At 67.9% G+C, this 57671-nt stretch carries 46 protein-coding genes and 3 tRNA genes (1 of these 49 only partly in view); 44 read left to right on the top strand and 5 right to left on the bottom strand.

Features of this window, described 5'->3' with window-relative positions; genetic code table 11:
• From sucD to IBL26_RS08725, 4 genes are all read left to right on the top strand, one after another.
• On the top strand, positions 1 to 578 hold the 3' portion of the coding sequence (gene sucD, locus IBL26_RS08740) for a succinate--CoA ligase subunit alpha (RefSeq protein WP_187784089.1). The gene continues 313 nt to the left of window position 1, outside the view; 578 of the gene's 891 nt are visible here — the last part of the coding sequence; the start codon falls outside the window, past its left edge; it ends in the stop codon at positions 576 to 578.
• Positions 579 to 781: 203 nt separating this feature from the next.
• Positions 782 to 3673, top strand: coding sequence for a 2-oxoglutarate dehydrogenase E1 component (locus tag IBL26_RS08735; RefSeq protein WP_187784088.1), 2892 nt, complete (start codon positions 782 to 784; stop codon positions 3671 to 3673).
• A 38-nt stretch (positions 3674 to 3711) separates the two neighbouring features.
• Complete coding sequence (odhB, locus tag IBL26_RS08730; protein WP_187784087.1) at positions 3712 to 4953, top strand: 2-oxoglutarate dehydrogenase complex dihydrolipoyllysine-residue succinyltransferase; 1242 nt, start codon at positions 3712 to 3714, stop codon at positions 4951 to 4953.
• A gap of 17 nt (positions 4954 to 4970) precedes the next feature.
• On the top strand, positions 4971 to 5405 hold the full coding sequence (locus IBL26_RS08725) for a hypothetical protein (protein WP_187784086.1): 435 nt from the start codon (positions 4971 to 4973) through the stop codon (positions 5403 to 5405).
• Here the strand turns inward: IBL26_RS08725 and IBL26_RS08720 are convergent.
• Complete coding sequence (locus tag IBL26_RS08720) at positions 5392 to 6249, bottom strand: AraC family transcriptional regulator (protein ID WP_187784085.1); 858 nt, start codon at positions 6247 to 6249, stop codon at positions 5392 to 5394. The two genes, IBL26_RS08725 and IBL26_RS08720, sit on opposite strands and share 14 nt — an antisense overlap.
• A 169-nt stretch (positions 6250 to 6418) precedes the next feature.
• On the opposite strand from IBL26_RS08720, the gene lpdA reads away from it, so the two are divergent.
• The 4 genes from lpdA to IBL26_RS08700 all read left to right on the top strand — a co-directional run bounded on the left by lpdA (position 6419) and on the right by IBL26_RS08700 (position 11894).
• Positions 6419 to 7810, top strand: a complete 1392-nt coding sequence (gene lpdA / locus IBL26_RS08715) for a dihydrolipoyl dehydrogenase (protein ID WP_187784084.1) — start codon at positions 6419 to 6421, stop codon at positions 7808 to 7810.
• Positions 7811 to 8475: 665 nt separating this feature from the next.
• Entirely contained in the window at positions 8476 to 10062 is a 1587-nt protein-coding gene (locus IBL26_RS08710; RefSeq protein WP_187784083.1) for a DUF2491 family protein, read from the top strand.
• Positions 10063 to 10116: 54 nt separating this feature from the next.
• On the top strand, positions 10117 to 10530 hold the full coding sequence (locus IBL26_RS08705) for a DUF350 domain-containing protein (protein WP_187784082.1): 414 nt from the start codon (positions 10117 to 10119) through the stop codon (positions 10528 to 10530).
• Positions 10531 to 11096: 566 nt separating this feature from the next.
• Positions 11097 to 11894, top strand: coding sequence for a hypothetical protein (locus IBL26_RS08700; protein WP_187784081.1), 798 nt, complete (start codon positions 11097 to 11099; stop codon positions 11892 to 11894).
• A gap of 386 nt (positions 11895 to 12280) precedes the next feature.
• On the opposite strand, the gene IBL26_RS08695 is transcribed toward IBL26_RS08700, so the two are convergent.
• The 3 genes from IBL26_RS08695 to fsa are packed head-to-tail and all read right to left on the bottom strand — an operon-like array spanning position 12281 to position 14524.
• Complete coding sequence (locus IBL26_RS08695; protein WP_187784080.1) at positions 12281 to 13204, bottom strand: tyrosine recombinase XerC; 924 nt, start codon at positions 13202 to 13204, stop codon at positions 12281 to 12283.
• A 10-nt stretch (positions 13205 to 13214) separates the two neighbouring features.
• On the bottom strand, positions 13215 to 13868 hold the full coding sequence (locus IBL26_RS08690) for a GAF domain-containing protein (protein WP_187784079.1): 654 nt from the start codon (positions 13866 to 13868) through the stop codon (positions 13215 to 13217).
• Positions 13868 to 14524 carry a fructose-6-phosphate aldolase gene (gene fsa, locus IBL26_RS08685; RefSeq protein ID WP_187784078.1) on the bottom strand — a complete coding sequence of 219 codons (657 nt, stop codon included), beginning with the start codon at positions 14522 to 14524 and terminating at the stop codon, positions 13868 to 13870. The genes IBL26_RS08690 and fsa overlap by 1 nt, the downstream gene beginning before the upstream one ends.
• A gap of 72 nt (positions 14525 to 14596) precedes the next feature.
• On the opposite strand from fsa, the gene IBL26_RS08680 reads away from it, so the two are divergent.
• The 11 genes from IBL26_RS08680 to IBL26_RS08630 all read left to right on the top strand — a co-directional run bounded on the left by IBL26_RS08680 (position 14597) and on the right by IBL26_RS08630 (position 30685).
• Positions 14597 to 16885 (top strand): primosomal protein N', encoded by a 2289-nt coding sequence (locus IBL26_RS08680; RefSeq protein WP_241749174.1) that lies wholly within the window; start codon positions 14597 to 14599, stop codon positions 16883 to 16885.
• A gap of 197 nt (positions 16886 to 17082) precedes the next feature.
• The gene (locus tag IBL26_RS08675) at positions 17083 to 17682 is read left to right on the top strand and encodes a F0F1 ATP synthase subunit delta (RefSeq protein ID WP_187784077.1); all 600 of its coding nucleotides are present in this window, start codon (positions 17083 to 17085) and stop codon (positions 17680 to 17682) included.
• Positions 17682 to 19217, top strand: coding sequence for a F0F1 ATP synthase subunit alpha (atpA, locus tag IBL26_RS08670; protein ID WP_187784076.1), 1536 nt, complete (start codon positions 17682 to 17684; stop codon positions 19215 to 19217). Before IBL26_RS08675 ends, atpA begins: the two co-directional genes overlap by 1 nt.
• A gap of 22 nt (positions 19218 to 19239) precedes the next feature.
• Entirely contained in the window at positions 19240 to 20124 is an 885-nt protein-coding gene (locus IBL26_RS08665) for a F0F1 ATP synthase subunit gamma (RefSeq protein ID WP_187784075.1), read from the top strand.
• A gap of 13 nt (positions 20125 to 20137) precedes the next feature.
• Positions 20138 to 21565, top strand: coding sequence for a F0F1 ATP synthase subunit beta (atpD, locus tag IBL26_RS08660; RefSeq protein ID WP_187784074.1), 1428 nt, complete (start codon positions 20138 to 20140; stop codon positions 21563 to 21565).
• 23 nt (positions 21566 to 21588) lie between these two features.
• Positions 21589 to 21999, top strand: a complete 411-nt coding sequence (gene atpC, locus IBL26_RS08655; protein ID WP_187784073.1) for an ATP synthase F1 subunit epsilon — start codon at positions 21589 to 21591, stop codon at positions 21997 to 21999.
• Between the two features lie 298 nt (positions 22000 to 22297).
• The gene (locus IBL26_RS08650) at positions 22298 to 23353 is read left to right on the top strand and encodes an endo-1,4-beta-xylanase (protein WP_187784072.1); all 1056 of its coding nucleotides are present in this window, start codon (positions 22298 to 22300) and stop codon (positions 23351 to 23353) included.
• 346 nt (positions 23354 to 23699) lie between these two features.
• Positions 23700 to 25106, top strand: coding sequence for a threonine synthase (thrC, locus tag IBL26_RS08645; RefSeq protein ID WP_187784071.1), 1407 nt, complete (start codon positions 23700 to 23702; stop codon positions 25104 to 25106).
• 377 nt (positions 25107 to 25483) lie between these two features.
• Positions 25484 to 26749 (top strand): M16 family metallopeptidase, encoded by a 1266-nt coding sequence (locus IBL26_RS08640; protein ID WP_187784070.1) that lies wholly within the window; start codon positions 25484 to 25486, stop codon positions 26747 to 26749.
• Positions 26746 to 28071: a TldD/PmbA family protein gene (locus IBL26_RS08635; protein ID WP_187784069.1), complete on the top strand. Its 1326-nt coding sequence runs from the start codon at positions 26746 to 26748 to the stop codon at positions 28069 to 28071. The genes IBL26_RS08640 and IBL26_RS08635 overlap by 4 nt, the downstream gene beginning before the upstream one ends.
• Before the next feature lie 217 nt (positions 28072 to 28288).
• Entirely contained in the window at positions 28289 to 30685 is a 2397-nt protein-coding gene (locus IBL26_RS08630; RefSeq protein ID WP_241749172.1) for a 1-deoxy-D-xylulose-5-phosphate synthase N-terminal domain-containing protein, read from the top strand.
• Positions 30686 to 30946: 261 nt separating this feature from the next.
• Here IBL26_RS08630 and IBL26_RS08625 read toward each other — a convergent pair whose 3' ends face one another.
• Positions 30947 to 32119 carry a pyridoxal phosphate-dependent aminotransferase gene (locus tag IBL26_RS08625; protein ID WP_187784068.1) on the bottom strand — a complete coding sequence of 391 codons (1173 nt, stop codon included), beginning with the start codon at positions 32117 to 32119 and terminating at the stop codon, positions 30947 to 30949.
• Positions 32120 to 32281: 162 nt separating this feature from the next.
• On the opposite strand from IBL26_RS08625, the gene IBL26_RS08620 reads away from it, so the two are divergent.
• The 25 genes from IBL26_RS08620 (at position 32282) to IBL26_RS08500 (ending at position 57388) form a co-directional block, all read left to right on the top strand.
• Positions 32282 to 32366, top strand: a tRNA-Leu gene (locus IBL26_RS08620).
• Positions 32367 to 32420: 54 nt separating this feature from the next.
• On the top strand, positions 32421 to 33776 hold the full coding sequence (gene tig, locus IBL26_RS08615; RefSeq protein WP_187784136.1) for a trigger factor: 1356 nt from the start codon (positions 32421 to 32423) through the stop codon (positions 33774 to 33776).
• A gap of 232 nt (positions 33777 to 34008) precedes the next feature.
• Positions 34009 to 34662, top strand: a complete 654-nt coding sequence (gene clpP, locus IBL26_RS08610; protein WP_187784067.1) for an ATP-dependent Clp endopeptidase proteolytic subunit ClpP — start codon at positions 34009 to 34011, stop codon at positions 34660 to 34662.
• Between the two features lie 130 nt (positions 34663 to 34792).
• Positions 34793 to 36049 carry an ATP-dependent Clp protease ATP-binding subunit ClpX gene (clpX, locus tag IBL26_RS08605; protein ID WP_187784066.1) on the top strand — a complete coding sequence of 419 codons (1257 nt, stop codon included), beginning with the start codon at positions 34793 to 34795 and terminating at the stop codon, positions 36047 to 36049.
• Positions 36050 to 36196: 147 nt separating this feature from the next.
• The gene (lon, locus tag IBL26_RS08600; protein WP_187784065.1) at positions 36197 to 38611 is read left to right on the top strand and encodes an endopeptidase La; all 2415 of its coding nucleotides are present in this window, start codon (positions 36197 to 36199) and stop codon (positions 38609 to 38611) included.
• A 216-nt stretch (positions 38612 to 38827) separates the two neighbouring features.
• A complete protein-coding gene (locus IBL26_RS08595; RefSeq protein WP_187784135.1) occupies positions 38828 to 39100 on the top strand; it encodes an HU family DNA-binding protein in 273 nt (90 codons plus the stop codon).
• Positions 39101 to 39123: 23 nt separating this feature from the next.
• Positions 39124 to 39195, top strand: a tRNA-Val gene (locus IBL26_RS08590).
• Positions 39196 to 39286: 91 nt separating this feature from the next.
• Positions 39287 to 39363, top strand: a tRNA-Asp gene (locus tag IBL26_RS08585).
• A 228-nt stretch (positions 39364 to 39591) separates the two neighbouring features.
• Positions 39592 to 39960, top strand: coding sequence for an NADH-quinone oxidoreductase subunit A (locus tag IBL26_RS08580; RefSeq protein ID WP_187784064.1), 369 nt, complete (start codon positions 39592 to 39594; stop codon positions 39958 to 39960).
• 7 nt (positions 39961 to 39967) lie between these two features.
• The gene (locus IBL26_RS08575; protein ID WP_187784063.1) at positions 39968 to 40525 is read left to right on the top strand and encodes a NuoB/complex I 20 kDa subunit family protein; all 558 of its coding nucleotides are present in this window, start codon (positions 39968 to 39970) and stop codon (positions 40523 to 40525) included.
• Positions 40518 to 41183 carry an NADH-quinone oxidoreductase subunit C gene (locus IBL26_RS08570; RefSeq protein ID WP_187784062.1) on the top strand — a complete coding sequence of 222 codons (666 nt, stop codon included), beginning with the start codon at positions 40518 to 40520 and terminating at the stop codon, positions 41181 to 41183. The genes IBL26_RS08575 and IBL26_RS08570 overlap by 8 nt, the downstream gene beginning before the upstream one ends.
• The gene (locus tag IBL26_RS08565; RefSeq protein WP_187784061.1) at positions 41180 to 42397 is read left to right on the top strand and encodes an NADH-quinone oxidoreductase subunit D; all 1218 of its coding nucleotides are present in this window, start codon (positions 41180 to 41182) and stop codon (positions 42395 to 42397) included. The genes IBL26_RS08570 and IBL26_RS08565 overlap by 4 nt, the downstream gene beginning before the upstream one ends.
• A complete protein-coding gene (locus tag IBL26_RS08560) occupies positions 42394 to 43023 on the top strand; it encodes a complex I 24 kDa subunit family protein (RefSeq protein WP_187784060.1) in 630 nt (209 codons plus the stop codon). Before IBL26_RS08565 ends, IBL26_RS08560 begins: the two co-directional genes overlap by 4 nt.
• Positions 43024 to 43027: 4 nt before the next feature.
• Positions 43028 to 44368 (top strand): NADH-quinone oxidoreductase subunit NuoF, encoded by a 1341-nt coding sequence (gene nuoF, locus IBL26_RS08555; RefSeq protein ID WP_187784059.1) that lies wholly within the window; start codon positions 43028 to 43030, stop codon positions 44366 to 44368.
• 6 nt (positions 44369 to 44374) lie between these two features.
• Positions 44375 to 46435 carry an NADH-quinone oxidoreductase subunit NuoG gene (gene nuoG, locus IBL26_RS08550; RefSeq protein ID WP_187784058.1) on the top strand — a complete coding sequence of 687 codons (2061 nt, stop codon included), beginning with the start codon at positions 44375 to 44377 and terminating at the stop codon, positions 46433 to 46435.
• 6 nt (positions 46436 to 46441) lie between these two features.
• A complete protein-coding gene (nuoH, locus tag IBL26_RS08545) occupies positions 46442 to 47452 on the top strand; it encodes an NADH-quinone oxidoreductase subunit NuoH (protein WP_187784057.1) in 1011 nt (336 codons plus the stop codon).
• 71 nt (positions 47453 to 47523) lie between these two features.
• Entirely contained in the window at positions 47524 to 48012 is a 489-nt protein-coding gene (nuoI, locus tag IBL26_RS08540; protein WP_187784056.1) for an NADH-quinone oxidoreductase subunit NuoI, read from the top strand.
• Positions 48013 to 48141: 129 nt separating this feature from the next.
• Entirely contained in the window at positions 48142 to 48840 is a 699-nt protein-coding gene (locus IBL26_RS08535; RefSeq protein WP_187784055.1) for an NADH-quinone oxidoreductase subunit J, read from the top strand.
• The gene (gene nuoK, locus IBL26_RS08530; RefSeq protein ID WP_206684175.1) at positions 48840 to 49151 is read left to right on the top strand and encodes an NADH-quinone oxidoreductase subunit NuoK; all 312 of its coding nucleotides are present in this window, start codon (positions 48840 to 48842) and stop codon (positions 49149 to 49151) included. Before IBL26_RS08535 ends, nuoK begins: the two co-directional genes overlap by 1 nt.
• A 4-nt stretch (positions 49152 to 49155) precedes the next feature.
• On the top strand, positions 49156 to 51072 hold the full coding sequence (gene nuoL, locus IBL26_RS08525; RefSeq protein ID WP_187784054.1) for an NADH-quinone oxidoreductase subunit L: 1917 nt from the start codon (positions 49156 to 49158) through the stop codon (positions 51070 to 51072).
• The gene (locus IBL26_RS08520) at positions 51069 to 52580 is read left to right on the top strand and encodes an NADH-quinone oxidoreductase subunit M (protein ID WP_187784053.1); all 1512 of its coding nucleotides are present in this window, start codon (positions 51069 to 51071) and stop codon (positions 52578 to 52580) included. Before nuoL ends, IBL26_RS08520 begins: the two co-directional genes overlap by 4 nt.
• Positions 52581 to 52585: 5 nt before the next feature.
• Positions 52586 to 54007 carry an NADH-quinone oxidoreductase subunit NuoN gene (gene nuoN, locus IBL26_RS08515; protein WP_187784052.1) on the top strand — a complete coding sequence of 474 codons (1422 nt, stop codon included), beginning with the start codon at positions 52586 to 52588 and terminating at the stop codon, positions 54005 to 54007.
• Positions 54004 to 54735, top strand: a complete 732-nt coding sequence (locus IBL26_RS08510) for a biotin--[acetyl-CoA-carboxylase] ligase (RefSeq protein ID WP_187784051.1) — start codon at positions 54004 to 54006, stop codon at positions 54733 to 54735. Before nuoN ends, IBL26_RS08510 begins: the two co-directional genes overlap by 4 nt.
• Before the next feature lie 69 nt (positions 54736 to 54804).
• The gene (locus tag IBL26_RS08505; protein WP_187784050.1) at positions 54805 to 55623 is read left to right on the top strand and encodes a type III pantothenate kinase; all 819 of its coding nucleotides are present in this window, start codon (positions 54805 to 54807) and stop codon (positions 55621 to 55623) included.
• A 106-nt stretch (positions 55624 to 55729) separates the two neighbouring features.
• A complete protein-coding gene (locus IBL26_RS08500) occupies positions 55730 to 57388 on the top strand; it encodes a ribonuclease J (protein ID WP_187784049.1) in 1659 nt (552 codons plus the stop codon).
• Positions 57389 to 57671 lie beyond the last annotated feature (283 nt).

Below are 57671 nucleotides of genomic sequence, written 5' to 3'. Positions count from 1 at the left end.
TGATCAAGGTCAAGCGCGCCCTCTCCGGCAGCAAGTCCCGCCTGGTCGGGCCGAATTGCCCGGGCGTGATCACCCCGGGTGCCTGCAAGATCGGCATCATGCCGGGCCATATCCACCTGCCGGGTTCCGTCGGCATCGTGTCCCGCTCGGGCACGCTGACCTATGAGGCCGTGGCGCAGACGACGGCGGCCAAGCTGGGCCAGTCCACCTGCGTCGGCATCGGTGGCGACCCGGTGAAGGGCATGGACTTCACGGAAGTGCTGGAGATGTTCCTGGCCGACCCCGACACCCACCAGATCGTCATGATCGGTGAGATCGGTGGCCAGTCCGAGATCCAGGCCGCCGAGTTCCTGGGCCGCGAAAACAAGGCCGGCTCCAAGAACTACAAGCCGGTCGTCGGGTTCATTGCTGGTGCGACGGCCCCTCCGGGCCGCCGCATGGGCCATGCCGGCGCCGTCATCTCCGGCGGCAAGGACACCGCGGAAGCCAAGATGGACGCCATGCGCTCGGCCGGCATCCATGTGGCCGACAGCCCGGCGGCGCTGGGCTCGACCATGGTGAAGGCCCTGCGCGGCTGATGCTGCCGGCGGCGCGACAAGGCGAGCCCGGCCAAGGCCGGCCCCAAAATGGGGCCGCGCCTTCCGGGTGGCTGCCATTACGCCGCCATACATTCTATGTTCATGCACGCCGTCCCTATATCAGGGGCGGCGCTGCGTTATGTGACGCCCGTGATTGAGGAAAGCCGCTTCACCCCAGGAGCGGGTGAAGCGAGGAGGATCTGATGGCCGGTATCGACATCCTGGCGAGTGCGATGACGGGGGCGAATGCCGCCTTCCTCGCCGATCTCTATGCCCGCTGGGTGGATCAGCCGGACAGCGTGGACCCGTCTTTCCAGGAGCTGTTCGCAGCCCTGGGCGACGACGCCATCGCCGTCATGCAGAACGCGACCGGTGCCTCCTGGGCCCCGCGCCCGCGCGGCGGCTTCGCGCCGGAGCCCGAGGCGCCGAAGCTGGACCCCAAGAAGGCTGGCAAGCCGGGCGCCGCGCCCGCCGCTGCCGCCGACCCGGCCGCCGCCCGCGCTCAGGTGCTGGATTCGCTGCGCGCCCTGATGCTGATCCGCGCCTACCGCGTGCGCGGCCATCTGGAGGCCCAGCTGGACCCGCTGCACCTGCAGGTGCCCAAGGCCCATCCGGAGCTGGACCCGAAGACCTACGGCTTCTCCGACGCTGACATGGACCGGCCGATCTTCATCGACCGCGTGCTGGGCAAGGAGACGGCGACGCTGCGCGAGATCATCGCGACCTGCCGCGCCAGCTATTGCGGCCCGATCGGTGTCGAGTTCATGCACATCCAGGACCCGGAGCAGAAATCCTGGATCCAGCAGCGGATCGAGGGCGCGCCCTGGTCCAACAGCTTCGATGCCGGCGCCAAGCGCCAGATCCTGCAGCAGCTGACCGAGGCCGAGGGCTTCGAGGCCTTCTGCGCCAAGAAGTATGTCGGCACCAAGCGCTTCGGGCTTGAGGGCGGCGAGGTCACCATCCCGGCGGTGCAGACGGTCATCGAGGCCGCGGCCGCCGGCGGGACCAGCGAGATCGTCATCGGCATGGCCCATCGCGGCCGGCTGAACACGCTCGTGAACGTGGTGAAGAAGCCCTACACGCGCATCTTCGCCGAGTTCAAGGGCGTCTCCGCCAATCCGGACGACGTCCAGGGCTCCGGCGACGTGAAGTACCACCTCGGTACCTCCACCGATATCGAGATCGGTGGCCGCCAGGTCCATCTGTCCCTGCAGCCCAACCCGTCGCATCTCGAGGTCGTGGACCCCGTGGTGGTGGGCAAGGTGCGCGCGCGGCAGGACATGTCCGGCGACACCAAGGCCCGCAGCTCGGTCATGGCCATCCTGCTGCATGGCGATGCCGCCTTCGCCGGCCAGGGCGTGGTCTATGAGACGCTGGCGATGAGCCAGCTCATCGGCTACCGCACCGGCGGCACCGTGCACGTCGTCACCAACAACCAGATCGGCTTCACCACGGTGCCGGTGCACGCCTATTCCGGCCTGTACTGCACCGACGTGGCCAAGTCCGTGCAGGCGCCGATCCTGCATGTGAATGGCGACGACCCGGAAGCGGTGGTGTTCTGCGCCCGCATGGCCGCCGAGTATCGCATGAAGTTCGCTGCCGACGTGGTGCTGGACATCGTCTGCTACCGCCGCCACGGCCATAACGAGACCGACGAGCCCGCATTCACCCAGCCCCTGATGTACGCCCGCATCAAGGAGACCAAGACGACCCGTACCCTGTACGCGGAGCGTCTGGCCGCCTCCGGCGCCGTGCCGGCCGAGGACAGCAAGGCGATGCTGGACGCGTTCAACGCCCAGCTCGAGGACGCCTACCAGGCCGCCCAGACCTTCAAGCCGAACAAGGCGGACTGGCTGGAAGGCCACTGGTCCGGCCTGAAGGCCGCCGGGTCCGAGGAGGAGGAGAAGGAGGACGGCACCGCCGTGGCGCTGGATACGCTGCGCGAGGTTGGCGCAGCCCTCTCCCGCGTGCCGGCGGACTTCAACGCCAACTCCAAGATCACCCGTCAGCTCGAGGCGAAGAAGAACGCCATCGAGACCGGCGAGGGCATCGACTGGGCGACGGGCGAGGCGCTGGCCTTCGGCACGCTGCTGCTGGAAGGCCACCGCATCCGCCTCTCGGGCGAGGACGTGCAGCGTGGCACCTTCAGCCACCGCCATTGCGTGCTGATCGACCAGACCAACCAGGCGGAATACATGCCGCTGAACAACATCCGCGACGGCCAGTCCCGGATGGAAGCCTTCAACTCGCTGCTGAGCGAGATGGGCGTGCTCGGCTTCGACTACGGCTACACCCTGGCCGACCCGCAGACCCTGACGCTGTGGGAAGGCCAGTTCGGCGACTTCGCCAACGGCGCCCAGGTGGTGATCGACCAGTTCATCGCCTCGGCCGAGACAAAGTGGCTGCGCATGTCCGGCCTCGTGATGCTGCTGCCGCATGGCTATGAAGGGCAGGGGCCGGAGCATTCCTCCGCCCGGCTGGAGCGCTACCTGCAGCTCTGCGCCGAACGCAACATGGCCGTCTGCAACTTCACGACGCCGGCGAACTACTATCACGCGCTGCGCCGCCAGCTGAAGCGCAACTACCGCAAGCCGCTGATCGTCATGACGCCGAAGTCGCTGCTGCGGCACAAGCTGGCCGTCAGCAGCCTGGCCGATTTCGCACCCGGCAGCCACTTCCAGACCGTGATCCCCGAGACCGATGCCATCGCGGCGTCGGACAAAGTGAAGCGCGTCGTCATCTGCACGGGCAAGGTCTACTACGACCTGGTGCAGGAGCGCCGCGACAAGGGCGTGCAGGACGTGGCCGTCGTGCGGCTGGAGCAGATGTATCCGTTCCCGCGCGTCACGCTGGCGCGTGTCCTGGCTGAGTATAAGAACGCCGAGATCGTCTGGTGCCAGGAGGAGCCCGAGAACATGGGCGCCTGGACCTTCGTGGACCGACGCATCGAGAAGGTGCTGAAGGACCTCGACATCAAGGCGAAGCGCCCGACCTATGTCGGCCGTGAGGAAGCGGCGAGCCCGGCCACCGGTTCCGCCAAGGTTCATCAGCAGCAGCAGGAAGCCCTGGTGCGCTCCGCGCTCGGCCTGTCCTAAGTTAACCCGAGCACGCACCCGGTAGAGAGGCGATATATATGACCGAGATCCTGGTCCCCACCCTGGGCGAAAGTGTTTCCACGGCCACTGTGGCCCGCTGGATGAAGAAGGCCGGCGAGGCCGTGGCCGCCGACGAGCCGCTGGTGGAACTGGAGACCGACAAGGTCACGGTGGAAGTCAACGCGCCGGCCGCCGGCGTGCTGGAAGCCATCGCCGCCGATGAGGGCGCCGAGGTCGAGCCGGGCGCGCTGCTCGGCACCATCTCGGCCGGCGAAGGCAAGGTGTCCCCCAAGGCCACCGAGAAGCCCGCCGCCGCCCATGCCGCCCCCTCCGCCGCGCCGGCGCCGAAGGTCGAGGCCCCGCGCCCCGTCAACGGCCCCGTTTCCGTGCCGGGTGGTGGCCATGCGCCGCTGCCTGCCGCGGCCAAGATGATGGCGGAGAACAAGGTGTCGGCCGAGCAGGTCGGCACCGGCACCGCCAAGGACGGCCGTATCAGCAAGGGCGACGTGCAGTCCTTCCTGGCCCGCCCGGCCGAGGCCGCCGCGCCGAAGCCCGCCGCCAAGGCCCCCCGCGCGCTGGAAGGCGGCGAGGAGCGGGTGAAGATGACCCGTCTCCGCAAGGTCATCGCCACCCGGCTGAAGGAGGCGCAGAACACCGCCGCCATGCTGACCACCTTCAACGAGGTGGACATGTCGGCCGTGATGGGCCTGCGCAGCGAGTACAAGGACGCCTTCGAGAAGAAGCTGGGCGCCAAGCTCGGCTTCATGTCCTTCTTCGTGAAGGCCTGCGTGGCCGCGCTGAAGGAATTCCCGGCGGTGAACGCCGAGATCGACGGCGACGACATCGTCTACAAGAACTTCGTGCATATGGGCATCGCCGTCGGCGGCCCGAACGGCCTCGTCGTGCCGGTGCTGAAGAACGCCGACCAGATGGGCTTCGCCGAGATCGAGAAGACCATTGCAGGCTTCGGCAAGAAGGCGCGTGACGGCCAGCTGAAGCTGGAGGAGCTGACCGGTGGCAGCTTCACCATCACCAATGGCGGCATCTACGGCTCGCTGCTGTCCACCCCGATCCTGAACCCGCCGCAGTCCGGCATCCTCGGCATGCACTCCATCAAGGAGCGCGCGATGGTGGTGGGCGGCAAGATCGAGGTGCGGCCGATGATGTACCTGGCGCTGTCCTACGATCACCGCATCGTTGACGGGAAGGAGGCTGTGTCCTTCCTGGTGCGTGTGAAGGAGAGCCTGGAGGACCCGCGGCGCCTGCTGCTGGACCTGTAAGGGCCACTCTTTCCGCCATGGAAAGCAAAGCGGCGAGGATCGTGCGATACACGGTCCTCGCCGTTTTTTTGTGCCTGTTGTGGGGTGGCGCATTGCTGGCGGGCGGATGGCTCCTGGTCGCGCTTTGGTATGGCGGGCCCAATCCACCCTATGTCTCCACCTTTCCCGTCGTGGTCCTGGCGTTCGGATATGCGGGACACAATGCCTGGAAAGGGTTCCACGGCGGTGGTGCGGTCGATCTCGGGCTGTTCATGCTGTTTCTCGGCTTGCTGAGCGGCTACCTGCTCTTCGGCGCCGCGATACAGGCCGAGAGCCGGCCCACTGACTTGAGGCTGCTTTTGCTGCCCCCGCCGGGGGTGGCCGTTCCGATCCTCTGCACCCTTTGGGCGCTGGCCATCACCGGTGCCGTCCTCGCCCGGCGGGAACGCCGGCGCCGGATCAGGCGGGTCTGAGCGGGATGATCACCCGCGTCAGCCACGCCGATGGCGGGTGCTGGCGTGGGTTGTTCAGCGCCTCGTCCATCGGCGGCTGGTCGGCCGGCTCACGCCCACTGCCGGGCAGCCAGGTGCCGTAGAGCCAGTCATAGACCTTCCCAAGCTCGGCATAGGGACCCTGGAACACCACCGTGGCGGCTTCGAAGGCGGGCAGTTCCAGCAGTCGCGCTTCCCCCTCCACCACCACGTCCGGCCCGATGGTGACGCAGGCATCGGCGCGCAGGCGGGCCGGCGGCACGCTATCCGGATCATCGTGGTAGAGGCCGAAGACCCGCCGCGGTCCTTCCAGCAACCCGCGTGCCCGCGCCCAGCTCGCCAGCCGGTCGAACGTGGGCGCGATGTCGGCATAGGGGCCGGTATGGCGGATCGCCGCCAGCCTGAGCGGCGGCATGACCTCGATCGTCACGTCGAACATCGTACTCTCCTGCATGGGGCATTCCTGAAGGGGCCGGCCGATGCCGCCCCGCCGCCGGTAGGCGGCCGGCGGCAATCCGTGCGCGGCGCGGAAGGCGCGGGTGAAGGCGGCCACACTGCCGAATCCCGCCCGTCTGGCCACCCGGGCCATGGGCCGCGCCGTGCCGAGCAACTCCCCCGCCGCCCGCTGCAGCCGCTGCCGCGCCAGCGTCGCCGCCGGGGTCTCCCCGGTCATGGCGCGGTAGATGCGATGGAAATGGCAGGGTGAGAAGGCGGCTGCCGCCGCCAGGACTTCCAGCGAAGGCGACTGGCCGGGATTCGCCGCCAGCCAGGCGATGGCGCGGGCGATGCGACGGTCGTAGTCCAGCAGCGTGGGCGGCGCGGGCATCAGGCGATCTCTCCATTGCCGACATCCTGGGCGGTCTGCCCTTGATCATGCTTGCGAAGCTTGTGGCGCATGGCTTTTCGCACCGCACAAGGCCCCGCTCCCCCTTGCCCCTGCCGTCGTGACGGGCCAGTTTCCGCCCACCAGAATTGTCCAGCGGGAACACTGCTCCATGTCCGAGAGCTTCGACGTCATTGTCATTGGTGCCGGCCCCGGCGGCTACGTCTGCGCCATTCGCGCGGCGCAGCTGGGCCTGAAGGTCGCCTGTGTCGAGAAACGGGAGACGCTGGGCGGCACCTGCCTCAATGTCGGCTGCATCCCCTCCAAGGCACTGCTGCAATCCTCCGAGGCGTTCGAGGAGACGAAGCATAAGTTCGCCGACCACGGCATCCTGCTGGATGGCGTGAAGCTGGACCTGGCGCGCATGCAGGCCCGCAAGGGCGAGGTGGTGACGGCCAACACCAAGGGCGTCGAGTTCCTGTTCAAGAAGAACAAGGTTACCTGGCTGAAGGGCGAGGGGAAGATCACCGCCCCCGGCAAGGTCGAGGTCGCCGGCCAGACCTACGAGACGAAGAACATCGTCATCGCCACCGGCTCCGACAGCGCGCCGCTGCGCGGCGTCGAGGTCGATGAGAAGCAGATCGTCACCTCCACCGGCGCGCTGGAGCTGGAGAAGGTGCCGGGCCACCTGGTGGTCATCGGCGGTGGCGTGATCGGGCTGGAGCTGGGCTCCGTCTGGCGCCGCCTGGGTGCCGAGGTGACAGTGATCGAGTATCTCGACCGCCTCGTGCCCGGCATCGACGGCGAGTCCGCCAAGCAGTTCGAGCGGATGCTGACCAAGCAGGGCATCAAGTTCAAGCTGAAATCCAAGGTCACCGGCGCCACCAAGACCGCCGAGGGCGTCACGCTGACGGTGGAGCCTGCCGCCGGTGGTGCCGCCGAGGACGTGAAGGCCGACGTGGTGCTGCTGGCCATCGGCCGCCGCGCCTACACGGATGGCCTGGGCCTCGATGCCGTGGGCGTGGAGCGGGATGACCGCGGCCGGGTGAAGACCGATGGCCACTTCGCCACCAACGTCCCCGGCATCTACGCCATCGGCGACGTCATCGCCGGCGCCATGTTGGCCCACAAGGCCGAGGATGAAGGCGTCGCGCTGGCCGAGCTGCTGGTCGGCCAGGCGGGCCACGTGAACTACGGCGTCATCCCCGCCATCGTCTACACCTGGCCGGAACTGGCCTCGGTGGGCGAGACGGAGGAGGAGCTGAAGGCGCGCGGCCAGGAATACAAGGCCGGCAAGTTCCCCTTCATGGCCAATGGCCGCGCCCGCGCTATGGGCGATGTGGACGGCTTCGTGAAGATCCTGGCCGACAAGGCCACGGACCGCGTGCTGGGCTGCCACATCCTTGGCCCGGATGCCGGTACGCTGATCGCCGAGGTGGCGATCGCCATGGAGTTCGGCGCCAGCGCCGAGGACGTGGCCCGCACCTGCCACGCCCACCCGACGCTGAACGAGGCGGTGAAGGAAGCGGCCCTGGCCGTGGACGGCCGCGCGCTGCACATCTGAGACCGCGATTGCGGCCCGGGTGGCGGTGCCGCCCGGGATGCGGCACTGGCCGGGAAACAACCGGCTTTGAGGCCGGGACGAAAGACCGGGGAAGGAATTCCCCGGACCCCATCTTTCTCCTGCGCGTCTTTCGGGCGTGGCCGTGGGGGCGTCAGCCTCTCTGAGCCCAGGTAGGGTTACGCCGGGGGCTGAAAAGTCAGCCCATCTGGCCCATGACTGCACCTGCCTGTCCTGAATCTCCACGCCAACTGGCAAAAAAACGATGGGGTTTCAGGGGAGTTCTTTCTCCTGACCTTGCCTCCTGAGGCTGAATGTCGATCAGCCCTGGAAATCACCCAGGCTTCGCCATCTGGCTCACTGCGCGCCGCGAATCCCTATCTCTGACTTGAAGAAAAAAGAAGGGGCCTGGGGAATTCCTTCCCCGGCCTTCCTGCCGCCGCGCGCGGCGTGCCCAGCTCGCCCAAGACACGACCGTTCCCGCCACCAGCCTGTGGCTGACCAGGAAGGCAGTCCCCAAAGGGTCTCGGCGCTGGGGTGGCAACGCTCCATCAAGCCGATGTGACGCTTCCGCCCAGGCTCCGGCTCTGGTCGCGCATGGCGCGGTAAATCTATATCCTCTGTCTCGCTGACCACCACGCGGCGGTGGTCCACCGACAGGATCGCGGATGCGCAGACGTTTCGCCGTACCGCTGGCCATCGCAGCGCTGGCCGTGTCCGGCGCCGTGTCCCCGGTGCTGTTCCCGCAATCCTCCTTCCGCCTGGTAGCCGAGGCCGAGGCCCGGCCGCGTTCCAGCGGCGGTTATTCCCGCTCGCCCTCCACCTCCCGCTCCTATTCGTCGCCATCCCGGTCCTCCGGTGGTTATTCGCGGCCATCGACCAGCGGGCGCACGCCCTCGGTCGGCAGCTATGGCGGTTCCTCAGCTGATCGTGGCTACAGCCGCAGCCAGTCCGGCGACGCGCTGCGCCGGATGCGGGAGAACGATGCCCGTAGCCAGTCGCGCATCGAGTATCCGCGGCAGGCGCCGGCCCCTTCCGCGCCCTATGGCAGCGGCAGCTCGGGCAGCGTCGGCGGCAGCGGGTATGGCGGCGGCTATGGGCGTGGCGGCGGTGGCTATACCGGTGGCTGGTACCGGGACCGGGGCTATGCCCCGCAGGCGCGTACGGCGGGCCGGGGCGGCTTCGGGATGTGGGACGCCGCCTTCCTGTGGTTCATGCTCAGCTCGCTGAACAATCCGTCCCACGCCGCCTTCTTCCACCATCACCAGGACGATGCCGGCTACCAGCAATGGCGGCAGGAGGCCGAGCAGCGCGCGCGGACGGACCCCGAGGTCCGCAGCCAGTTGCAGCAGCTCGACCGCTCCCTGGCCGAGAACGCGGTGACGCCGCGCGACCCCAATTACCTGCCGCCCGACGTGCCGGTGGAGGTGGCGACCGGCCGCGCCGCGCCGAACGCGCGCACGCCCAGCACGGAATCCTCCGGCAGCGGCGGCACCATGGCCATCATCGCGCTGGTGTTGATCGGCGGCATCGGCGTGGCGGTGTTTCTCTGGGGCCGCCGCCGCCCCAGGCAGGGAGGCAGTAGCATGGCCAGTGGTGGCTTGATCCGGGACGCGGCGGGCATGCTGCGCCAGAAGGCCTCGGGCGAGGCTTATGCCCCCTCCCAGTTCCGCCTCGGCATGCCGGTGCAACTGGACCCGACGCCCTTCATCCTGGCCGCCGGGCAGACGCAGCTGACGCCGCCGCCCACCGGCCAGCCGGCGGTGGTGGAGGCGGTAGGGCGCGTCGGCGGGGAGGGGCAGGGCTCGCTGGTGCGGCTGTACCTGCAGGCGGACCAGGGCATGATCCAGCTGCATCTCGGCCCCAACAACGAGCCGGACGAGTGCCGCTTCTTCGCCTTGCTGGACGAGGTGACGCCCGCCGACGAAGAGGAATGGAAGACCTGGCTGGACCCGCAGGAAGGGCTGATCGGCTGGTTCCAGTTCCAGACCAAGGACGGCAAGCTCTATGACCGCGTCTGGTCCCCCGGCGGCGGCATGGTCCCGCCCCGCTCGATGCCGGAGGAGGTGGAGACCACCGCCGGCCGCCGCGTCATCCAGAACCACGCCATGCTCTACGCCGCCCCCACCGGCGCGGCCGAGCCGGCGCCGCAGACCGAATACATCCTGGTCTCCGCCATCGAGGATGGCGGGCAGGCCTGGGTGGAGATCCGCGCGGGGCTGGATATCAGCGCCGCCTCGCTTTCGCTCGCCTGACCTGGGCGTCCCGCAAGGACGCCTACCCCGGACTGCCCAAGGACGCATGACGCCATGGACGTGATACTGGATACCCTGCGGCTGGGCCTGCCGGTCCTGGTCCTGCAATTCGCGGTGACGCTGGCGCTGCTCGGCATCGGCGTGGCCCTCTACATGGCCATCACGCCGTTCCACGAGATGCGGCTGATCCGGGAAGGCAATGCCGCCGCCGGCATCGTGCTGGGCGCCAGCCTGGTGGCGCTGGCCATCCCGCTGGCCGCGACGCTGGCCACCAGCCAGGTGACGCTGGACATCGTGGTCTGGGGCATCGTGGCGCTGGCGCTGCAATTGCTGACCTTCGCCGTGGCCACGCTGCTGCTGCGCGGGCTGCGGGAGATGATCGAGGCCGGCAATCTGGGCGCGGCATGGATGCTGGCGGGGCTGCAACTGGCCGTGGCTTTGCTCAATGCCGGCGCCATGGCCGGCTGAGCGACGGCAGGCCGCCGCCATGAGGAATGCAGCAGCGGCGCGGCCTTCGGCAGGCTGGTACATCGCTGCCGGCGGGCCGGTACCGACCTGGGCGGGTGTTACCGTGACCGGGGCGCCGCTCCGCACCGCCTGGCTGGTCCGCCGCCCCTTGTCCCACTGTTCGACGGCCGGGCGCATCGGCATTGGACCAGTACGGCCTTCGACAGTCGCCTGTCGGGATATGTTCCGATATCATAACGTGTTTGGTTGTGACCGACCGGGCGATCCGAGGCTGCCGGCATCGCCGCCGAACGCCGTTGCCCGCCAAGCCTTGCCTGACCGCATGATCCGCGCGCTGCCACCACAACAAGTGGCCATCATGCCGGAGCCTGCCCGCCACCGGCGGCGGCGGCGTTCCGACTGTCCGTTCGTTCGAATGATGCCCGCCCCGGTCGGTGCGACCGGCGGCGATCACGTTCCGAAGCGTGCCCTGTTCCGCATGTTCACAGGGCAGTTTGTTTGACCAAGTGATCCTCGCCTTCGGTGAACCCACCTCAGGCGATCACGCCCCCAGGGAGACATCGCCCATGCTCGCCTTCATTCGTAACCTCGTCGGCGTGAAGACCGACCAGGCCGTCAGCTCCGCCGTCGAGGCCATCGTCCGCTGGGACCCCAAATCGGCCACCGAGGCCGAGCTGCGCACCATGGAGCAGCACCTGGACCAGCTCGGCCTGCAGGTCGCCGAAGCGCGCCAGTCCTTCGAGAAAGAGCAGCGCGAGGCCGATGCCATCCAGCGCCTGTCCCAGCAGCGCATGGCCGCTGCCGAGCAGTTGCAGAACCGCGCCGCCACCGAGGCCGACCCGGCCAAGAAGGCCGAGCTGGAGCGCTCCCTCGGCACGCTGGTCACCATGCTGGAGGAGATGGCGCCGGAGCTGGAGCGCGAGAAGCAGGACGCCGTCGACGCCCAGGAATTCCTGACCACGCTGCAGGACACCTACAACCAGGCCGGCCAGAAGCTGAAGACCGCACGTTCCGAGCTGACCCGCGCTGAGCGGGACATGGGCCGCGCCGCCCAGCAGCGCGACACCGCGGAGCGCCGGGCCGAAGCCGCCCGCCAGGCCGCCGGCCTCTCGGGCGCCACCAGCGGGCTCAGCGTGGCGCTGAAAGCCATGCAGGACGCTGCCGCCCGCAACCTCGCCGAAGCCGAGGCCGCCAACAGCAAGGCCAAGCTGCTGACGCCGACCAAGCCGGAGCAGGACGACCCCAACATCGCCGCCGCCCTGGCCGCCGCCTCCGGCAAGGCCGGCCCCGCCGCCAGCCTCTCCGACCGCCTTGCCGCCCTGCGCGGCCCAGGCGCCCCCCGCCAGATCGGCGGGCCTGTCTGACCGATACGCGCGGCAGGCGTCAGACGGCAGCGGTCGGGGGATGCGTGTTGCGCGTGGGTGGTGCTGGGGAGAGAAGGCCGGGGAAGGAATTCCCTGGACCCATCTTCCTTTTTCAAGTTTTCAGGCGTGGCTGTTGAAGGGGCGCATCTGAGAAACGGCTGAGTGGGCCGGAGATCCTGGACCTCCTGCGACTGAGAGTTCAGCCCGCGTGGCCCATTCATAAAATCATCACGCAGCGTCCGCTTTCAGTCCGGCAGCGCCACACCAAACGCGCAGAAGAAAGAAGAGGTCTGGGGAATTCTTTCCCCAGCCTTCCTTGCCCTTCCCGCAATGGGAGAGCCCCCCATCAACAAAGGCCTTCCCCCATCCGCTTGCCGTACCGCCCCTCAGTTGCTGCGGGGATGCGCCTTTTGCCAGGTTTCCAGCAGGTGCACCGCGTCCACGCTGGTGTAGCGCTGGGTGGTGGAGAGGCTGGCGTGCCCGAGCAGTTCCTGGATGGAGCGCAGGTCCGCGCCTGCGCCGAGCAGGTGGGTGGCGAAGGAGTGGCGCAGCGCGTGGGGCGTGGTGTGCTCAGGCAGGCCGGCGAGGCGGCGGTAGTCGCGGATAGCTTTCTGCGCCACGGCCGGGTCCAGCCGGCCGCCGCGGGCGCCGATGAATAGCGGGGCGTCCGGCAGCGGGCCGCCGCGGGCGGCGAGGTAGTTGGCGATGGCGCTTTCGACCGCCGGCAGCACCGGGACGATGCGTTCCTTGTTGCCCTTGCCGAGGACGCGCAGGCCGGTGGCGGCGCGCGGTGCGTCCCGGACGTTCAGGGCCAGCGCTTCGGAGATGCGCAGGCCGCAGCCATAGAGCAGGGTGAACAGCGCTTCGTCGCGCGCGGCTTGCAGGGGCGAGTGTTCGACGCTGCCGGTTTCGGTGGTGACGTCCCGCGCCTCGGCCACGCGCAGGGCCTTGGGCACCGGTTGCTTGAGCCGGGGGCCGCGCAGCCCGGCCAGCGCGTTGGGCGAGACGCCATGCTGCTTGGCCAGGAAGCGCATGAAGCTGCGGACGGAGGAGAGCTGCCGGGCGCGGGTGGCGGTGCCGACGCCCTTAGCCTTGCCGCCGGGGTTGGCGCGGAAGGCCATGAAGGCGCGCAGGTCGGCTGGGCGCAGGGCGCCGAGGCTGGCGAGGTCCGGCTCCGCGCCATGGTAGTTGGAGAGGAAGCCGAGCAGGTCAGTGATATCGGCGCCATAGGCGGCCAGGGTGTGCGGGCTGGCGCGGCGCTCCTTCTCCAGCCAGTCCAGGAAGGCGGCGCGGGCTTCGAAGCCGGTCATGCGCGGGTCCTCAGGCGGGTTGCAGCCGGGCGGCGAGGGCGGCGGCCAGGAAGCGCAGCTGCGGCCCGGCGCCGCTGCGGGGCAGGGCGCTGGCCTCCCGCGCGCCCAGCACCAGCATCAGCGGCGCTCCGGCGGGCAGGGGGATGCGGGCGAGGGCATCGCGGGCGATCAGCGCGGCGGCTTCCCCGTGCAGCAGGGGGGCGTCGGCCGGTTGGTCCCGTAGCAGGGTGTCGCGCCCGGTGGGCAGCAGGGCCCGCACGGTGCCGGCCGGCAGGTGGCGGCGGTGGGCGGCCGGGATGCCCTCACCGGCCAGGGTGCAATGTTCCAGCCCCAGCAGCGCCGGCCACTCATGCGCGACGGCCTCTTCCGGGTCCGGGGCGGCGATCAGCGCCAGCACGGCCTGCTGGGTGCGGCGGACGAAGCCGTCCTCGGCGCGGGCGGAGGCGGCGAGGTCCTGGGTGGCGGTGCGCTCGGCCTGGATCATGGCCGCCATGTGGTCGGCAAGCCCCTCGCCATGGATGCGGCGGGGCGGGGTGAGCAGCCGGTAGAGCTCCGGCCGCTCCGCCAGGAAGGACGGGTTGGCGCGCAGCCACGCGGCGACCTGCTCGGACCCCGGGCTTGCGCCCGGGCCGGCTTCGTCCGGTGGCTGTGCGCCGTTCTCCATCAGAGGATGGACTGGCCGGTCTTCTGCCAGTCGGCCAGGAAGGCTTCCAGGCCGCGATCCGTCAGCGGGTGCTTGATCAGCTGGCGGATGACGCTGGCGGGCAGGGTGGCGACGTCCGCACCGATCTTCGCCGCCTGCACCAGGTGCAGCGGGTGGCGGATGGAGGCAACCAGCACCTCGGTCTTGATGGCCGGGTAGTTCGCGAAGATCGTCACGATCTCCTCGATCAGGATCATGCCGTCCTGCGCCAGGTCGTCCAGCCGGCCGACGAAGGGCGAGATGTAGGTGGCGCCGGCCTTGGCGGCCATCAGCGCCTGGGCGGCGGAGAAGCACAGCGTAACGTTGACCGGCGTGCCTTCGCTGGAGAGCGTCTTGCAGGTGCGCAGCCCGGCTTCCGTCAGCGGCACCTTCACGGCGACGTTGGGGGCGATGTTGCGCAGGAACTTGCCCTCGGCCAGCATGCCCTCGTAATCCGTCGCGGTGACCTCGGCGGAGACGTGGCCGGGCGTGATGGCGCAGATTTCGGCGATCACCTCGGCGATCTTGCGGCCGGACTTGGCGATCAGCGACGGGTTGGTCGTGACGCCATCAACCACGCCGAGCTCGGTCAGCGCGCGGATGTCGGCCACTTCGGCGGTGTCGACGAAGAACTTCATTGAGGGATTTCCTGGTGGACGCAGCGCGGTGGCACCACGTGTGTGGATGTGTTCCGGGATGAAGACTAACCGATGAGCAGGGGCGAACGAAAGGGCGGCGCCCTCGCCGCCGCGCAGCTGCTGCCGCCCACGGCCGGGGAGGCGCTGCCGCAGGGCCGCCCGCGCCGCCGGGTGCTGCTGCCGCTGCCGCTGGCCGGCGCCTATGACTACCGCGTGCCGGAGGATCTGGACCCACCGGAGCTGGGCGCCTTCGTGCAGGTGCCGTTGGGTGGGCGGGAGACGATCGGCGTGGTGTGGGATGGCGACGCCGACCCCAACCTGCCGGAGCGCCGGTTGAAGAACATCACCGCCGTGCTGGACGTGCCGCCGATGACGGCGACGCTGCGGAAATTCGTCGACTGGGTGGCGGCCTATACCGTCAGCCCGCCCGGCGCCGTGCTGCGCATGGCGATGAGCAGCCCCTCGGCGCTGGAGCCGCCGGCGGCCAAGGCGGGATGGCGCCTTTCCGCCGCCGGGCGCGCCGTGCTGGCGCGCGGCGGCAAGGTGACGCCGACGCGAATGCGGGTGCTGGAGGCGCTGGAGGGCGAGCTGTCCCAGGGCGATGCCAACGAGGCTCACCTGGCCACCACCATTGCCAGCGCCGCCGGCGTCTCCTCCGGCGTGCTGCGCGGCATGGCCGAGGCCGGGTTGCTGGAGCCGGCGCTGATCGCCCGCGCCGCCGAGTTCCCGGTGCCGGACCTGAGGAAGCAGGGCCCCGCGCTGGCGGAGGACCAGCAGGTGGCGGGCGCGGCGCTGCGGCAGGCAGTGGCCACGCGCGGCTTCGGCGTCACGCTGCTGCAGGGCGTCACCGGCTCCGGCAAGACGGAAGTATATCTGGAAGCGGTGGCGGAGTGCCTGGCGCAGGGCCGGCAGGCGCTGGTGCTGTTGCCGGAGATTGCGCTCTCCGCCCAGTGGCTGGAGCGGTTCGAGGCCCGCTTCGGCTGCCCGCCGGCGCTGTGGCACAGCGAGCTGGGCAGCCGGCGGCGGCGGGATACCTGGCGCGGCGTGGCGGAGGGGCGGGTGCAGGCGCTGGTCGGCGCGCGCTCCGCCCTGTTCCTGCCATTCCCCGATCTCGGCCTGGTCGTGGTGGACGAGGAACATGAAACTTCCTTCAAGCAGGAAGAGGGCGTCATCTACAGCGCGCGGGACATGGCGGTGGTGCGCGCCCGGCTGAACGAGGCCGCCTGCGTGCTGGTCTCCGCCACGCCAAGCCTGGAGACGCTGAACAATGCCGAGACCGGGCGCTACGCCAGCCTGAACCTGCCGGTGCGGCATGGTGGCGCCACCCTGCCCAAGGTCAGCACCATCGACCAGCGGGTGACGCCACCGGAACGCGGCCGCTTCCTCAGCCCGCCGCTGGTGCAGGCGGTGCGGGACGCGATCGGGCGGGGGGAGCAGGCGATGCTGTTCCTCAACCGCCGCGGCTACGCGCCGCTGACCCTGTGCCGCACCTGCGGCCACCGCATGCGCTGCCCCAATTGCACCGCCTGGCTGGTGGAGCACCGCATCCAGCGCCGGCTGCAGTGCCACCATTGCGGCCATGCCGAGCCGATCCCGCCCACCTGCCCGGAATGCGGCGCCGAGGGCAGCCTGACGCCGCTGGGCCCGGGGGTGGAGCGGGTGCAGGAGGAAGCGTCCGAGCTGTTCCCCGATGTCCGCCGGCTGGTGATGGCGAGCGACACGCTGCCCGGCCCGGCCGCGGCGGCCGAGGCGGCGCGCGCCATCCAGGCGCGGGAGGTGGACCTGATCATCGGCACGCAGATCGTCGCCAAGGGCTGGCACTTCCCGCATCTGACGCTGGTGGGTGTGGTGGATGCCGATCTGGGCCTGGCGGGCGGCGACCTGCGGGCGGCGGAACGGACGGTGCAACTGCTGCACCAGGTGGCCGGCCGTGCCGGGCGGGCCGAGGCGCCGGGGCAGGTGATGCTGCAATCCTGGAACCCGGAGCACCCGGTGATGCAGGCGCTGATCTCTGGCGACCTCGAAGGCTTCATGGCGGCGGAGGCGGACCAGCGGCGGCCCGGCCACTGGCCGCCTTTCGGCCGCCTCGCGGCCCTGATCGTCAGCGGGGAGGACGAGCGGGAGACCGACGCCATCGCCCGCGACCTGGGGCTGGAGGCCCCGGGCGGGGAGGGGGTGGAGGTGCTGGGCCCGGCGCCTGCGCCGCTGGCCCTGTTGCGCGGCCGGCACCGGCGGCGGCTGTTAATAAAGGTGCGGCGGGATGTGGCGGTGCAGCCGATCCTGCGGGAATGGCTGTCACGGGTTCGTGTTCCGGCTTCCGTCAAGGTGCAGGTGGATGTGGACCCGGTGAGCTTCCTGTGACGGCGACGTACACAGGATAGCGAGAAAAGTGACCCATTCTTGAAACGGCGGTAACGAATCCCGCCTCAGCCGGTTGCCGCCTTGCAACAGCCTGTGGTAATCCCCGCCCGCCGCGACGGAACTCCTCCGGGCGCGTCGTCATCGCTGTCCGAGGCGGGGAAACCTGTCGAGGATGGCCGGGATAGCAAGAAACGGGATTGTCCGTGGCCTCCGAAGCGCCCACCGCCTCGCCGAACACGCCCCAAACCAGCGGCCGGACCTCCGGCCTGGCCCAGCGCTACGCGTTGGCCCTGCTGGAACTCGCCAAGGACCGGAAGGAGGTCGACCGCGTGGCGGCTGACCTCGACCGTCTGTCCGCGCTCCGGCGCGACGACGCGACCTTCCGTTCCTTCGTCGGGGATCCTCGCCTGGATTCAGGGGCACAGCGCCGCGGCGCATTCGCCGTCCTGGAACGCGCCGGCATCGCCGGCGAGGTCCGGAACCTGGTCGGCGTCCTGATCGCCAACCGGCGCCTCTCCCAGCTGCCGCAGGTCGTGGACGCCTTTGGCGTCCTGCTGGCCGAGCAGCGTGGGCAGCAGACCGCCGAAGTCGCCACCGCCCACCCGCTGACCGATGTGCAGCGCGCGCAGCTTGCCGCGCGCCTGACGGAAGCCGGGTATTCCAATGTGAAGCTGGTCGAGCGCGTCGACCCCACCCTGCTGGGTGGGCTTGTCGTCCGTCTCAATTCCCGGCTTTTCGATAGCTCGATCAAGTCCAAGCTGCAGCGCATGCAGTACGCCATGAAGGGGGCCGCCTGATGGATATCCGTCCCGCCGAGATCTCGGAGATCCTGAAGCAGCAGATCGCCGGTTTTGACGCCGATGCGAATGTTGCCGAAGTCGGCACCGTCCTGACCGTGGGTGACGGCATTGCCCGCGTCTACGGCCTGCAGAATGTCATGGCCGGCGAGCTGGTGGAGTTCCCCTCCGCCGGCCTCAAGGGCATGGCGCTGAACCTCGAGACCGACAATGTCGGTGTCGTGATCTTCGGCGACGACAAGAACGTCAAGGAAGGCGATACCGTGCAGCGCACGGGCGACATCGTCTCCGTGCCGACCGGCCGTGGCCTGCTGGGCCGCGTCGTGGACGGCCTGGGCAACCCGATCGACGGCAAGGGTCCGCTGGTCGACGTGACCCAGCAGATCGTCGAAGTGAAGGCACCGGGCATCATCCCGCGCAAGTCCGTGCATGAGCCGATGCAGACCGGCATCAAGGCGATCGACGCCCTGATCCCGATCGGCCGTGGCCAGCGCGAGCTGATCATTGGTGACCGCCAGACCGGCAAGACCGCCGTGATCCTGGACACCATCATCAACCAGAAGCCGATCAATGCCGGCGATGACGAGAGCAAGAAGCTCTACGCCATCTACGTCGCCATCGGCCAGAAGCGCTCCACGGTGGCCCAGCTGGTCCGCACGCTGGAAGAGAACGGCGCGCTGGAATACTCCATCGTCGTCGCCGCGACCGCGTCCGACCCGGCGCCGATGCAGTACCTGGCCCCGTATACCGGCTGCGCCATGGGCGAGTATTTCCGCGACAGCGGCAAGCACGCCGTCATCTTCTACGACGATCTGTCCAAGCAGGCTGTCGCCTACCGCCAGATGTCGCTGCTGCTGCGCCGTCCGCCGGGCCGTGAGGCCTATCCGGGCGACGTGTTCTACCTGCACTCCCGCTTGCTGGAGCGCGCGGCGAAGATGGGCGAGGCCGCTGGCCTTGGCTCGCTGACCGCGCTGCCCGTAATCGAGACGCAGGCCGGCGACGTGTCCGCCTACATCCCGACCAACGTGATCTCGATCACCGACGGCCAGATCTTCCTGGAGACGGAGCTCTTCTATAAGGGTATCCGTCCGGCCGTGAACGTCGGTCTGTCCGTGTCCCGCGTGGGTTCGGCGGCGCAGATCAAGGCGATGAAGCAGGTTGCCGGCAAGATCAAGCTGGAGCTGGCGCAGTACCGCGAGATGGCGGCCTTCGCCCAGTTCGCGTCCGACCTGGATGCCTCCACGCAGGCCCTGCTGGCCCGTGGCGCGCGCCTGACGGAACTGCTGAAGCAGCCGCAGTACCAGCCGGTGCCGGTCGAGGAGCAGGTGATCTCCCTGTTCGCCGGCACGCGTGGTTACCTGGACCGCATCGAGGTGAACAAGGTCGGCGAGTTCGAGCGCCGCCTGCTCTCCGAGATCAAGGCGCAGAAGCCCGAGATCGTCGCGTCGATCCGCGACAAAAAGGAAATCACGAAGGACAACGAAGCGTCCCTCGTGGCTTTCCTGGACGGCTTCGCCAAGTCGTTCGCGGCCTGAGGGGGCCTAGGGGAGCAGACCCATGGCCAACCTGAAGGACCTGCGGGGGCGCATCAACAGCGTCAAGTCGACCCGCAAGATCACCCAGGCGATGAAGATGGTCGCGGCGGCGAAGCTCCGCCGCGCCCAGCAGCAGGCCGAGGCCGCGCGCCCCTATGCCGAGCGCATGGAGCGGATGCTGGCGTCGCTCGGTGCTGCCGTCGCCGGTAGCCCGGACGCGCCGAAGCTGCTGGTCGGCTCGGGCGCCGACCAGGTGCACCTGCTGGTCGTCATCACCGCCGATCGTGGCCTCGCCGGCCCGTTCAACACCAATGTGGGCCGCTTCGCCCGCACCCAGATCCGGGAGCTGGAAGCCCAGGGCAAGACGGTGAAGATCATCACCGTCGGCCGCAAGGCAGGCACCTATCTGAAGCGTGAGTTCGCCAGCCGTCTGGTCGGCGAGATCAACTTCGTGGGCAAGAAGCGCGTGGGCTTCGAGGAAGCCGACGCGCTGGCCACCCGCATCACGGGCATGCTGGAAGCCGGTGAGTTCGACGTCTGCACGCTGGTGTACAACCGGTTCAAGAACGTCATCACCCAGACGCCGTCCGCGCAGCAGCTGATCCCGACCGTCCTGCCGAAGGCCGAGACGGTCGAGACGGAAGCCGCCGGCGCCTGGTATGAGTACGAGCCGGACGAGGCGACCATCCTGGCGCAGTTGCTGCCCAAGAACCTCGCCATCCAGATCTACCGCGCCTTGCTGGAAAATTCCGCCGGCTTCTTCGGGTCCCAGATGACCGCGATGGACAACGCGACCCGCAATGCCGGCGACATGATCAACAAGCTGACCCTGACTTACAACCGTACGCGTCAGGCCAACATCACCCGGGAGCTGATCGAGATCATCTCCGGTGCCGAAGCGCTCTGAGGGAAACACCGCCATGAAGAACAACGTTGGCAAGGTTACGCAGGTTCTCGGCGCCGTCGTGGACGTGCAGTTCCCCGAAGAGCTGCCCGGCATGCTGAACGCGCTGGAGCTGAAGATCGGCGCCCGCACCCTGGTGCTGGAAGTCGCGCAGCACCTGGGCGAGCGGACCGTCCGCACCATCGCCATGGACACGACCGATGGTCTGGTCCGCGGCACCGAGGTGGTGGACACCGGCAAGGGCATCGCCGTGCCGGTGGGCGAGGGCACGCTCGGCCGCATCCTGAACGTCATCGGCGAGCCGATCGACGAGCGCGGCCCCGTGCCGCACGAGAAGACCTACACCATCCACCGCGACGCCCCGTCCTTCGAGGACCAGGCGACGTCGGCTGAGGTGCTGGTCACGGGCATCAAGGTCATCGACCTGCTGGCCCCGTATCTGAAGGGCGGCAAGGTCGGCCTGTTCGGCGGCGCCGGCGTCGGCAAGACCGTCACCATTCAGGAACTGATCAACAACATCGCCAAGGGCCATGGCGGCGTGTCCGTCTTCGCCGGCGTCGGTGAGCGGACCCGCGAAGGCAACGATCTCTATCACGAGATGATCGATGCCGGCGTCATCAAGCTGGGCGAGAACGACACCGCCGGTTCCAAGGTGGCGCTGGTCTATGGTCAGATGAACGAGCCGCCGGGCGCCCGCGCCCGCGTCGCGCTCTCCGGCCTGTCCATGGCGGAATACTTCCGCGATGAGCAGGGCCAGGACGTGCTCTTCTTCATCGACAACATCTTCCGCTTCACCCAGGCGGGCGCGGAAGTGTCCGCGCTGCTGGGCCGCATCCCCTCCGCCGTGGGCTACCAGCCCACGCTGGCGACGGATATGGGCCAGTTGCAGGAGCGGATTACCTCCACGAAGAAGGGCTCCATCACCTCGGTCCAGGCCATTTACGTCCCTGCGGACGATCTGACCGACCCGGCGCCGGCTGCCTCCTTCGCCCACTTGGACGCGACGACGGTGCTCAACCGCTCGATCGCCGAGCTGGGCATCTTCCCGGCCGTGGATCCGCTGGACTCCACTTCCCGCGCCCTCGACCCGCGCGTGATCGGCGAAGAGCACTACCAGACGGCGCGCGACGTTCAGCGCATCCTGCAGACCTACAAGTCCCTGCAGGACATCATCGCCATCCTGGGCATGGACGAGCTGTCGGAAGAGGACAAGCTGATCGTGGCGCGCGCGCGCAAGATCCAGCGCTTCCTCTCCCAGCCCTTCCATGTGGCCGAGGTGTTCACGGGCTCGCCGGGCGTGTTCGTGAAGATCGAGGACACCGTCCGCTCCTTCGCCGCCATCGTGAAGGGCGAGTACGACCACCTGCCGGAAGCCGCCTTCTACATGGTCGGCGCCATTGAGGACGCGGTGAAGAAGGCCGAGACCCTCAAGGCATCGGCCTAAGGCTCCAGGGGAAGCACTGACCCATGGCGACCTTCGACCTTGAACTGGTGAGCCCGGAGAAGCTGCTGCTCTCCCGGCCCGTCGAGATGGCGATCATCCCGGCGGCCGAGGGCGACATGGGCATCCTGCCCGGCCACTCGCCGATGATCGTCGCCCTGAAGGGCGGCGTTATCGAGGTGCGTGGCGGCGGGCAGCCGGCCGAGCGGCTGTTCGTGGCCGGCGGCTTCGCCGAGATCACGCCCACCCGCGTCACGGTCCTGGCGGATGAGGCCACCCCGGTGGACCAGCTCTCCCGCGCCGCTGCCGCAGTGCGGGTGAAGGAGGCCGAGGCCGCCTACGAAGCCGCTGCCAACGACCTGCCGGAAGTGCGGGAGAAGGCGATGGATCGCCTGCTCTCCGCGCGCACCATGGCCGACGTGGCCGGCGCCGCCTGACAATCCGGCCCGGGCGGTTCACCGCCCTGGTCCGCTGAACCGCCCGCGGGGTCTGCTCCGCGGGCGGTTTGCGTTTTGGCGGCCAGCATCCTGGGCTTGCTGCCTTGGGCTGTGCTGGCGGCAACGTCATCACGCGCCGGTGGGCTTTGCGTTACACTCAATGGCCTTGCACCCACTGAAGCTGGCCCGACATGCGCGCGACCTGCCTGACCCGGTCCCCCATCCGGCCTTCCGGAGCCGCACCCTGAACCCCCTCCTGTCCCGGCGGGCCCTGGGCGCGGCTGGCCTTGGCCTGGCCATGTCCCGCCCCGCCGCCGCGTCGCTGCCGACCGGGCTGGGCGCCATCGCGCGGCAGAACGGCATCACCTTCGGTGCCGCCGTCCAAAGCGGCCTGCTGGCCACCGATGCTGATTACGCTGCCGCCTTCCGGCGCGAGGCGTCGATGGTGGTGCCGGAATGGGAAGGTAAGTGGGGCGCGCTGCAGCCCACCGAAGGTGAGTTCGACACCGCGCCGCTGGACGGCATCCTCGCCTGGGCCAAGGCGCAGGAGAGGCTGGTGCGCGGCCACGCGCTGGTCTGGCACCAGCACCTGCCCGCCTGGGCGGAGGAAGCCCTGGGCCAGGGGCCGGAGCGGGCCACCAGCATCATGCAGGCGCATATCCGCCGCGTCCTGGCCCATACCCGCGCCAGCATCCGCGACTGGGACGTGGTCAACGAAGTGATCGCCGACCCGCCGGGCAGCGACACCCCGCAGGCGGGGGATCTCGAACTCCGGGACTCGCCGTTCCTGCGCGCGCTTGGCCCCGCCTATATCGACGAGGCGCTGCGGATGGCCCGCCGCGCCGATCCGCTGCTCCGCCTCACCCTGAACGAGTATGGCATCGAGGAAGACACCCCCGCCGCCGCCGAGAAGCGACGGCGACTGTTGGCGCTGGTGCGGGACCTGCTCTCCCGCGGCGTGCCGCTGGATGCCGTCGGCCTGCAAGGGCACCTGCAACTGGCCAAGCCCTTCCGGCCGGAGCCGCTGACCGCGTTGATCACCGCCCTGCGCCAGGCCGGCCTCTCCGTCCTCATCACCGAGATGGACATCCGGGAGACCGCCGACGCGCCGCAGGAGCTGGCGGCCCGGGACGCGCTGGTCAACGAACGCGCCTACGCCTTCGTCTCTACCGCCCTGGCCGCCGGGGTGCGCACGGTGTTCACCTGGGGCCTCAGCGACCGCTACTCCTGGCTGACCACCGACCCCAGCGTCGCCATGCCCGCCCCGCGTACCCATCGCGGCCTACCCCTGGATGCCAGCTTCAGGCGCAACGCGATGTGGGAAGCCCTGCGGCGCGCCTTCGCGGGGGCCTGACGGCGTGGGGCTTCTGGATGGGGTGGTGGAAGGCCGGGGAAGGAACTCCCCGGACCCCTTCTTTTTTCTGCGAGTTTGGCGTTGCGCTGCAGGACTGAGAGCGGACGCTGCTTGATGATTTTAATCATGGGCCACAAGGGCTGAACCGTCAGTCGCCGGAGGTCCAGAACCTCCGGCGCACCCAGCCGTCTCTCAGGGCCACCCCTTCAACAGCCACTCCGGCAAAAACTCGAAAAAGAAAGAAGGGGTCCGGGGAATTCTTTCCCCGGCCTTTCCCCTTATCCCTTTCGAAGCCCCCAGGCGCGCTATGGCGTGGGCCTGCCGGGCGGCCTAGTCTGCGCGCATCATGCGCTATCTCTCCACGCGGGGCGGGGCCCCGGTTCGCGAATTCGAAGACGTCCTGCTGGCTGGGCTGGCCGAGGATGGCGGGTTGTTCATGCCGGAGAGCTGGCCGCAGCTTTCCGCCGATGAATGGCGCGCGCTGCGCGGCCTGTCTTATGCGGAGCTGTCGGCGAAGATCGTCTCGCTCTTCACCGCCCCGGCGATTTCGGAGGCGGAGCTGCTGGTGATGACCCGGGCCGCCTATGGCGGTTTCGGCCATGCCGCCACGGCGCCGCTGGTGCAGATCGAGCCCGGCATGTTCTCGCTGGAGCTGTTCCACGGCCCCACGCTCGCCTTCAAGGACATGGCGATGCAACTGCTGGGGCGGTTGTTCGACCATGTGCTGGCCAAGCGGGGCGAGCGGGTGACCATCGTCGGCGCGACCTCGGGCGATACCGGCAGCGCGGCCATCGAGGCGTGCCGGGACCGCAGTGCGATCGACATGGTGATCCTGCATCCGGAGGGCCGGACCAGCGAGGTGCAGCGCCGGCAGATGACCACGGTGCTGTCCTCCAACATCCGCAACATCGCCGTGCAGGGTGACTTCGACGACTGCCAGGACCTGGTGAAGGCGATGTTCAACGACGCGCCCTTCCGCAACGAGATGCGGCTGTCGGCGGTGAACTCGATCAACTGGGCCCGCATCGCGGCGCAGGTGCCGTATTACGTCTATGCCGCGCTGGCGCTGGGTGCGCCGGACCGCCCGGTGGCCTTTTCGGTCCCCACCGGCAATTTCGGCAACGTGCTGGCGGCCTGGGTGGCACGCCGCATGGGCCTGCCGATCGAGCGGCTGATCGTCGGCGCCAACCGCAACGACATCCTGGCCCGCTTCATTGCCAGCAACGACATGTCGGCCAAGCCGGTGGAGCCCAGCCTCTCCCCCAGCATGGACATCCAGGTCTCGTCCAACTTCGAGCGCTTGCTGTTCGAACTGCTGGGCCGCGACGCCAAGGCGACGGCGGAGACCATGACGCGCTTCCGCTCCGAGGGCCGCATGCCGGTGCCGGACGCCGCCTGGAAGCGGGCGACCGAGCTGTTCCAGGGCTTTACCCTCTCGGACGAAGGCATCCTGGAGGAAATCCGCCGGCTGTATGCGGAAAGCGCTTACCTGGCGGACCCGCATACCGCCGTGGCCACGGCCGCTGCGCGGGCCTTGCGGCCGGAGGACCGGGGCATCCCCGTCGTGGTCGCTTCCACGGCGCATCCGGCCAAGTTCCCGGATGCGGTGGAGAAGGCCACCGGCTTCCGCCCGCCGCTGCCGTTGCGGATGGCGGATCTGTACGAGCGGGAGGAACGCTACGAGGTGATGCCCAACGACCTGGCCGCCATCGAGACGGCGGTACGCGGGCACGCGCGGCGTAACGCGGCCTGAGAGACGCACCAGGGGCGCTTGCCCCTGGACCCCGCTGGGGTGGCGGTGCCACCCCAGGCCCCGCCATCTGTTGCCGCTTGTGGCACGATGGTTCCGCCAAGGGTCCGTGGCCCTCGGAGACTGACGGTTCAGACCGTGCGGCCATTGTATCCATCCAGGCCGCCTCTCTGGTCCTGAAGCGCTGCCCCGATTTTCCGGAAGGAAGACGGGGTCCGGGGAACTCTTTCCCTGGCCTTTCTCCCCCTCCTTCCACCCAGTGAACACACGCAACCCAGCCAGAACAACGCAGGGTCGCATGTCGCCGGCTTCGCCCCTACATTATGGCGAATCATGGATCGGCGCGTGCCATGCACGGGCCACAGAGAAAGTCCCCCCGAATGTCTGATGCGGTGCGCCTGACGCGCCTCCCCAACGGCCTCACCATTGCCTCCGAGACCATGCCGCGCGTCGAGACCGTCTCCATCGGTGCCTACGTCCACGCCGGCACGCGGGACGAGACGGCGGCGGAGAACGGTGTCTCCCACTTCCTGGAGCACATGGCCTTCAAGGGCACGACCAAGCGCGACGCCGCCGCCATCGCCCGCGAGATCGAGAATGTCGGCGGCCACCTGAACGCCTACACGGCGCGGGAACAGACCGCCTACTACGCCAAGGTGCTGAAGGAAGATATGCCGCTGGCGGCGGATATCCTCGGCGACATCCTGACGCATTCCACCTTCATCCCGGAGGAACTGGAGCGCGAGCGGGGCGTGATCCTGCAGGAGATCGGCCAGGCGAACGACACGCCGGACGACATCGTCTTCGACCATTTCCAGGCCACCGCATTCCCCGACCAGCCGATGGGCCGGCCGACGCTGGGCACCGAGGGCATCATCGCCAAGATGCCGCGGGAGGTGCTGACCAACTACATGCGCCACCACTATGGCCCGAGCCGCATGGTCGTCGCCGCCGCTGGCGCGCTGGAGCATGACGACCTCGTGGCCCAGGTGAAGAGGCACTTCGCCGACCTGCCGAATGTCGACCCGGCGCTGGGCGAGCCCGCCCGCTATGCCGGCGGTGAGTTCCGCGAGGAGCGTGAGCTGGACCAGGTGCACGTGGTGCTGGGCTTCGAGGGCCCGGCGGTCACCACCAAGTGGCACTACCCGACCATGCTGCTCTCCACCGTGCTGGGTGGCGGCATGTCTTCCCGCTTGTTCCAGGAGATCCGGGAGCGCCGCGGGCTGGTCTACTCCATCTATTCCTTCGCGCAGCCGTTCCGCGATGGCGGCGTATTCTCCATCTACGCCGGCACGGGCGAGGACCAGGCGGCCGAGCTGGTGCCGGTGGCCCTGGAAGAGCTGAAGCGGGTGCAGCACGACGTCACGACGGATGAGCTGGACCGCGCCAAGGCGCAGCTCCGCGCCTCGGTGCTGATGTCGTTGGAGTCCACGGGCAGCCGGTGCGAGCAGATCGCGCGCCAGTTGCAGGTGCATGGCCGCATCATCACGCCGGAAGAGACGAAGGCGAATATCGCCGCCGTCACCATCGAGCAGGTGCAGCAGGCCGCCGCGATGATCTTCCGCTCCCGCCCGACGCTGGCCGCGCTTGGGCCTGCCGGCAAGGTGCCCGGCCTGCCGAGCATCATGGAGAAGCTGGCGGCATGAACCGGCTGGAGATGCTCGACGCGCTCGTCGCCGCCGCCCGCGCGGCGGGGGCGGACGCGGCGGACGCGGTGCTGGCCGCCTCGACCTCGCTCTCCGTCGCGCGCCGGCTGGGGGTGATCGAGCATCTCGAACGGGCCGAGGGGTTCGACCTCGGCCTGCGCGTGTTTGTCGGCCAGCGGCAGGCGATCGTTTCCTCCACCGACCCGGACCGCGCGAGCTTCGCCGCGCTGGCCGAGCGCGCCGTGGCGATGGCGCGCGCCGTGCCGGAGGACCGCTTCGCCGGACTGCCGGAGCGGGTGCCGGTGCCGGCGCGTGAGCTGGACCTCGACGACCCGGCCGAGCCGACGGCGGAAGATCTGCTCGCCCGTGCCGCGGCGGCGGAGGAAGCGGCGCTGGCCACGGCAGGCGTCACCAACAGCAATGGCGCGGAGGCGGGGTTCAACCGCAGCCGCATCGCCATCTTTTCCTCCAACGGCTTTGCCGGGGAATATGCCCGCAGCAGCCATTCCGTCTCCGTCTCCGCGCTGGCAGGCGAGGGCACGGGGATGGAGCGGGATTACGACCACAGCGTCGCCGTGCATCTGGCGGAGCTGGAGGATGCGGCGACCCTGGGCCGCAGGGCGGGGGAGCGGGCGGTCCGCCGCCTGAACCCGACGCGTCCGGCCAGCCGCAAGCTGAGCGTGGTGTATGATCCGCGCGTCTCCGCCTCCCTGCTCGGCCATCTGGTGGGGGCGCTGAACGGCACCGCCATCGGGCGCGGCACCTCCTTCCTGCGGGACAAGATGGGGCAGCAGGTGCTGGCCACCGGCCTGACCCTGCGGGATGACCCGCTGCGCGTGCGTGGCCTGCGCTCCCGCCCCTTCGACGGCGAAGGGATGCCGGGCGAGGCGCGGGCGCTGGTGCAGGACGGCATCCTGCAAAGCTGGGTGCTGGATTGGCGCTCCGCCCGCCAGCTGGGACTGGTCTCCACCGGGCATGCCAGCCGAGGCATTTCCAGCCCGCCATCGCCCGCGGCGACCAATCTGTGGCTGGAGCCCGGCCAGGTCTCCCCGGCCGCGCTGATGGCCGATCTCGACGAGGGCTTCTACGTCACCGAGATGATGGGCAGCAGCATCAACGGCATCACCGGCGACTACAGCCGCGGTGCCTCCGGCTTCATGATCCGCCGGGGTGAGCTGGCGGAGCCGGTCAGCGGCGTCACCATCGCCGGCAACCTGAAGGAAATGTTCCTGCACATGGCCGCTGCCGATGACCTGCGGTTCCGCCGCGGTACCGACGCGCCGACCCTGCGGGTGGATGGCATGACCCTGGCCGGCGCCTGACCCTCTCGCGGCAGGGCGCGGCCGAGCCGCAGTGGCGGACCGAGTACTGCTGACACGGCTTTAAAAGCCGTGTCAGCTGGCAGCCCCAGCCCGAGGCGCCCGGGCGCGGCCGCCATGCGCTTTCGCCGCGCGGAAGCGGTTCCCCTGGGGGAGGCCTTCCTCTAGCCTCGCTGGGTCCGAGACCGGTCGCCATAAGGCCGTGCAGGAGGAACCGAACATGAATGCCTCACCGGGGGCGCATGCCCTCCACCCGGTGGCCGATCCGGCCTGCCGCCTGCGCATCCTCAAGGCGCTGGAGCGCAAGCTGCTCTGGCTTTCCGCCTGGACGATCCATCACGCCAACCATATCCGCCCCAACCGCGACGGGCTGAAGGTGGGCGGGCACCAGGCGTCCTCTGCCTCCGTCGTGTCGATCATGGCGGCGCTGTATTTCGGCATCCTGCGGCCGCAGGACCGGGTGGCGGTGAAGCCGCATGCCGGCCCGGTCTTCCACGCCATGAACTACCTGCTGGGCCGCCAGAGCCAGGAGAAGCTGGCGACGCTGCGGCAGTTCGGCGGCATCCAGCCCTATCCCAGCCGGGTGAAGGACGGCGCGGAGGTGGATTTCTCCACCGGCTCAGTCGGGCTGGGCGTGGCGCTGACCAGTTTTGCGAGTCTGGTGCAGGACTATGTGCACCTGCATGGGCTGGGGCGGGAGGGCCTGCCGCGTGGCCGCCACGTCGCCATTGTCGGCGATGCCGAGCTGGACGAGGGCAATATCTACGAGGCCCTGCTGGAAGGCTGGAAGCACGATGTGCGCGATGTCTGGTGGGTGATCGACTACAACCGCCAGAGCCTCGACTCGGTGGTGCCGGACCGGTTGTTCGGCCGCATCGAGGGCCTGTTCCGCGACATGGGTTGGAACGTCGTCACGCTCAAATACGGCCGCAAGCTAGAAGCCGCCTTCGCACGGGAGGGCGGCGAGGCGCTGCGCCGCTGGATCGATGACTGCCCCAACAGCCTGTATTCGGCGCTGACCTTCCAGGGCGGTGCCGCGTGGCGCGCCGCCCTGCTGGCCGAGCTGGGGCGGGACGAGGGCGTGCGCGCCATCATCGACCCGCTGGACGACGAGGAACTCGGCGGGCTGATGACCAACCTGGCCGGCCATGACATCGAGACGCTGGAAAGCGCCTTCCGCGCCCAGGATGCGGCGGGCGACCAGCCGACCTGCTTCATCGCCTACACGGTGAAGGGGATGGGCCTGCCCTTCGCCGGGCACAAGGACAACCATGCCGGGCTGATGACCAAGGAGCAGATGGAGGCTTTCCGCCACGGCATGGGCATCCGCCCCGGCCAGGAGTGGGAGCGGTTCGAGGGGCTGGACCTGCCCGCCGCCGAGCTCGAGGCCTTCCTGCGCGACATCCCCTTCGCGCCGGTGCTGGCGCCGGAGGGACGCAGCCTGGCCGCCCCCTCTGTCCCGGTGCCGGCCAGCCTGCCGGTGCCGAAGGTGCCGGAAGGCCGCACGCTGTCCACCCAGGCGGCCTTCGGCGAGCTGCTGGCCGAGATCGGCCGGGCGGGGAAGGGCGATGCGGAGAGCTTCGCTTCCCGCATCGTCACCACCAGCCCGGATGTGACGGTCTCCACCAGCCTGGGGCCGTGGGTGAACCGGCGCGGGGTATTCGACCGCCACCTGAAGAACGACGTGTTCCGCGATGCCAAGCTGGCCTCGGCGCAGCGCTGGGGCATGTCCCCCAAGGGCCAGCATATCGAGCTGGGCATCGCCGAGCAGAACCTGTTCCTGCTGCTGGGCGCGCTCGGGCTGGCGGACCGGCTACACGGCGGGCGGCTGCTGCCGATCGGCACCGTGTACGACCCCTTCGTTAACCGGGGCCTCGATGCGCTGATCTATGCCTGTTATCAGGATGCCCGCTTCCTGCTGGTTTCCACCCCGTCCGGCCTGACCCTGGCGCCGGAGGGCGGGCAGCACCAGAGCGTCAACACGCCGCTGATCGGCATGGCGCAGGACCGGCTGGCGAGCTTCGAGCCCACCCACGCCGACGAGTTGGCCATCCTGTTCCGCTGGGCCTTCGAGCATATGCAGAAGCCGGATGGCTCGGCGGTGTGGCTGCGGCTGTCCACCCGTGGGCTGGCGCAGCCGGAGCGGGTGCTGGACCCGGCGGCGGTGATCGCCGGTGGCTACTGGGCGGTGCCGCCGGCGCCGGGCGCGCGCATCGCCATTGCCTACCAGGGACCGGTGGCGCCCGAGGCCATGGCGGCGTTCGAGGAGCTACGGACGGAGGAGCCGGGCGCCGGGCTGCTGGCCATCACCAGCCCGGACCGGCTGCATGCGGCCTGGCTGGCGGCACGGCGGCAGGCGCGCCAGGGCCCGGGAGCGGTGCCTTCCCACATCGAGTCGCTGCTGGCGCCGCTGGCGCGGGATGCGGCGATCGTCAGCGTGCTGGACGGCCACCCGGCGGCGCATGCCTGGCTGGGCGCGGTGCGTGGCCAGCGCGTAGTGCCGCTGGGCGTGGACCGCTTCGGCCAGTCCGGCGACATCCCGGACCTGTATGCCGAATACGGGCTGGATACCGACGCCATCCTGGACGCCTGCGCCCAGGCGCTGCTGGGGCGGTAGGCGGCAGCCCGCCGCCGCCCGCCGGGGTTCCGGCGGTGGGAAGGCCAGGGGAAGGAATTCCCCTGGACCCCTTCTTTTTTCTTCGAGTCTGAGACAGTGCGGGTGGTGACGGGTGGCCTCAGCTTGGCAAGTGTCCGAATATTTTCGTACTATTTATTTGATATTAAATAAAAAATTTGGCTGAGCCCGGCCCGATCAGCATCGGCCAAAACACCGCAAAAAAGGAGGGGGTTCGGGGGAGTTCACTCCCCCGACCTTCCTTCACCCTTTCCGAAAGAACCCTGCCAGCCGCCCCATCGCCTCTTCCGCCAGACCCGGGGAGATAGCGAAGCAGAGGCGGAGCTTGCCGTCGTCGTCATCGGCGAAGGCGGTGCCGGGGGCTAGGCCGACCTTGGCTTCGCGCAGCAGGCGGATGGCCAGGGCGCGGCTGTCGGTGACGCCATCCTGCGAGAACATCAGGTAGAAGCTGCCTTCCGGCGGCTGCAGGCGGATGCCGGGGATGGCGCCGAGCCCTTCGCAGAAGATGCGGCGGCTTTCCTGGCAGCGGGAGACCATGATGCGGATGAAGTCGTCGCCCTGCTCCAGCGCGGCGATGCAGGCGTATTGGATGAAGGTGGGGATGCTGGTGGTGTTGTACTGGCCGAGATTGCCGAACACGCCTTCCATGCCGGCCGGGTAGATCAGCCAGCCGGCGCGCCAGCCCGTCATCGCCCAGTTCTTGGAAAAGGTGTTGCTGACCAGCAGCTTGTCCGTCTCGTCGCAGATTTCCAGGAAGGAAGGGGCGATGGCGTTGCCGTAGGTGAAGTGGTTGTACACCTCGTCCGACAGCAGCCAGAGGCCGCGGGCGCGCACCAGGTCCCGCATGGCCAGCATCTCGGCCTTCGGCATCACCCAGCCGGTGGGGTTGGACGGAGAGTTGATGGCGATGACGCGGGTGCGGGGCGTGATGGCGGCCTCGATATCCGCCAGCGACAATTCGAACCCGCCATGGGCGGTGCGGCGGAAGGGGACCATGACGGGCACGCCGCCCAGCACCGTCACCGTGGCCGCCATGTTGGGCCAGTGCGGGCCGGGGATGATGACTTCGTCACCCGGGGAGAGCACGGCCTGCATGCCTTGCATGATGGCGTTCATGCCACCGGCGGTGATGGTGAAGCGGGCGGGGTCCACCGCCACGTCCCAGTGGCGGCGGTGGTAGTCCGCCAGGGCCTGCCGCAGCTGGGGCAGGCCGTGGGAGTAGGTGTAGCGGGTCTGGCCGGCGCGCATGGCGGCCTCGGCGGCCTCGGTGACGAAGGAGGGGGTGGGCAGGTCGCCCTCGCCGATCCACAGCTTGATGACGGCCGGGTCCTCCCGCGCCATGTCGGCAATCTCGGCGATCTGGTTGGCGCCGAGGTCCTTGATGCGGGACGGCAGGCTGTCGAGGGCGGCGCTCATGCGGGGATTCCGTCGGTGGCTGTGCCGTTACCTGTGCCGGTCGGGCCGTGGGAGGGCAAGGGGCCGGCAAGGGCGCGGGCAGCGGATTCGCGCTGTGCCCTTTCAATATAAGCGCCCCTGCGCTAAACGCGCCGGCTCGACGACTTTGCCGGCGTCAAGCCTGCGGGCGTGGTGGAATTGGCAGACACGCTGGATTTAGGTTCCAGTGGCGCAAGCCGTGGGGGTTCAAGTCCCTCCGCCCGCACCATCCAGCGCCGCCGGCCGGACACGAGACTGATTTTCAGGAGCAGGTGTGGCGACGATGCAGGTGACCGAGCAGGCAGCCGAGGGGCTGAAGCGGGGCTTTTCCGTGGTGGTTCCGGCGGCGGATATCGCCGCGGCGCGCGACAAGCGCCTGGCGGCCGTGGCCAAGGAAGTCCGCATCCCGGGCTTCCGCCCCGGCAAGGTGCCGGCTTCCGTGGTGAAGCAGCGCTTCGGCCAGTCCGTGATGGGTGAGGTTCTGGACGAGCAGGTCCAGTCCGTGACCCGGACCGTGATCGAGGAGCGGGGCCTGCGCCCCGCCTTGCAGCCCAAGATCGAGCTGGTGAAGTTCGCGGAGGGCGAGGACCTCGAGTTCACGATCGAACTGGAGCAGCTCCCCGAGATCCCGCTGCCCGATTTCTCGGCCATCGCGCTGGAGAAGCCGGTGACCAAGGTGGGCGACGAGGAAATCACCAAGGCGCTGGAGGGCATCGCCGCCCGCAACCGCCAGATGGAAGACGTCACCGAGGCCCGCCCTGCCGCGCAGGGCGACGTGGTCGTGACCGATTTCGAGGGCCGCCTGGTCGATGAAGCGGCCGAAGGTGGCCTGGCCGAGCCCTTCCAGGGCGGCACGGGCACCGACATGCCGGTGGAAATTGGCGGCGCCGGGTTCATCCCGGGCTTCGCCGAGGGCCTGGTCGGCATCAATGTCGGCGAGACGCGCGACGTGAAGGTAACCTTCCCGGCCGAGTACGGCGCGGCCGAGCTGGCCGGCAAGGACGCCGTGTTCAAGCTGACCGCCAAGAAGCTGCAGACCCCGGCCTCCGCCACGGTGGACGACGACTTCGCCAAGAAGCTGGGCCTGGCCGACGTTTCCGAGCTGAAGACCCGCATCAGCGAGTCGCTGCAGCAGGAATACGACCAGATCTCCCGCCTCAACGTGAAGCGGAAGCTGCTGGACGCCCTGTCCGCCCAGGCCTCGTTCGAGGTTCCGGCCGGCATGGTCGATGCCGAGTTCGAGCAGATCTGGCAGCGCATCGAGGCCGATCGCACCGCCGGCCGCCTGGATGAGGAAGACAAGGGCAAGGACGAGGACACGCTGAAGTCCGAGTACCGCGCCATTGCCGAGCGCCGCATCCGCCTGGGCCTGCTGCTGTCCGAGATCGGCCGCAGCAACAACATCCAGGTGACGAACGAGGAACTGACCGGTGCGATGCGGGCCGAGGCCCAGCGCTACCCGGGCCAGGAGCGCCAGGTGATCGAGTTCTTCCAGAAGAACCCGCAGGCGATCGAGAACCTCCGCGCGCCGCTGTTCGAGGAGAAGGTGGTCGACTTCATGCTGGAGCTGGCCAAAGTGACCGAGAAGGAAGTGCCGGCGGCCGAGCTGTCCGCCGAGCCGGCCGAAGCGGCTGCCTGAGCAGGCTATCGCCGGCCCGCGGGCCGGAGAGTGATTAAGGCGCGCGGGCCGGGGTGGGATACCACCCTGGCCCGCCGTCATATCTGGGGTGTCCCCCTCTTTCGCAGCCGGGCTGGCTGTCCCATGTTAACCGGCGACAGCTAGAGTGACGGCGGAACTAGGAGTCGGCGCGGTCGCCAGGGGCAAGGGGCACCTGGACGGGCACGGCGCCGCCGCCGGGAAAGGATTGACGATGCGTGACCGCGATCCGGTCGAGATCTACAACAATACGCTGGTCCCCATGGTCATTGAGCAGACCGCGCGGGGCGAGCGTTCCTTCGACATCTATTCGCGCCTGCTGAAGGAGCGGATCATCTTCCTGACCGGGCCGATCTTCGACCAGGTCTCGGCGCTGATCTGCGCCCAGCTGCTGTTCCTGGAGAGCGAGAATCCCAACAAGGATATCGCGTTCTACATCAACAGCCCCGGCGGCGTGGTGACCGCCGGCCTCGCGATGTACGACACCATGCAGTACATCCGTGCGCCGGTATCCACCGTGTGCCTGGGCATGGCGGCTTCCGCCGGCAGCCTGCTGCTGACGGCGGGTGAGAAGGGCAAGCGCTTCGCCCTGCCGAACAGCCAGGTGATGATCCACCAGCCGTCCGGCGGCGCGCAGGGCCAGGCAACCGACATCGCCATCCAGGCGCGGGAGATCCTCAAGACCCGCGCCCGGCTCAACCAGATCTATGTCCATCACACCGGACAGAGCCTGGAAGAGATCGAGAAGGCGATGGAGCGGGATACCTACCTGACCGCCGAGGAGGCCCGCGATTTTGGCCTGATCGACCAGGTGGTGGACCAGCGCCCGGCGTCGGTGGCCCCGGCAGCGGAGCCGCCCAAGGCCTGAAGGCTTTGATTTCAATGGCATCCGGTCCGGCACGGGCCGGCCGGGTGCCGTTCCACTTCCCCCAGGATGACACTGGGGCTACAGTCCCGTCAGGTCCGCCGACTGTTTTCCGGTGGACCCAGGAGCGCTCATGAGCAAGTCCGGCGACTCGAAAAATACCCTGTACTGCTCGTTCTGCGGCAAGTCGCAGCACGAGGTGCGCAAGCTCATCGCCGGCCCGACGGTCTTCATCTGCGACGAGTGCGTCGAACTCTGCATGGATATCATCCGTGAGGAGCACAAGACGCATCTGGTGAAGTCCCGCGACGGGGTGCCGACGCCGCGCGAAATTTCCAAGGTGCTGGATGACTATGTCATCGGGCAGGAGCACGCCAAGAAGGTGCTCGCTGTCGCGGTCCATAATCATTACAAGCGCTTGGCCCATGGTGCCAAGGCTGGCGAAGTCGAAATCGCCAAGTCCAACATCATGCTGGTCGGCCCGACGGGTTCGGGCAAGACGCTGCTGGCGCAGACGCTGGCACGCATCCTCGACGTGCCCTTCACCATGGCCGACGCCACGACCCTGACCGAGGCCGGCTATGTGGGCGAGGATGTGGAGAACATCATCCTCAAGCTGCTGCAGGCCGCGGACTACAACGTGGAGCGGGCCCAGCGCGGCATCGTCTATATCGACGAGGTCGACAAGATCAGCCGCAAGTCCGACAACCCCTCCATCACCCGTGATGTGAGCGGCGAGGGCGTGCAGCAGGCGCTGCTGAAGATCATGGAAGGCACCGTTGCCTCCGTGCCGCCGCAGGGCGGGCGCAAGCATCCGCAGCAGGAATTCCTGCAGGTCGACACCTCCAACATCCTGTTCATCGTGGGCGGGGCGTTCGCGGGGCTGGAGAAGATCATCGCCGCCAAGGGCAAGGGCTCCGGCATCGGCTACGGTGCCGAGGTCCGCGGGCCGGATGAGCGCCGCGCCGGCGCCATCCTGCGCGAGGTGGAGCCCGAGGATCTGCTGAAGTTCGGCCTGATCCCCGAGTTCATTGGTCGTCTTCCCGTCATCGCCACGCTCGAGGACCTCGACGAGAAGGCGCTGATAGAAATCCTGACCAAGCCGAAGAACGCGCTGCTGAAGCAGTACCAGCGACTGTTCGAGATGGAGGCCACCAAGCTCTCCTTCACGGACGACGCGCTGAAGTCGGTGGCGAACCGTGCCATCCAGCGCAAGACCGGCGCGCGCGGCCTGCGTTCGATCATGGAGAGCATTCTGCTCAGCACCATGTACGAGTTGCCGGGGCTGGAAGACGTGAATGAAGTGGTGGTGAACAAGGAGGTGGCCGAAGGCCGAGTCGCCCCATTGTTCATCTATGGTGAACGGGCGGCGGAGCAGTCTTCCGCCTGAGCCGGGGTTCCGGCGCCCGACGCAGGGCAGGCCAGCGATGGCTTGTTCTGCGGGGCGGCCGGCCCCATTTCCGGGAACATCCCGTGGCGACGGGGGCCGTGCCGATACCGGGCGGACCCGTGCCGACTGTCCTGAGTGAGGTCCCCAATGGCGGATAAGAATCCGGAACTGCTGAGCGGCGATTTGCTTCCTGTACTGCCGCTGCGCGACATCGTCGTCTTCCCCCACATGATCGTTCCCCTGTTCGTTGGGCGCGAGAAGAGCGTGCGGGCCCTGGAAGCGGTGATGCGGGACGACAAGCAGATCCTGCTCGTCGCCCAGAAGAATGCGGCCCAGGACGACCCTGGGGCGTCTGACCTGTACGAGGTCGGCACCGTGTCCACGGTGCTGCAGCTGCTCAAGCTGCCGGATGGTACGGTCAAGGTGCTGGTCGAGGGCGGCAAGCGCGCCCGCGTGACCGGCTTCAAGGAGACCGACCAGTATTTCGAGGCCTTCGCGACCCCGATCGAGGAAAGCGCCGGCGAGGCGCCGGAGCTCGAGGCGCTGTCGCGCACCGTGGTCACGCAGTTCGAGCAGTATATCAAGCTCAACAAGAAGATCGCGCCCGAGGTGCTGGTCTCGATCAACCAGATCGAGGACGCCGCCAAGCTGGCCGATACGGTGGCGAGCCACCTGAACCTGAAGATCAGCGAGAAGCAGGAGCTGCTGGACACCCCGAGTGTCTCGGCCCGGCTTGAGCGCGTCTTCGCCCATATGGAGAGCGAGATCGGCGTTCTTCAGGTGGAAAAGCGCATCCGGAACCGCGTGAAGCGGCAGATGGAGAAGACCCAGCGCGAGTACTACCTGAACGAGCAGATGAAGGCGATCCAGAAGGAGCTGGGCGAGGGCGAGGACGGCAAGGACGAGCTGGCCGAGCTCGAGGAGCGGATCAAGGCCACCAAGCTTTCCACCGAGGCGCGCGACAAGGCGATGGCGGAGCTGAAGAAGCTGCGCACCATGTCGCCGATGAGCGCCGAGGCGACGGTGGTGCGCAACTACCTCGACTGGATCCTGTCGATCCCCTGGAAGAAGAAGTCCAAGGTCAAGAACGATCTGCTGAAGGCCGAGGAGGTCCTGGACGCCGACCACTACGGCCTGGACAAGATCAAGGAGCGTATCCTTGAGTACCTGGCCGTGCAGTCGCGCAGCCCGAAGATCCGCGGCCCGATCCTGTGCCTGGTCGGCCCCCCGGGCGTCGGCAAGACCTCGCTCGGCAAGAGCATCGCCAAGGCGACCAACCGCAACTTCGTGCGGATGAGCCTGGGCGGCGTGCGGGACGAGGCCGAGGTGCGTGGCCACCGGCGGACCTATATCGGCTCCATGCCGGGCAAGGTCATCCAGGGCATGAAGAAGGCCAAGACCAGCAACCCGCTGTTCCTGCTGGACGAGATCGACAAGCTCGGCGCCGACTGGCGCGGTGACCCGTCCTCCGCCCTGCTGGAGGTGCTGGACCCCGAGCAGAACTCGACCTTCGCCGACCACTATCTGGAGGTGGATTACGACCTCTCGGACGTGATGTTCGTGACGACCGCCAACAGCCTGCGCATGCCGCAGCCGTTGCTGGACCGCATGGAGATCATCCGCATCCCCGGTTACACCGAGGATGAGAAGGTGCAGATCGCCCGCCGCCACCTGCTGCCCAAGGTCACCGAGGCCAACGGGCTGAAGGACGGCGAATGGAGCGTGACGGACGAGGCGCTGCTGGATCTGATCCGCTACTACACGCGGGAAGCCGGCGTGCGGAACCTGGAGCGCGAGATCGGCGGCCTGGCGCGGAAGTCGGTGAAGGAGATCGTCTCCAAGAAGGCCAAGAAGGTCGCGATCAACCGCAAGAACCTGGACAAGTACGCCGGCGTGCGGAAGTTCAGCTATGGCGAGACCGAGGCCGAGGACATGGTCGGCGTCGTGACCGGCCTGGCCTGGACCGAAGTGGGTGGCGAGATCCTGACCATCGAGTCGGTCATGGTTCCCGGCAAGGGCAAGGTGCAGACCACCGGCAAGCTGGGCGACGTGATGCAGGAGAGCGTGTCGGCCGCGCTGAGCTATGTGCGCAGCCGCTCCGTCAGCTTCGGCATCAAGCCGACCATGTTCGACCGGCGCGACATCCACGTGCACGTGCCGGAAGGCGCGACGCCGAAGGATGGCCCTTCCGCCGGCATCGCGATGGCGACCAGCATCGTCTCCGTGCTGACGGGCATCCCCGTCCGCAAGGACGTGGCGATGACGGGCGAGATCACGCTGCGCGGCCGCGTGCTGCCGATCGGCGGGTTGAAGGAGAAGCTGCTGGCGGCCCTGCGGGCCGGCATCACCACCGCCTTCATCCCGAAGGACAATGAAAAGGATCTCGCCGAGATCCCGGACAACGTGAAGAAGGCGATCAAGATCATCCCCGTCGCCCATGTGGACGAGGTGATCAGCAAGGCGCTGGTCCGTAAGCCGGAGCCGATTACCTGGGTCGAGCCGGAGGAGCCTGCCCCCGCGGCGGGCCCCGCCCCGGCAGGCCCCGCGGCCCTGCCGCACTGAACCCGGGGAAGGGGGGGCGGCATCAGCCACCCCCCCTTTTTCTTTGGGATTTCGCCGCCCCGTGTGTCGTTTCGGCGGCGTCGCGTGAAAACCTCTGTGTTTTGCCCCGCTGCCCGCGATGCCGGCGTTGACGCGGCAAAATGGCACTGCCTAGTGTCGGTCAACACCGACCGGCTCGGGGCCGGTCAGGGACCGAATCAACAAGGGGGTAGCCCAGTGAACAAGCAGGATCTGGTATCGGTCGTCGCCGAGACCGGCGAGCTGTCCAAGGCCAAGGCCGGGGAAGTCGTGGACGCGCTGTTCGACGCCATCGGCGCCGCGCTGAAGCAGAAGGAAGAGGTGCGGCTGGTGGGCTTCGGCACCTTCTCCATTTCGCACCGCAAGGCTGGCAAGGGGCGGAATCCGCGCACCGGTGAAGAAATCGACATTGCGGCGACGACCACGGTGCGCTTCAAGGCGGGCAAGAACCTGAAGGACGGCGTGGGCTGACGCCCGCGTTTCCTTCCGGCTTCGGGCGCTTAGCTCAGCGGTAGAGCGCCTCGTTTACACCGAGGATGCCGGGGGTTCGAATCCCTCAGCGCCCATTCCATGCTACCGGCGGAACGATCGCGAAAAGGCGATTTCACCCCGTTGACACATCAGGATGGGGGCCGTATTTCCCCCTCCACGCCGCAAGCGGGTGTAGCTCAGTTGGTTAGAGCGCCGGCCTGTCACGCCGGAGGTCGCGGGTTCGAGCCCCGTCACTCGCGCCACTGCGGTGGTCCTGTTCAAAACGTCGCCCTGGTTAGCCAGGGCGACGTTTTGCATTCTAGGTGTCTGCTTTTCAATGTTCTGCAATGCCCCTGAGGCTATGGCGATTGTGACGCGAGGCGAGTAAGGTCCGCCCAGCGTTGCGCTGCGGCATGCCCTGCGGCGTGGCTTGGCCATGCGCCCCCCTGTGCATGGTGGTTTGGGCCCCTGGCCCGAGGGACGGATGCATCATGACCCAGCCCCTGCTGGCCGACTATTTCCCGATCCTGGTCTTCCTGGTGATCGCCGGTGGTATCTCTATCGCCATGGTGGGCGGCAGCGTGCTGGCCGCGCGGCAGAAGCCGTACGCCGAGAAGCTCTCGACCTACGAGTGCGGCTTCGAGCCGTTCGAGGACACGCACCACAAGTTCGACGTCCGCTTCTACCTGGTGGCCATCCTGTTCATCATCTTCGACCTGGAAGTCGCCTTCCTGTTCCCCTGGGCGGTGACGCTGGGGCAGATCGGCTGGGCCGGGTTCCTGTCGATGATGGGCTTCCTCGGAGTGCTGACGGTGGGCTTCGTCTATGAGTGGCGCAAAGGCGCCCTGGATTGGGAGTGAGCCACCGATGAGCAGCACCAACGACCAGATCGCCTGGAATCAGCAGCCGCTGCCGGCCGGCGCGGCGCAGAAGTCGGTGATCGACAGCGTGACCGGCGAGATCGAGGACAAGGGCTTCGTCGTCGCCAACCTCGACAAGATCGTTAACTGGGCCCGCACGGGCAGCCTCTGGCCGATGACCTTCGGCCTGGCCTGCTGCGCGGTGCCGATGATCCACGCCTACATGCCGCGCTATGACCTCGACCGCTTCGGGGTGATCCCGCGCGGCTCGCCACGGCAGTCGGATGTGATGATCGTGGCCGGCACGCTGACCAACAAGATGGCCCCGGCGCTCCGCAAGGTCTACGACCAGATGGCTGAGCCCCGCTACGTCATCTCCATGGGCAGCTGCGCCAATGGCGGCGGCTACTATCACTACAGCTACAGCGTCGTGCGCGGCTGCGACCGTGTGGTGCCCGTGGACGTCTATGTCCCCGGCTGCCCGCCGACCTCCGAGGCGCTGGTCTACGGGATCCTGCAGCTGCAGAAGAAGATCCGCCGGACGGGGAGCATCCTCCGTGGCTGACGAAACCCTTCCGACCGAAATCGCCGAGCCGGCGCCGCTGACGGCGCTGGAGCAGCTGGTGGCCGATGTCATCGCCGCCGTGCCGGCGGGCGTCATCGCCTCCGGCCGCGTCGTCCGGGGCGCGGAGGCGGAGATCTTCGCCGCGCGCGATGCGCTGCCGGCGCTGATGACGATGCTGCGCGACGACCCGCGCTTCGCCTTCAACCAGTGCGTCGATCTGTGCGGCGTCGACTGGCCGGGGCGGGCCGAGCGGTTCGAGGTGGTCTACAACCTGCTCTCCCTGCAGCTGAACCACCGCCTGCGTGTCGTGATCACCACCGACGCGGCGACCCCGGTGCCCAGCGTCGTCTCCATCTGGGCCAGCGCCACGTGGTACGAGCGCGAGGCCTGGGACATGTACGGCATCGTCTTCGAGGGCCAGCCCGACCTGCGCCGGATCCTGACGGATTACGGCTTCGAGGGGCACCCGCTGCGCAAGGACTTCCCGCTGACCGGCTTTGTCGAGGTCCGCTACGACCCCGAGCGGCAGGCGGTGGTGTACGAGCCCGTCAAGCTGCAGCAGGACTTCCGCAATTTCGATTTCCTCTCGCCCTGGGAAGGCATGACGACGCTGCCCGGCGACGAGAAGGTGCATCTCAACCGGATTACCCGCGAATGAGCACCAGCACGCCCGAGACGGCCGCCGCGTCCGAGACGCGCACCGTCGAGTACGACAGCCACACCATCAATTTCGGCCCGCAGCATCCGGCGGCGCACGGCGTGCTGCGCCTGATCCTGGAGCTGAAGGGCGAGGTGGTGGAGCGTGCGGACCCGCATATCGGCCTGCTGCACCGTGGCACCGAGAAGCTGATCGAGCACAAGACCTACCTGCAGGCGCTGCCGTATTTCGACCGCCTGGACTACGTGGCGCCGATGGCGCAGGAGCACGCCTTCGCCATCGCGACGGAGCGGCTGCTGGGCGTCGAGGCACCGCTGCGCGCGCAGTATATCCGCGTCATGTTCGCGGAAATCAGCCGCATCCTGAACCACATCCTGAACATCACGACCTATGCGCTGGATGTGGGCGCGACGACGCCGTCCCTGTGGGGCTTCGAGCAGCGCGAGATCCTGCTGGAAGTGTACGAGGCGGCTTCCGGCTCCCACTACCACGCCAACTACGTGCGTCCGGGTGGCGTGGCGAAGGATCTGCCGCCGGGCCTGCTGGAGAAGATCTCCCTGTGGGCCGACCAGTTTCCGAAATTCGTCGATGACATCGAGCGCCTGCTGACGGGCAACCGCATCTTCAAGCAGCGCACCGTCGATATCGGCATCATGACGGCGGAGCAGGCGATGGAATGGGGCTTCTCGGGCCCCTGCATCCGCGCGTCCGGCGCCGCGTGGGACCTGCGCCGCAGCCAGCCCTACGACATCTACGACCAACTGGATTTCGAAGTGCCGGTCGGCAGCCATGGCGATTGCTATGAGCGCTACCTGGTGCGCGTGGCGGAGATGCGTGAGAGCCATAAGATGATCCGCCAGTGCATCGCGCAGATGCCGGGCGGGCCGGTGAAGCTGGCCGATAACAAGATCACGCCGCCGAAGCGCGGCGAGATGAAGCGGTCGATGGAAGCGCTGATCCACCACTTCAAGCTGTACACCGAGGGCTACCACGTGCCCGAGGGCAGCACCTATTCGGTGGTCGAGGCGCCCAAGGGCGAGTTCGGCGTGTACCTGGTGGCCGACGGCACCAACAAGCCGTATCGCTGCCATATCCGCGCGCCCGGCTTCGCGCATTTGCAGGCGATGGAAGTGCTCTCCAAGGGGCACATGCTGGCTGACGCGGTCTCGGTGATCGGCAGCCTGGATATCGTGTTCGGAGAGATTGACCGGTGAGCGCCCCGCATCAGCAGGAACCTACTGACTTCACCTTCGATGCGGACAGCGAGGCGCAGATCGCCAAGATCGTCGCGCGCTATCCGGAAGGGAAGCAGGCCAGCGCGGTCATTCCGCTGCTCTATGTCGCGCAGAAGCAGATGGGCCGCCTGACCGGCAGCGCCTGGGTGCCGCGCGTGGCGATGGATGCCGTGGCGGTGAAGCTCTCCATGGCGCCGATCCGCGTCTACGAGGTCGCCACCTTCTATTTCATGTTCAACACGAAGCCGATGGGCCGCTTCCACCTGCAGGTGTGCGGCACCACCCCGTGCTGGCTGCGCGGCTCGGACGACGTGCTGCGTGCCTGCAAGGACGCCGGCCACCTCAAGGGCTACGGCGACACCAGCGAGGACGGTTTGTTCACCCTCTCCGAGGTAGAGTGCCTCGGCGCCTGCGTGAATGCGCCGATCCTGCAGGTCGATGACGATTACTACGAAGATCTCGACTACGACCGTACGGTGAAGCTGATCGAGTCCCTGAAGCGGGGCGAGCGGCCGGCACCCGGCAGCAGCATCGGCCGGCAGACCAGCGCGCCGGAAGGCGGGCCGAACACGCTGCTCGACATTCCGATGATGGCGAAGGAGTGAGACCATGGCGCTGAGCGACAAGGACCGCATCTTCACCAACCTGTACGGCCTGCATGACTGGCGCCTGCCGGAAGCGCGCCGGCGCGGCAACTGGGATGGCACGGCGGCGATCATCGCCAAGGGCCGGGACTGGATCATCGAGGAGCTGAAGCAGTCGGGCCTGCGTGGCCGCGGCGGCGCCGGCTTCCCGACCGGGCTGAAGTGGAGCTTCATGCCCAAGGCCAACCCGGATGGCCGGCCGTCCTACCTCGTCGTCAATTGCGACGAGTCGGAGCCGGGCACCTGCAAGGACCGGGACATCATCCGCCACGATCCGCACACGCTGATCGAGGGCTGCCTGCTCGCCGGCGTCGGCATGGGCGCGCATGCCGGCTACATCTATGTCCGCGGCGAGTACTACAACGAGCACCTGGTGCTGCAGGCCGCGATCGACGAGGCCTATGATGCCGGGCTGCTGGGCAAGAACGCCGCCGGTTCCGGCTGGGATTTCGACCTGTACGTCCATCGCGGCGCGGGTGCGTATATCTGCGGCGAAGAGACGGCGCTGATCGAGAGCCTGGAAGGCAAGAAGGGCATGCCGCGCCTGAAGCCGCCCTTCCCGGCGGCGGTGGGCCTGTATGGCTGCCCGACCACGGTCAACAACGTCGAGACGATCGCGGTGGTGCCGGAGATCATGCGGCGCGGCGCCTCCTGGTTCGCCAGCTTCGGCCGGCCGAAGAACAGCGGCACCAAGGTATTCTGCATCCAGGGCCACGTGAACAAGCCCTGCAATGTGGAAGCCGAGATGAGCATCCCGTTGCGGGAGCTGATCGACCGCTATGCCGGTGGCGTGCGGGGCGGCTGGGACAATTTGCTGGCGGTGATCCCCGGCGGGTCCTCCACGCCGATGATCCCCAAGGCCGTGTGCGACGACGTGCTGATGGATTTCGATGCGCTGCGCGAGCAGCGGACCGGCCTCGGCACCGCCGCCGTCATCGTCATGGACAAGTCCACCGACCTGATCAAGGCGATCGCCCGGCTCGCGGCCTTCTACAAGCATGAGAGCTGCGGCCAGTGCACGCCCTGCCGCGAAGGCATGGGCTGGCAGAAGCGCCTGATGGACCGCATGGTCGAGGGCCGCGCCGAGATCGCCGAGATCGACGTGCTGGAAAGCGTCACCCGGCAGATCGAGGGCCACACCATCTGCGCGCTCGCCGATGGCGGCGTCTGGCCGGTGCAGGGGCTGATCCGCCACTTCCGGCCGATGATGGAAGAGCGCATCCAGCAGTACCACGCGAAGAAGAACGGCGGCGTCATGCCGCATGCGAACCAAACCAGCGGCGTTCCGCCGCTGGCGGCGGAGTAACGCGCCATGGCGAAGGTTACGATCGACGGGATCGAGGTTGAGGTCCCCAACGGCGCCTCCGTGCTGCAGGCCTGCGAGGCCGCCGGTAAGGAGATCCCGCGCTTCTGCTACCACGAGCGGCTGAGCGTCGCCGGCAATTGCCGGATGTGCCTGGTCGAGGTGGAGAAGGCGCCGAAGCCGGTGGCATCCTGTGCCTACCCGGTCGCGGACGGCATGAAGGTATTCACCGACAGCGCGATGGTGCGGAATGCCCGCCGCAACGTCATGGAATTCCTGCTGATCAACCACCCGCTGGATTGCCCGATCTGCGACCAGGGCGGCGAGTGCGACCTGCAGGACCAGGCCGTGGCCTTCGGCCGCGACGGCAGCCGCTACCGCGAAGAGAAGCGGGCGGTGAAGGACAAGTATCTCGGCCCGCTGGTCAAGACGATCATGACCCGCTGCATCCAGTGCACCCGTTGCGTGCGCTTCGCTACCGAGGTGGCGGGCGTGCCGGAGCTGGGCGCGACCGGGCGTGGCGAGAACATGCAGATCGGCACCTATGTCGAGAAGGCGCTGACCACCGAGCTCTCCGGCAACCTGATCGACATCTGCCCGGTGGGCGCGCTGACCAGCCGGCCCTACGCCTTCGTCTCCCGCCCCTGGGAGCTGCGCAAGACGGACAGCATCGATGTGCTGGACGCCGTGGGCGCGGCCATCCGCGTCGATACGCGGGGCCCCGAGGTGCTGCGCATCATCCCGCGCACCAATGAGGACGTGAACGAGGAATGGATGGCCGATCGTGGCCGCTTCTCCTTCGACGGCCTGAAGCGCAAGCGGCTGGACCGTCCCTGGATCCGCCGTGAGGGCAAGCTGCAGCCGGCCACCTGGCCGGAGGCACTGGAGCACATCGCCGGCAAGCTGAAGGGCATGCCGGGCAGCCGGATCGGTGCCGTGGCCGGCGATCTGGTCGATGTGGAGAGCGTGTACGCCCTGAAGGCGCTGATGAACGCGCTGGGTTCGCAGAACCTGGAATGCCGCCAGGACGGCGCCAAGATCGATGGCAGCCGCCGCGACCACTACCTGTTCAATTCCGGCATCGCCGGGATCGACGAGGCGGACGCGCTGCTGATCATCGGCAGCAACCCGCGCAAGGAAGCGCCGGTGCTGAACGCGCGCATCCGCAAGCGCTGGAACAGCGGCGCCATGCCGGTGGCCACCATCGGCGAGGCCGGGCTGGACCTGACCTACACCGCCGAGCATCTGGGGGAGGGGACCGCGGTCCTCGACGCCCTGCTGGATGGCAGCCACGCCTTCGCCAAGGTGCTGGGCGAGGCCAAGAAGCCGATGATCATCCTCGGCCGTGGTGCGGTGGCGCGTGAGGATGGCGCGGCGGTGCTGGCGGCGGCGTGGGCGCTGGCCAACCAGATCGGTGCGCTGACGCCGGAATGGCACGGCTTCAACATGCTGCACCTGTTCGGCGGCCAGGTCGGCGCGCTGGATGCCGGCTTCCTGCCGGGCGAGGGTGGCCAGGACCTGGCCGGCATGCTGAGCGGCGGCGTCGATGCGCTGTGGCTGCTGGGTGCCGACGGCTTCGAGCCCGCCTTCATCTCCCCCGGTACGTTTGTCATCTACCAGGGCCATCATGGGGACCGCGCGGCGTCGCGGGCCGATGTGATCCTGCCCGGTGCCGCCTATACCGAGAAGGAAGGCACCTACGTGAATACCGAGGGCCGCGTGCAGCGCGGCCGCCTGGCCGTGTTCCCGCCCGGCGAGGCGAAGGAAGACTGGCGCATCATCCGCGCCGCCGGCGTGGCGATGGGCGTCAACCTGCCCTTCGATACGCTGGAGGATGTGCGGGCCGGCATGGTCGCCGCCAACCCGGTATTCGGGCTGGTGGATGGCCGCATCGCCGGCGGTGTGCAGGACGTGGCCGGCCCGGCCGCGGGCGGCACCCTCTCCGGCACCGCCTTCAAGGCTAACCTGACCGACTACTGGCTGGCCGACCCGATCAGCCGCGCCTCCGAGACGATGGCCGAGTGCAGCCGCATCTATAACGCCGCGCCCGTGGCGCAGGCGGCGGAGTAAGGACCGATGGACGCTTTCCTCAACTCCTCCATCGGCATCCTGGCCATCACCATCGCCCAGACCCTGGCGATCTTGGTGCCGCTGCTGATCTTCGTCGCCTACATGACCTATGCCGAGCGCAAGATCATGGCGGCGATGCAGATGCGCGTCGGCCCCAACGTGGTCGGGCCCTTCGGCCTGCTGCAGCCCTTCGCGGACGCGGCGAAGATGCTGATGAAGGAGACCATCATTCCTTCCGGCGCCAACCGGGCGCTGTTCATCTTCGCGCCGATGCTGACCTTCATCCTGGCGATGATGGCCTGGGCGGTCATCCCGGTGAATGAGGGCTGGGCGATCGCCGACATCAATGTCGGCATCCTTTATCTGTTCGCCATCAGCTCGCTCGGTGTCTACGGCATCATCATCGCGGGCTGGGCGTCGAACTCGAAATACGCCTTCCTGGGCGCGCTGCGCTCGGCGGCGCAGATGGTGTCCTACGAAGTCTCGATGGGCTTCGTGATCGTGACGGTGCTGCTCTGCGTCGGTTCGCTGAACCTGACGCAGATCGTCATGGCGCAGAAGACGGTGTGGTTCTTCATCCCGCTCTTCCCGATGTTCATCATCTTCTTCATCTCGACCCTGGCCGAGACCAACCGCCCGCCCTTCGATCTGGCGGAAGGTGAGTCGGAACTGGTGGCGGGCTTCATGGTGGAATACTCCGCCATGACCTACGCCCTGTTCTTCCTGGGCGAATACGCCAACATGTTCCTGATGTCGGCCATGACGACCACCCTGTTCCTGGGTGGCTGGCTGGCGCCGATCGACATGGCGCCCTTCAACTGGGTGCCAGGTCCGCTGTGGTTCATCCTGAAGGTGTGCCTGTGCATGTTCACCTTCGTCTGGGTGCGTGCCACCTTCCCGCGCTACCGGTACGACCAGCTGATGCGCCTGGGCTGGAAGGTGTTCCTGCCGATCAGCCTGGTCTGGCTGGTGCTGACCGCCTTCGTGCTGAAGCTGGCCGGGTGGCTGCCGGTATGATGACGGCCATGACGACGAACCGTCTTGTGGAAATGAAACGCGCGGGCTACCCCCGCGCGGCGAGGTGAGACATGGCGACGCTGGACCGCGCGGCCTACAGCCTGCTGATGACCGAACTGGTCTCCGGCATGGCGCTGACGCTGAAGTACTTCTTCATGCCGAAGGCCACGATCAAGTATCCGTTCGAGAAGATGGCGCTCTCCCCGCGTTTCAAGGGCGAGCACGCGCTGCGCCGCTACCCCAACGGGGAAGAGCGGTGCATCGCCTGCAAGCTGTGCGAGGCCGTCTGCCCCGCCCAGGCCATCACCATCGAGGCCGAACCGCGTGAGGACGGCAGCCGCCGCACCACGCGCTATGACATCGACATGACGAAGTGCATCTATTGCGGCCTGTGCGAGGAAGCCTGCCCGGTGGACGCCATCGTCGAGGGGCCGAATTTCGAGTTCGCGACCGAGACGCGTGAGGAGCTGATCTACCAAAAGGACAAGCTCCTCGCGAATGGCGACCGGTGGGAGCCGGAGCTGGCGAAGCGTCTGGAGCTGGACGCGCCCTACCGTTGATCGTGTGGCGGAGGGGAACGTGGCCGCGCCCCCTCGCCAAAATCCTTCGCGGCCCCGCCCCCTGCCTGGGCGGCTCTCTGTCTTCTGGAACGGTGCCATGACGCTGCAACAGCGCGGAGGAGGGGTGCGATGATCGCGGCTCTTGCCTTCTATGTCTTCGCGGCCATCCTGATCGCGAGCGCGGTCATGGTGGTGACCGCGCGCAACCCGGTCCACAGCGTGCTGTACCTGATCCTGGCGTTCTTCAACGCCGCGGCGCTGTTCCTGATCGCGGGGGCCGAGTTCCTCGCGATGATCCTGGTCATCGTCTATGTCGGCGCGGTCGCCGTGCTCTTCCTGTTCGTCGTCATGATGCTGGACATCGACTTCGTGCAGATGAAGGAGGGCTTCCAGCGCTACCTGCCGATCGGCGCCATCGTCGGCGGCATGCTGTTCCTGGAACTGCTGTTCGTCTACGGCGCCTGGCAGTTCGCGGATGACGCGCAGGGGCTGCGGATGCATCCCAACCCGGCCGACGTCGCCACCAACACCCAGGCGATCGGGCGCATCCTCTATACGGACTACATCTTCCTGTTCCAGGCCTCCGGCCTGATCCTGCTGGTGGCCATGATCGGCGCCATCGTGCTGACGCTGCGCGAGAAGCCGGCCAACAGCCGCCGGCAGAACATCGCCGTGCAGGTGGCCCGCGCCCATGCCGTGACCATGAAGGACGTGCCGAAGCGCGCCGGCCTGGCCGAGCTGGGTGGCATCATCCGCCGCCCGCTGCCCGCGGCGAAGAAGCCCAAGGCCGTGGCGCATGACGACCAGCATGGCGGGGGCCATCACTGATGCTGAACATCGGCCTGTCCCACTTCCTCTCGGTCAGCGCGATCCTGTTCGTGCTGGGCGTGCTGGGCATCTTCCTAAACCGGAAGAACATCATCGTCATCCTGATGTCCATCGAGCTCATCCTGCTCTCGGTGAACCTCAATTTCGTCGCCTTCTCCTCCGCGTTGCAGGATTTGACGGGGCAGATCTTCGCCATGTTCGTGCTGACCGTGGCGGCCGCCGAGGCCGCGATCGGGCTGGCCATCCTGGTGATCTACTTCCGCAACCGCAGCAGCATCGCGGTGGACGACGTGTCCACGCTGAGGGGCTAGGCGCATGTATATGGGTGCCATCTTCTTCCCGGCGGTCGGTGCGCTGATCGCCGGGCTGTTCGGCCGCCTGATGGGCGACAAGGCCGCGCAGTGGACCACGGTGTTCTTCATGGCGCTGGCCGCCGTCTGCGGCGCGGTGAACTTCTACAACGTCGCGCTCGGCCACGCGCCGACGACGGTGGAGCTGGGAACCTGGCTCGACGTCGGCGGCATGCAGTTCAACTGGGCGCTGCGCTACGACACCATCGCCGCCGCGATGGTCGCCATGGTCACGCTGATCTCGACCATGATCCACGTCTATTCCGTCGGCTACATGTCGCATGACCCGACGACGCCGCGCTTCTTCAGCTACCTGTCGCTGTTCACCTTCATGATGCTCATGCTGGTGACGGCCGATAACCTGGTGCAGCTGTTCTTCGGCTGGGAAGGCATCGGCCTCGCGAGCTACCTGCTCATCGGCTACTGGTATGAGAAGGAAAGCGCCAACCGCGCGGCGATGAAGGCCTTCATCGTCAACCGCGTCGGCGACCTGTTCTTCATGCTGGGCATGGCGCTGACCTTCTGGACCTTCGGTACTGTCGAGTTCGACGGTATCTTCCAGGGCGTGGCGGCGGTGCAGGGCCAGACCATCGGCGGCATGCCGGTGCTGGAGGCGATCGCGCTGCTGCTGTTCCTCGGCGCCATGGGCAAGTCGGCGCAGATCGGCCTGCACACCTGGCTGCCGGATGCCATGGAAGGCCCGACCCCGGTCTCCGCGCTGATCCATGCGGCGACGCTGGTGACGGCGGGCGTGTTCCTGATGGCGCGCATGTCGCCCGTCATCGAATACGCGCCGAACACCCTGGGCTTCATCACCTTCATCGGTGCCACCACCGCCTTCTTCGCGGCGACCATCGGTTGCGTGCAGAACGACATCAAGCGCGTCATCGCCTACTCCACCTGCTCGCAGCTGGGGTACATGTTCTTCGCGGTCGGCGTCGGCGCCTACCAGGGCGCGGTGTTCCACCTGATCACCCACGCCTTCTTCAAGGCGCTGCTGTTCCTGAGCGCCGGCTCCGTCATCCACGCGATGTCGGACGAGCAGGACATCCGCAAGATGGGCGGCATCTGGAAGAAGATCCCGCTGACCTACGCGATGTTCTGGATCGGCAGCCTGGCGCTGGCGGGCATCCCGTTCTTCGCCGGCTACTATTCCAAGGACTTCGTGCTGGAAGCCGCCTTCGCCGGCCATGGCTGGACGGCCAAGTATGCCTTCGTCATGGGCATGATCGCGGCGGTGCTGACCGCCTTCTACTCCTGGCGCCTGATCATCATGACCTTCCACGGCAAGCCGCGCGCGGACCATCACACGATGGAGCACGTGCATGAGAGCCCGGCGGTCATGCTGCTGCCGCTGCTGGTGCTGGCGGTGGGCGCGGTCTTCGCCGGCGCGCTGCTGGTGGAGAACTTCGTCGGCCATCACTGGATGGAGTTCTGGAACGGGTCCATCGTGAACCAGCCGGGCAACCACATCATGCACGAAGTGCATGAGGTGCCGTCCTGGGTGCCGCTGGCGCCGACGGTCGCCGGTGTCATCGGCATCGCGGTGGGCTACCTGTTCTACATGTTCATGCCCGCCATTCCGGGCAAGATCGCCGCGACCTTCCCGGGCGTGTACCGCTTCCTGCTGAACAAGTGGTACTTCGACGAGCTGTATGACTTCCTGTTCGTCCGCCCCGCGCGCCGCCTGGCCTTCTGGCTCTGGAAGGTCGGCGACGCCAAGGTGATCGATGGCATGCCCAATGGTGCCGCGGCCCTGACCGTGGCCGCCGCCGGGCGGGTCTCCAGGTTCCAGACGGGACGGGTGGCCAACTACGCCTTCACGATGATCATCGGGGTCGTCCTTTTCGTCAGCATCTTCCTGTTCGGGATCGGCCGATGAACGCCGCGGGTTTTCCCCTGCTCACGCTGCTCACCTTCCTGCCGCTGGTGGGCGCGGGCATCCTTCTCTTCATCCGGGGGGAAGAGGCGGTCGTTGCCGCCAACGCCCGCTGGACGGCGTTGTGGACCAGCCTGATCGTCTTCGCGCTATCGCTGATCCTGTGGTTCAGCTTCGACAAGTCGACCGCTGAGTTCCAGTTCGTCGAGCTGCACCAGTGGATGCCGGAATTCGGCCTGTCCTACCACCTGGGCGTGGACGGCATCTCCGTGCTGTTCGTGCTGCTGGCGACGCTGCTGACCCCCATCTGCATCCTGGCTTCCTGGGAGTCGGTGCAGAGCCGGGTGCGCGAGTACATGATCGCCTTCCTGGTGCTCGAGACGATGATGATCGGCATGTTCAGCTCGATGGACATGCTGATGTTCTACATCTTCTTCGAGGGCGTCCTGATCCCGATGTTCCTGATCATCGGCGTCTGGGGCGGCCAGCGGCGCGTCTATGCCGCGTACAAGCTGTTCCTCTACACGCTGCTCGGCTCGCTGCTCATGCTGCTCGCCGTGCTGACGCTCTGGTACATGGCCGGCAGCACCAGCATCCCCGAGCTGTTCAAGCTGCAGATCGCGCCCAGCCTGCAGGTCTGGCTGTTCCTGGCCTTCTTCGTCTCCTTCGCCGTGAAGGTGCCGATGTGGCCGGTGCACACCTGGCTGCCGGACGCGCATGTGGAGGCGCCGACGGCCGGTTCCGTCATCCTGGCCGGCGTGCTGCTGAAGATGGGTGCCTACGGGTTCCTGCGCTTCAGCCTGCCGTTGCTGCCGCAGGCGACGGAATGGTTCGCGCCCTTCATCTTCACGCTCTCCATCGTCGCCGTCATCTACACCTCCCTGGTGGCGATGGCGCAGGAGGACATGAAGAAGCTGATCGCCTATTCCTCGGTCGCCCATATGGGCATCGTGACGCTCGGCATCTTCTCGATGAACCACCAGGGCCTGTCGGGCGCCATCTTCCAGATGCTGTCCCACGGCGTGGTGGCCGGCGCGCTGTTCCTCTGCGTCGGCGTGGTCTACGACCGCGTCCACTCGCGGGAGATCGCGCGCTACGGCGGCGTCGCCAAGGTGATGCCGGTCTATGGCGCGCTGTTCATGCTGTTCACCATGGCCTCCGTCGCCCTCCCGGGCACCGCGGGCTTCCCGGGCGAGTTCCTGGTGCTGGTGGGCATCTGGCAGGTCAATCCGTGGATCGCCTTCTTCGGCGCCACCGGCATGATCCTCGGCCCCTGCTACATGCTGTGGCTGTACCGCCGGGTGCTGTTCAGCAAGCTGGCCAAGCCCGAGATCAAGGCCCTGCTGGATCTTAGCCCGCGTGAATACGTCACCTTCGCGCCGCTGATCGTGCTGACGCTGTGGATGGGTATCTACCCCTCCTCCTTCCTCTCTTTCTTCGAGGCCAGTGTCGCGGCTTTGCTGGCGCGGCATGAAGCCGCGATGGCGCTGCCGCGTCTGGCCGGGATGTGACCGTGATGAACTGGACCCTCGTTCTGCCGGAACTGGTTCTGGCCATATGCGGCCTGCTGGCGCTGGTCGCCGGCGTCATCCCGAAGCGGGACACCAGCTACGCCATCAACATGGCGGTGCTGGGTGCCCTGCTGCTCTCGGGCGTGCTGGTGCTGGTGCAGCCGGAAGGCACCGCCTTCGCCGGCCAGTATGTCTCGGACGCCTTCACCAAGTTCACCAAGCTGCTGGTGGTGGCTGGCGCGGCGCTCGGCGTGCTGGTGGCGATGGACTGGAACGCCAAGCAGGGTCTCGCCAAGTTCGAGTTCCCGATCCTGCTGCTGTTCAGCACCATCGGCATGATGATCATGCTGTCGGCGAACGACCTGCTGACACTGTATATCGGCCTGGAGCTGCTCTCCCTCTCGCTCTACGTCATCGCGGCGTTCGACCGGGACAACGGGCGGTCGTCGGAAGCTGGCCTGAAGTACTTCGTGCTCGGCGCGCTGGCCTCCGGCCTGCTGCTCTACGGCGCCAGCCTGATCTACGGCTTCTCCGGCACCACGAATTTCGACCGGATCGCCGACGCCATCGGCACTGCGGAAGCGGTGCCCTTCGGCCTGGTGGTTGGCCTGGTGTTCGTGCTGGCGGCGCTGGCCTTCAAGGTCTCCGCCGTGCCGTTCCACATGTGGACGCCGGATGTCTATGAAGGCGCGCCGACGCCGGTGACGGCCTTCTTCGCCTCCGCCCCCAAGGTCGCCGCCATCGGGCTGCTGACCCGCGTGGCGGCCGGCCCCTTCGGGGACTTGGCGGGCCAGTGGCAGCAGATCATCATCCTGTGCTCCCTGGCCTCGATGGTCCTGGGCGCGCTGGCGGCGATCGGGCAGACCAACATCAAGCGCCTGATGGCCTATTCCTCCATCGGCCATGTCGGCTACGCGCTGATGGGCCTGGCGGTGGGCAGCGAGCTCGGTGTGCGCGCCCTGCTGGTCTACATGGCCATCTACCTCTTCACCAATGTCGGCGCCTTCGCGGTGCTGATCGCGATGCGCCGCAATGGCCAGTCGCTGGAGAAGGTGGAAGACCTCGCCGGCCTCGGCCGGACGGACCCGGCCATGGCGCTGGCGATGACGCTGTTCATGTTCTCGATGGCCGGCATCCCGCCTCTTGCTGGGTTCTTCGGCAAGTACTTCGTCATCGGCGCAGCCATCCAGGGCGGCTTCATCACCCTGGCGGTGGTGGGCGTGCTGTCCTCGGCGGTGTCGGCCTATTATTACCTGCGCGTTATCAAGGTGATGTATTTCGACGCCGGCATCGGTGCGCTGGATGCCCGTCCGGCCAGCCTCTCCGTCGTGCTGGCGGGGACCGGGCTGTTCACGCTGTTCTTCTTCGCCTTCCCCGGCCTGTTCCTCTCGGCGGCCCAGGCAGCCGTCGCGGCCCTGGTGGGGTGATACAGTCCGGCGGATGGCGCCTCGCCATCCATGATGAACTGGCCAGCACGCAGGATATCGTGCTGGCCGCCGCACAGCAGGGTGAGCCGGAAGGGCTTGCCGTGCTGGCCCGGCGGCAAAGCGCCGCACGGGGCACGCAGGGCAGGGCCTGGACCTCGCCCGCCGGTAATCTCTTCATCTCCATGCTGCTGCGGCCCACCGGGCCGGCGCGGGACTTGCCGCAATACGGCCTGCTGGCTGGCGTGGCGCTGGCCGACGCCGCCGCCGGCATCCTGCCGCCCGGCACGCAGCTGCAGCTGAAATGGCCGAACGACCTGCTGCTGGACGGCGCCAAGTGCTCCGGCATCCTGTCCCAGGGCGCCATCTCGCCGGATGGCGGCATCGACTGGGTGATCTTCGGTATCGGCGTCAACCTGGCCGTGGCGCCGGAGCTGGCGGACCGGCGGGCCGCCAGCTTCGCCCAGGCCGGCATCGCGCCGCCGGACCCGGTGGCTTTCGCCCACCGGTTGCTGGCCAGTGTGGCGCATTGGCACCAGGCCGGGCTGGCGGCGGTACGGCAGGCCTGGGTGGCGCGGGGCCCGGCGCTGGCGGCGCCGATGGTGCTGCGCCAGGGCGACGTGTTCCGGGACGGCCATTTCGGCGGGCTGGATGATGATGGCCGGCTGCTCTTCGCCACCCCGCAGGGGGTGGAAGTCGTCTCCGCCGGCGAATGGCTGGCGGCGCGGTGATTTCGGCACGGCCGCGCAACGCCGTGCCCATCCATGGGTTTGATCAACGCCCCGGGGGAGGGGAAGCCGATGCTGCTCGCCATTGATGCCGGCAATACCAACGTCGTCTTCGCCATCCATGATGGCGCGGAGTGGCGCGGCCGCTGGCGCATTGCCACCCGCACCGACCGGACGAGCGACGAGTACGCCGTGTGGCTGCTGGCGCTGCTGCAACTGAACGGCTTGCGCCCGGCGGATGTGGAACGCTGCGTCATCGGCACCGTGGTGCCGGCCGCCCTCTACAATCTGCGCCGCCTGTGCCGCGAGTGGTTCGTGGCCGAGCCGCTGATCGCCCGCGCCTCGCTGGACTGGGGCTTCGAGATCAAGGTGGACCATCCGGAGGAAGTGGGTGCCGACCGCCTGCTGAACGCCCTGGCCGCCCACTACCACTACCGCGGCCCGCTGGTGGTGATCGATTTCGGCACCGCGACCACCTTCGACATGGTGGACCATGACGGCGCCTATCTGGGCGGCATCATCGCCCCCGGCATCCAGCTCTCGATCGAGGCACTGCACCGGGCTGCGGCCCGGCTGCCCCGCATCGGCATCGGCCGTCCCCAATCCGTGATCGGCCGCAGCACCGTTCCGGCGATGCAATCGGGTATCTTCTGGGGCTATGTGGGTCTGGTGGAAGGAATCGTGTCCCGCATCAAGGCCGAGTTCGGCGCTCCGCTCAAGGTTGTCGGCACAGGTGGGCTGGCGCCTCTGCTGGCCGAAGGCACGCCGGTGATGGAACGCACCGACCCCGATATCACCTTGGAAGGGCTCCGCCTGTTGGCGGATCGCAATCCCATCCCCATTTTCCATCGTACGGCCCTGCCGGATATCCTGCGGGCCGAAACAGATTGAGCGACGAAAGCCGGACGCCGCGCCTTCCCCACGGGGACAACGGCGCGCCCGGGGTTGTCGCTCCAGACGAGACCGAAGTGACTATCAACCCCTGTTGTGAGACTCGATGAATCTGATCACTGGCGACCTATCCTTCATCCCGCTTGGCGGGTCCGGGGAGATAGGCATGAATCTGAATGTCTATCGCTGCGACGGCCGGCTCCTGGCCATCGATTGCGGCATTGGCTTCGGCGGCAACGACAACCCCGAGGCGGAGGTCATGACCCCCGACCCGTACTGGCTGGCGCAACGGCGCGACCAGCTGGCCGGGCTGGTCATCACCCACGCGCACGAGGACCATATCGGTGCCGTGGCGCATCTGTGGCCGCAGCTGAAGTGCCCGGTCTATGCCGGTCCCTTCGCCGCGTCCGTCCTGCGCCGCAAGCTGGCCGAGGCCAACCTGCTGCACCAGGTGCCGCTGCACACCATCCCGCTCGGCGGGAATTTCCAGCTCGGGCCGTTCGACCTGACCTTCATCCGTGTCACCCACTCGGTGCCGGAAGCGCAGTCGATCGCCATCCGCACGCCCTACGGCACGGTGTTGCACACCGGCGACTGGAAGCTGGACCCGGACCCGCTGATCGGCGAGCCCGCCGACCTGGAAGCCTTCGCCCGCCTGGGCCAGGAAGGCGTCCTGGCCATGGTGTGCGACAGCACCAACGCGATGGTCGAGGGCCATTCCGGCAGCGAGGCCGAGGTACGGCGCAACCTGGTTCCGTTGCTGCGGCCGCTGAAGGGTCGCGTTGCCGTCACCTGCTTCGCCACCAATGTCGCCCGCGTCGAGTCCATCGCGCTGGCGGCCAAGGCGGTGGGACGCAGGGTGGCGCTGTTCGGCCGTAGCCTGCGCAATGCCGAGGCCTCGGCGCGCGAATGCGGCTACCTGAAGGGCGTCGGTCCGTTCATCAGCGAGGACGAGGCGGATGACCTGCCCGACAACGAGCTGCTGATCATCTGCACCGGCAGCCAGGGTGAGCAGCGCTCCGCCATGGCCAAGATCGCGGCCGATACCCATCCGCGCATCTCGCTGGGCGAAGGCGACACCGTCATTTTCTCCTCCCGCATGATCCCGGGCAACGAGAAGGCCGTGCTGCGCATGCAGGACGAGCTGGCCCGCGGCGGCTGCAAGGTGATGACGGCGGAGGACTACAAGGTCCACGTCTCCGGCCACGCCTGCCGGGATGAGCTGCGCAAGCTCTACTCGCTGGTGAAGCCGCGCTACGCCGTGCCGGTGCATGGCGAGTGGCGCCACCTGCAGGAGCACGCCTCCCTGGCGCGCGAGATGGGCAGCACCCCGGTGCTGACCGAAGATGGCGACGTGCTGCGCCTCGCCCCGCTTTCCGGCAACGAGGCGCCGGACGTAGTGGAAGGCGTGCCGACCGGCCGCCTCGTCATCGACGGGGACCGGCTGGTGCCGCTGGATGGCGGCGTCATGGGCGCGCGGCGCAAGATGCTGTTCAACGGCGTTGTCGTCGCCTCCCTGGCGGTGGACAAGTCCGGCCGCGTCCTGGGCACCCCCCAGGTCTCCGCCCCCGGCCTGTTCGAGCCGACGGACCAGGAGCCTGGCCAGATCGCCGCCGAGCTGGCACGCAGCGTGACGGAACTGCCCGGCAACCTGCGCCAGGAAGACGACTCCCTGCGCGATGCCGCCCGCGCGGCGCTGCGTAAGGCCCTGGGCCGCCGGCTGCGCAAGCGGCCGACCGTCGAGGTGCACCTGCTGCGAGTGTGATGCCGCTCGGCTTGGCGGTTCGCCAGGCTGGTGTTGAAGGAGGGCCGGGGAACTCATTCCCCGGCCTTTTCCTTTGGGCGCACGCGTGGGTAGGGCCGGCCTGCGTCCCGGTGGGATCGAGGTGGCTCCGCCCCCTCAAGCTCCCCCGGCAGGGGATACGATCCCCTGCACCCGCGATTCAGGAAGAATGAGGCATCTAGCTTGCGCTTCGGATAGAGAAATTATTGATATAAAATAGTCATTTATCAGCATGTTTCCTCAGGTACGGCTCTGGAGAACATGC

Origin of the sequence: Teichococcus aerophilus, assembly GCF_014490485.1 — a bacterium.
GTDB lineage: Bacteria > Pseudomonadota > Alphaproteobacteria > Acetobacterales > Acetobacteraceae > Pseudoroseomonas > Pseudoroseomonas aerophila.
Note: the sequence above shows the minus strand (reverse complement) of the source record. Positions and strands in the feature narration are given on the sequence as shown.

Excerpts from the sequence above, each read along its gene's own strand:
- IBL26_RS08735 (WP_187784088.1), top strand. The coding sequence starts at position 782 with ATGGCCGGTATCGACATCCTGGCGAGTGCGATGACGGGGGCGAATGCC.
- odhB (WP_187784087.1), top strand. The coding sequence starts at position 3,712 with ATGACCGAGATCCTGGTCCCCACCCTGGGCGAAAGTGTTTCCACGGCC.
- IBL26_RS08725 (WP_187784086.1), top strand. The coding sequence starts at position 4,971 with ATGGAAAGCAAAGCGGCGAGGATCGTGCGATACACGGTCCTCGCCGTT.
- IBL26_RS08720 (WP_187784085.1), bottom strand. The coding sequence starts at position 6,249 with ATGCCCGCGCCGCCCACGCTGCTGGACTACGACCGTCGCATCGCCCGC.
- lpdA (WP_187784084.1), top strand. The coding sequence starts at position 6,419 with ATGTCCGAGAGCTTCGACGTCATTGTCATTGGTGCCGGCCCCGGCGGC.
- IBL26_RS08710 (WP_187784083.1), top strand. The coding sequence starts at position 8,476 with ATGCGCAGACGTTTCGCCGTACCGCTGGCCATCGCAGCGCTGGCCGTG.
- IBL26_RS08705 (WP_187784082.1), top strand. The coding sequence starts at position 10,117 with ATGGACGTGATACTGGATACCCTGCGGCTGGGCCTGCCGGTCCTGGTC.
- IBL26_RS08700 (WP_187784081.1), top strand. The coding sequence starts at position 11,097 with ATGCTCGCCTTCATTCGTAACCTCGTCGGCGTGAAGACCGACCAGGCC.
- IBL26_RS08695 (WP_187784080.1), bottom strand. The coding sequence starts at position 13,204 with ATGACCGGCTTCGAAGCCCGCGCCGCCTTCCTGGACTGGCTGGAGAAG.
- IBL26_RS08690 (WP_187784079.1), bottom strand. The coding sequence starts at position 13,868 with ATGGAGAACGGCGCACAGCCACCGGACGAAGCCGGCCCGGGCGCAAGC.
- fsa (WP_187784078.1), bottom strand. The coding sequence starts at position 14,524 with ATGAAGTTCTTCGTCGACACCGCCGAAGTGGCCGACATCCGCGCGCTG.
- IBL26_RS08680 (WP_241749174.1), top strand. The coding sequence starts at position 14,597 with ATGAGCAGGGGCGAACGAAAGGGCGGCGCCCTCGCCGCCGCGCAGCTG.
- atpA (WP_187784076.1), top strand. The coding sequence starts at position 17,682 with ATGGATATCCGTCCCGCCGAGATCTCGGAGATCCTGAAGCAGCAGATC.
- IBL26_RS08665 (WP_187784075.1), top strand. The coding sequence starts at position 19,240 with ATGGCCAACCTGAAGGACCTGCGGGGGCGCATCAACAGCGTCAAGTCG.
- atpD (WP_187784074.1), top strand. The coding sequence starts at position 20,138 with ATGAAGAACAACGTTGGCAAGGTTACGCAGGTTCTCGGCGCCGTCGTG.
- atpC (WP_187784073.1), top strand. The coding sequence starts at position 21,589 with ATGGCGACCTTCGACCTTGAACTGGTGAGCCCGGAGAAGCTGCTGCTC.
- IBL26_RS08650 (WP_187784072.1), top strand. The coding sequence starts at position 22,298 with ATGTCCCGCCCCGCCGCCGCGTCGCTGCCGACCGGGCTGGGCGCCATC.
- thrC (WP_187784071.1), top strand. The coding sequence starts at position 23,700 with ATGCGCTATCTCTCCACGCGGGGCGGGGCCCCGGTTCGCGAATTCGAA.
- IBL26_RS08640 (WP_187784070.1), top strand. The coding sequence starts at position 25,484 with ATGTCTGATGCGGTGCGCCTGACGCGCCTCCCCAACGGCCTCACCATT.
- IBL26_RS08635 (WP_187784069.1), top strand. The coding sequence starts at position 26,746 with ATGAACCGGCTGGAGATGCTCGACGCGCTCGTCGCCGCCGCCCGCGCG.
- IBL26_RS08630 (WP_241749172.1), top strand. The coding sequence starts at position 28,289 with ATGAATGCCTCACCGGGGGCGCATGCCCTCCACCCGGTGGCCGATCCG.
- IBL26_RS08625 (WP_187784068.1), bottom strand. The coding sequence starts at position 32,119 with ATGAGCGCCGCCCTCGACAGCCTGCCGTCCCGCATCAAGGACCTCGGC.
- tig (WP_187784136.1), top strand. The coding sequence starts at position 32,421 with ATGCAGGTGACCGAGCAGGCAGCCGAGGGGCTGAAGCGGGGCTTTTCC.
- clpP (WP_187784067.1), top strand. The coding sequence starts at position 34,009 with ATGCGTGACCGCGATCCGGTCGAGATCTACAACAATACGCTGGTCCCC.
- clpX (WP_187784066.1), top strand. The coding sequence starts at position 34,793 with ATGAGCAAGTCCGGCGACTCGAAAAATACCCTGTACTGCTCGTTCTGC.
- lon (WP_187784065.1), top strand. The coding sequence starts at position 36,197 with ATGGCGGATAAGAATCCGGAACTGCTGAGCGGCGATTTGCTTCCTGTA.
- IBL26_RS08580 (WP_187784064.1), top strand. The coding sequence starts at position 39,592 with ATGACCCAGCCCCTGCTGGCCGACTATTTCCCGATCCTGGTCTTCCTG.
- IBL26_RS08575 (WP_187784063.1), top strand. The coding sequence starts at position 39,968 with ATGAGCAGCACCAACGACCAGATCGCCTGGAATCAGCAGCCGCTGCCG.
- IBL26_RS08565 (WP_187784061.1), top strand. The coding sequence starts at position 41,180 with ATGAGCACCAGCACGCCCGAGACGGCCGCCGCGTCCGAGACGCGCACC.
- nuoF (WP_187784059.1), top strand. The coding sequence starts at position 43,028 with ATGGCGCTGAGCGACAAGGACCGCATCTTCACCAACCTGTACGGCCTG.
- nuoG (WP_187784058.1), top strand. The coding sequence starts at position 44,375 with ATGGCGAAGGTTACGATCGACGGGATCGAGGTTGAGGTCCCCAACGGC.
- nuoH (WP_187784057.1), top strand. The coding sequence starts at position 46,442 with ATGGACGCTTTCCTCAACTCCTCCATCGGCATCCTGGCCATCACCATC.
- nuoI (WP_187784056.1), top strand. The coding sequence starts at position 47,524 with ATGGCGACGCTGGACCGCGCGGCCTACAGCCTGCTGATGACCGAACTG.
- IBL26_RS08535 (WP_187784055.1), top strand. The coding sequence starts at position 48,142 with ATGATCGCGGCTCTTGCCTTCTATGTCTTCGCGGCCATCCTGATCGCG.
- nuoK (WP_206684175.1), top strand. The coding sequence starts at position 48,840 with ATGCTGAACATCGGCCTGTCCCACTTCCTCTCGGTCAGCGCGATCCTG.
- nuoL (WP_187784054.1), top strand. The coding sequence starts at position 49,156 with ATGTATATGGGTGCCATCTTCTTCCCGGCGGTCGGTGCGCTGATCGCC.
- IBL26_RS08520 (WP_187784053.1), top strand. The coding sequence starts at position 51,069 with ATGAACGCCGCGGGTTTTCCCCTGCTCACGCTGCTCACCTTCCTGCCG.
- nuoN (WP_187784052.1), top strand. The coding sequence starts at position 52,586 with ATGAACTGGACCCTCGTTCTGCCGGAACTGGTTCTGGCCATATGCGGC.
- IBL26_RS08505 (WP_187784050.1), top strand. The coding sequence starts at position 54,805 with ATGCTGCTCGCCATTGATGCCGGCAATACCAACGTCGTCTTCGCCATC.
- IBL26_RS08500 (WP_187784049.1), top strand. The coding sequence starts at position 55,730 with ATGAATCTGATCACTGGCGACCTATCCTTCATCCCGCTTGGCGGGTCC.